The following is a 57671-nucleotide window of genomic DNA, read 5'->3' as shown; positions in this document are numbered from 1 at the left end:
GGTAGACGGCCTTGGTTGAGGAAGCGTCTTACGTTGGCATAGCTGCCGGTGTCGACATCGACACTGAAGGTCGAAACGGGGGTTTCGGCCACGCGGTGCACCGGGTTGTCCGGCAGGTTTGCGTAGTGCTCACGAGGCTCGCTGCGGTAGGCCATCGCCGCTGAATCCTGACTGACCATGCGCATGGCCATTGGCGCCGGCATCGGCATGCGTTTGCTCAGCGCACCCTGTACCGGCGCGCGTTGCAGTTCGGCGATAGGTGCTGCGTGCTCAGGCTTGGCGGCATCACGCGAAGAAGACAACCCACAACCGGCCAACGCGACCAGCAACGTAACGGTAAAGCCGTGGGCAGCAGGGCGCAGGAAAAGCAGCGGACGGGACATGGGCTGAACCTCGTGAATGAATGATCCGTTCACAAGGTCAGACGCAAGGTGTGGAGGGTTCGGGTTAAACCGGCGTGGGATAAAACCTCGATCACTGTGCAAGTGTGTAGACGCTGGCTTGCCTGCGATGCAAACGCCTCGGTTTTTCAGTTAAACCGAGGTGATGCTATCGCAGGCAAGCCAGCTCCCACATTGGAGCTGCAGTGTTTTCAGTACCCGGATCAGTCGGTGCCGTACTTCGGGTTACGCGGCCCGTACAGAATCCCGGTGCGTTGCCCCGCCGACAGCAGGCGCGCACTGGTGATGCCGGCAATCGGGTGCGCGGCGTCGGTGGAGCTGTTGATCACCTGCTTGACCGCCGCCGTGATCAGCATGCCCACCAGGCCGCCGCCATTGTTGTTGCCCTCCTCGCTCGACGCCCGCGCCGAGCCGGTCCACAGCGTGGTGCCGGTGCGCAGGTCGACCAGTTTGGCCGAGGCCGTCACCGAGGTGTCGCTGGAGATCAGCATGTACTTGGTGCCGTACTCACTGACGGTGATGTACAGCGCCGCATCCGCACCAAAGATGTCATGCAGCTTGGCCGGTGCCACACCCTGGATGTCGTTGGCGGTGGTCAGGCCGTTCTGGCGGAAGGTTTCGTCCACCAGGGCAATCGGCAACACGTAGTAGCCCGCTTCGGCCAGCGGGTAAGTCACTTGCGACACCATGCTGTAGGACGCTTGCACCTCCGGCGACTCATTGATCGGCGGCAGTACCAGGATCGACTTCGGCCGCGCCTGTTTGTATGCCGTGTAATCGATGGTCTTGGGCGCTGCGCAACCGCCGAGCAAGGCCAGGGCCAGCAAGGCGCCCGTGAGTTTTAACAGGCTCATTTGGTGGCGACTCCGGTCTTGGCGTTTTTCAGCAGAAAGTCCATGTAGGAAGCAGACTCGGGGAACAGTGCCTTCTCGGTGCGAAATTCCTGCACCATCTGGTCATCCTTGCCCATGGTCATGTACAGCATGCCCAGGTGGGCGTGGTAACCCGGCGGCGCCTTGCGGCCACTGGCGTTGATCTTTTGCAGATCGCGCTCCAGCGCCTCAACCTGCGCTTCCTTGGGCTCGCCCTTGAAGTACTCATAAACCTGCGGCTGGTAGCTTTCCCACTGATACAGGGGTTGGGGCGCCGTTTGGCACCCGGCGACCGTCGCGATTGTTGTCAGCATCAGCGCCAACTTCACTGCCTTGCTCATCCGTGTACTGCTCCTTGAGGTGCTGCTGATCAGTTGCGCGGGTTCCAGGCGCCGGCGTTGATGCCGTCGACAAGGCGGTTGATGGCTTCGCGCATGGCCAGGTCCAGAACCTTGCCATTAAGGGTGGAGTCGTAGCTGGCGGTGCCGCCAAAGCCGATGACTTCACGGTTGGACAGCGCGTATTCACCGGCGCCCTGGGTGGAATACACCACTTCGGAGGTGCTGATGTTGACGATGTTCAGTGCGACTTTGGCGTAAGCAACTTGGGTTTTACCACGGCCAAGAATGCCGAACAGCTGGCGGTCGCCGGTCTCTTTGCGGCCGAACTCGGTCACATCGCCGGTCACTACGTAGTCAGCACCTTTAAGCTTTTGCACAGTGCCTTTGATCGCGGCTTCCTGGGAGATTTCGCCCATGTTGTCGCGGTCCAGCACGCTGAAGCGGTTGGTCTGCTGCAAGTGGGTGATCAGGATGGTCTTGGCCTGGCCACCGAGGCGGTCGACGCCATCGGAGAAGATGCCGCGCATGTAGCTGGAGCGGTTATCGAACTTGCCCACGGCAATCGGCACACGCACGCCGGAGTAGGCGACGTTGGCGCTGGCGACTTGCTCCACCGGCATCGCGCGGTTGCTCTCCGTGGCGCAACCGGCCACGGTCAGCAGCGCTGCGGCGGTGAGGCCAGACAGCAGGATTTTGGACAGTGTTTTCACAGGGTGCTCCTAGGGTGAGAGGTCCGCGGTTGCAGCGGGTGAACCCGCGGGAGGGACTGTTGTGTACGTCAACTACGCGGTCGCGGCGATCAGAACTTGCTGAAAAAACGCGCGACCTTGCCCAGCACCTCAACATCAAACGTGTCGGGCCAGCAGGTAGGTATTTTGGCAAGGATGACCGGCGCGCAGTGGTCCGGCTGGAAAGTGCAGCCAGCCATCAGGCAGGTGACGGGGAGAAAAACAGAAGTGCGCATTGCTTGATTCGTCCTTGAAAAATGCGATGTAGCCAGTGCCGCGGCATTTTACGGGGTTGCCCGATGTACTCAAGCGGTTTTGCCGCCACAGTGAAGTTCGCCGCCCAACGGCAGCCTGCTAAGCTGCGCGCCCACCTCAAGTTACACAGCCACCGGTCGAGACACTGGCTTGGCTTGCTCATTAAATAGGGATATTGCGTGTTGAACACCCTCCTGAGGGCTGCGGCCCTGATCGCGACGCTGTCGATGACCGGCTGCGTCTCCTACACCGTCACCGGCCCCATCGGTGCCCCGCTCCACCCGGCTGCCGCCAGCAGCCCGCGCAGTGCACAAATCGCTGACGTGACGGTGAACGCCGCCGACGTCAACGAGGCCAACAAAACTGCGATCAGCCGCTCGCTCACGGCCCAGCTCAACCAGTACGTGCGCGCGGCAGGTTACTTCAAGCAGGTCACCGAGTACCCCACGCGCCTGGAAGAAAACGACGTGGTGCTCAAATTCAACATGACCTCGCTCAAGGGCCATCGCGCGCCGCACCCGGCCTACATACCCGGCGCACTGCTGACGCTGACGATCTGGATCTGGGTCAACGGGCCGATCTACGTCGACAGCTTCGACGTGGCCGGCAACCTGGTGATCGTCGACCGCAACGGCAAAGAACTGGCCACGGCCGAGCAAGCGCTCAAGTTCGAACACAACGTCGGTCTGTATGGCGGCGAATACTGGGCACCGTCGATGGGCGCCCAGCAGCTGAACAAACTGGTCGCGCAACTGCTCGACACCGCTACCGCCAAACTGGCCAAACCCTGAATTCAAGGAGCAACACATGAAAGGATTGATCAAGCACAGCCTGGTCCTCGTCGCGATCTTGCTGAGCGGCTGCGTGTCCTACTCGCAACACGAACTGCCACCGGTGCAGACCTGGCCGCCGACCGCCAACGCGCCAGCGCAGAAACCCAGCGCATTCGTGCGCACCACAGCGCTGAACCAGGTCAACGGCGGCCCCGCCAACGCCGCCGCCGGCGCCCCGGCAGCGCTGTGGGAAAAAGCTGTGGCGGATGCCTTCCGCCAGTCCAACCGCTTTGCGCGGGTAAGCACTGACAAAGTGGACTCGGACATTTACGCCGACGCCAAGCTGTATAACAACGAACAGTTCAGCATGGCCTCGGCGATCATTACCGGTGTCACCTTTTTCATTATTCCGTCCACGGCGAAAAACACCTTCACGATGGAAACGGTGTTCAAGGACAAGGACGGCAAAGAATTGGGCCGGGTCAGCAAAAGCGAATCCGTGCGCACCTGGATGCACCTGGTGCTGATCCTGGGCATCCCTTTCCAGGCGAACACGGGTGAAGTGGTTGAAGCGCTGACGCGCAGCACACTGGACGAGGCGGTGCAGCGCAAGCTGTTCTGATAGCAGAACGCGCCCGCGTACTCAAATCCACATGCGGGAACGGGCTTGCTAGCGAAGGCGGTGTTTCAGTCACCTCAAGTATCGACTGATCTACCGCTATCGCGGGCAAGCCCGCTCCCACAGGGTTAAGGTGTTGGCTTAGAACGCATACCGCGCCTTGAGCATTACGCCATCGGCGTCAAACCCGCTGCGCGCCTGGCGGGTGTAGCTGGCGCCCACGGCAAAGTCCGACACCTGGTAGTTCACGCCCACGCTGGCTTCATAACTGTCACGCGCCACCGAAGCGCCGGTGACGGTGAATGGCGAGCCACCCGCCACGAAGCTGGAGGTTTGCGCGACGCGATCGCCCATCAGGTCGTGATAGGCCATCAGGGTTGCTTCCGGTTGCAGCTTGCCAGCACCCATCGGCAGGTTGCCTGCCAACCGCAGGCCGGCGCCCAGCTCACCCACTTCATAGCGTTGCGAGCGGGTGCTCAGCGCTGCCGAAGAGCCCTTCTCGTCGTAGCCATCCATGCGCACGTTGGCATAACGCGCCGCCACGCGCGGCTCGATCACCACCGCCTGCGACGGCTTGAAGCTATAACCGCCGATCACGCTGGCCGCCAATACATTACTGTCGTAGCTGCCCTTGGCCGTGGTGCCTGCCACATGACGTTTGCTGTCGTTGTCGTTGTGGCCGTAGCTGAGGCTGCCGTCGACAAACCAGTTTTGCAGCGCCCAGTTGCCATACAGCGACAGCGCGTGGCCCTCGACGTCAGTCTTGTTGCCCAGGTCGGAATGGATGTTGGAGTTGAGGTAGCTGTAGGCCACGCCCAAGCGGGTGGTGTCGTTCAAGCGACCGTCCACACCCACCGCCATGCCGCTGCTGTTGGCCGAGTAGCCGTTGTTGCCGCCACGGCCGTCCTGGTCCATGTTGCTGCTCAGGCCCTGCACCCACACGCCACCGGTTTGATGGCCTTCGCGCTGATCAGTGAGGCGGTTGAAGATCGCGCCGTTGATCACGGTTTGACCCGACAAGGCCACATCCAGCGCGCCACGGTTGACGTCTGGCTTGAGCTGCTCGCTCACCTGAGCAAGCTGTTGCGCAGTACCGGCGTTGGCGAGGGACTGGAACACGGGGTCGTTCTGGTTCAGCCCGCCGAGCACCTCGTTCTTGAAGGTATTGACCGCCGTCGCCGCTGCGGCGGTGGCACCCGCACCGGTAAGTTCCTGCTGCACTTGCTGGTTGTCTTTAACTGCGACGACAGCCTTGACCGTTTGGGCATCCGCCGAGTAGCTGAGCACGTTGAGCAGCGATGAAGAACTGGCAACAGACAGCCCGTTGTTTTGCACGCTGCTGGCTTGCAGCAGTGTGTACTGGGTGCCGTTGTTGGTGCGCGTGAAGTCGCCAGGGTTGGCGCTCACGGTCAGCTTTGAGGCCTGGGCAAAATTGGCCGTGCCGTTGACCGTCAGGTACGGCGTGGTCGGCACCACGCTGTCGGCCAAGTGCATATCAATGCCCGCGCCGCTGGCGACGTTGAGGTCGCCAGTGATCGTGGTGCCCGGCGCAGAGAGGTTCAACGAACCGGCGTTGACCAAGACCGGCGCGATGATGCGCTGGCCGACGAAATCAGCCTGGCCCGCGACATTCACCGCGCTCAAGTTGAGCAGGTCGCCGGTGATTTTGCCGCCGGTCCAGTTCAGCGTGGCGAGGTTGGCGGCGTCGATGGCGGTGCCGGCGTTACTGCGGATCTCGCCGGCTTGCTGGTTGATTTCAAAAGGCGAGGTTTGGTACCGCGCGTCCACCAGGATCGCCGTGCTGTCGGCCTTGATCAGGCCACGGTTGACGATGCCGCGCGCGCCCGTCTGTGGGTTCAAGGTAAAGGTCGCGCCCCGCAGGCTGACAGCGACCGCGTTGGCGCCATTGGCTTCGAGGGTGCCGGTGTTGAGCAGATAGTCGTAAGTACCGGAGTCGAACCGCACCGCTCTGGCAAGGCCGCCATTGACCGTCACCAACCCGCTGTTTTCAATGCGCAGGTCACTGGTGTCGGTTTCAACCTCAATGCCCAGCGCCTCTTCACCGGTGACGCGAATAGTGCCGGAGTTGAGAATCTTGCCGCCGACGGTCACCGGCAAATTGTTGTGGGTGTCCAGGATCAGGCCGAAGCCGTAGTAGGACGTCACGTCCACCAGGCCGGAGTTGACGACATCGCCGCCTACGGTGGTGCCGTTGAGGTAGATCCCCTCGCCATCGCTCTCGGGACCGGAACCCGGCACGTCGACGGTGATGATGGTGCCAGTGTTGATCACGTTGCCGCCGACGGTGGCGGCGCCTACCTCAAACCCTTCGGCCCAGGTCTGGTTGGTCAGCCTGATCACACCGGACTGAACCACATCGCCGGTGATAATGCCGCCACGGGCTCTGAGATCTGAGTCAATCGCACCATCCACCACGAACCCGCGAATGTTGAGGCCACTGCCATCGATGGTGTAGTCGGCGCGGTTGATCAGCGAGCCCTGAATATCGGTCTCGGCAACACTCGCCCCATCGACATAACGCTGGGTGGCCACCACATTGCGCGAACCGACCAAGGTCACAGGCTCGTTGAACACCTGGCCTTTCCACGTGTTCTGGCCGCTGCTGACGTCAAATTCCACCGCAGCAACGTGCGCGGCGCCTGCGCTGACCATCAACGCCAACAGGGTTTTCTGGAACGGCTTACGCTTCATTTCAAACTCCATGAACTACAGTCAAAGCCGCCAATAAGCCCGGCGGCCGTAGGTGTGCTGAGCGAAGGATCACTTGATCCGAGTGCATGCTCCCAAGGTGCTTTCCTGAAACGCAGGCGCGAGCAAACGCACCGCAGCCGGTGGTGGCAGAAAAGGGGTTGGGGAGGTGAGGTTCACATTAATCCTTAATGTATTTTGAAAACGCTGCAGTCCATGCAGCCCGACCGGTTGCGGGTGGGCGGGGTAAAGACCCGGGCTTGAGGGAGATGGTTCCTTTTGCGGTCGGACGCTTCCCGAAACGACTGGGGATTTGCGTAATACCCGTGAGCAGACGGCGGGAAGCGTTGGCGTCGGTGGGGGTTGGGGATAGGACGCAGGGGTTTGAGTCAGGGCGTTGATGCCTTGCGTGGGTTTGGGTGCGAGGCTTATAGTCCGGCCCGTCGCCCAACAAGGGCGATCGGATTTGGCGATCCGTTGACCGTATGCGAAAGCTTTCTGCTTGCTTGCAGGGGCTTCCGTACCCGCATCGCTGCTTTATGGCAGCTGTGCGTGGGAGACCTTCGGGTCTGCCGGAACTCGGTCCCGGTTCGCCAACCTGCGTACAGCTGTCACCCATTCGTTTGGCGACGATAGGTGACTGCTTCACTCTACTGACCGAGGTTTCACCATGAACCAATACATGCCCCTGACGGGTCACGACAGTACCGTCCCCGCTCTGCTCATCGACACCTGTGCGCCCCTCGACGTGCTCCACGACGCCGCCGTGTACCGGATTCGAGCCGTCACGCAACTGTTGGAAAACCTGGCCTTTCGCGAACAGCTCAGCAGCGATGCCGTGGTGCTTCAAGACTTCGCGCAATTGTTGGCCATTCCGTTGCGCGATGGGTGTGATTTGCTGGATGTCATCAGTCGTAGACTCAATGCCGATCCATCTTGAGTGAAAGCCGGGCGGCTTAGACGTCGCCCGTTTTGTATGTGGGTGGTAGAGAAGAAAATCACTCCAACGAGATTAAATAAATCTGCGGCTTTTTCCTTCTTGGGAGATTGGGCCGGAAGACTCGCACATGTAAGATCGAGGTCTTTCGCATCAAATAGATGCTGATTACAGAAACGACAAGGAGGGTTGTTACACGATGAAATTACTCACACTCACCGCAAGCGCACTGCTTCTAATAGGGTGCACCAGCTACGATAAGACGAACCTGCGTAACGAAGCTGAAGCGGCCAAGTACGATCCGACTACCAGCGCGCGCATCCGCATCTATTCTGCACCGGAAAAGTACGCCATCTATGTCCCCGGTAAAACCTGTGAGGCCTACTACAACCATCCAGAAAATGGTCGCTTACAGGGAAGCATTGCTACTCGCGCCCATGATCCCAAACAAAGCTACATCCTCTGGCGCACCGCCGACCTACTTGGCATGAAGGCCGAGGACTACCAAAACCGCGTGATCGGCATGCCCGCCACCGCGCACACCGAAGCAGTGAAAACCGACCGGCTGGGCTACGACGAATTCGTCATCCCCGCCCACCAGCCAGTTCTGGTCGACATCGGGTATAAATCCGAAAACGGTTACTGCTACCCACCTACCATCCAGTTCGTCCCAGAGGCCGGAAAGGATTACGAAGCAAGCATCGAATTCCACAAGCAGAATTTCTACTCCGCCAAGTGTTCTATCGAGCTGGTAACACTCAGCGGCGCCGGCTCCTTCCAGGAAACCCAGCCCGTTTCAACCAACATCTGCCGCCCTGATCGCGACGGGCACTACTCCACCGTCGCGCCTTGAGCTGAGGGAAATAGGGGACAGACCCTGAGGGGAATAGGGGTCAGACCACTATTCCTCTATTCTTTTAACTGACACTTTTCGGGCGTCCTGACACGCCCTGCGAAACTCTTTTACCTAACGCCTGCGCGATCTCGGACGCAAACTTCTGATCGCCCAAAACGTAATTTCCGTTTGTAGAAGATCGAATTTGTTCTATCAGCCCAGGTGAAAGTCGTTCATTGAATATAGACCGGTAAGCTTCGGCTCGTTGCGCGGTGCCGCTACCTAATTCGTTATAAACCGCATGCGGGCTTATAAAGCCTGACAGCTCGCCCTGTGCGTTTGCCCTATAGCTGGTCCAGCGATAGTCGCCCGGATGAGCAACCATACCGGCTCTAACAGGGTTTATTTCGATATATCGATAGCAAGCTAAAACATAGTTGTCTTGTTGAACCAAACAGCAGCGGAAACGGCCTTCCCACAACGTGCCCGTTCGTTGATATGTTCGATTGACATATTGAACGTAGCGCTGCCCCAGCCCCTTCATAAGCAGGCTGGCCCCTGCGCAGCAGCTGGGAGTCAACAACAAATGAACATGATTTGTCATCAAGCACAATGCGTGAACTTTACAGCCATACAATTCAGCAAGCACGGCTAATGTATCAATGTAAAAAATATAGTCTTCATCTGAATAAAAACACGCAGACCGATTGTTTCCCCGCTGAATAATATGCAACGGGATATCCGGCAGTAACACTCTAGGACGGCGAGCCATATAAACCCCTAACTGGATAGGAGCTTACAGCTTAGCCGCCCTTCAACAGGCCAACAGACTGGAATAATTACAAAAAATAAATCATGTTTTTAAAGAGCAACTCTGCTGAACTTTAAAAAACAAAATCGTGGTCTGACCCCTATTTCCTCCCAAAGACTCAAGATCAGATGCACTGGGAAGCTTTCCATAAGGGTTTGCGGCGTTCGCGTTGATGAAAATTTTTCCACCTGGCTCAACTACTCTAGTTGCTTCCGGCAAATAATCCATCATAGAGAAGGTACCTCCCGCTTCTTTTGGAATGAATGGATTGCTAGCAACAATCTCTCCCACTGAGTCGTCTTTAAAAGGTAGCTGCCTTGCATCCGCGCGGATACCAGACTGAATATCCGCACTTATATCAACGTTTATGGCTCCCGGTGTTTGCGCATTTTTCCCACCAAACAAATCAACTGTAGGCTTCACAGCAGAACCAGCTGCTTCTCCTATGTCTTTTGCACCAACTCAAATTTTCCCTTTGAGGTGATTTCGCCACGGTACTAGCAAACCGTCCAGCAGGACTCGATCAATAACACCGTCCTCAATAGCGCCAACATAAGTAGTATCTAACTGAAACTCAAAGGAAAGACTTTCATTTTCAGATAGTTTTTTTACGGCGCCTACCAGCGCCTCTACGTCATCTAGGTTTTTTGAGTCCATCTCAATAGGAAGTAGGTTTGGCGGCAAAGCCGAATAAATTTCCAAAATCCCACCTACTACTTCCGTACCACTCTCGTCTATCTCGTCAATAAAGCTTGGCGGAGTAACGCTCCATATTCTTGACGCAGCAACCTCACTCACAAGCTGCTGCACATTAGATCTAATAGACTGGTCCAAATCCTGAGCCACGTAAAAAATTAACTTTTGCTTCGCAAGCTCTAGCGGTATGGAATGCATTAATCAGCTCCTTTTTTCGGAGGGTATGCCGGGAGAGCTGACCCTGGACCGCCCGGATTATATCTAAATCCTCCTGGCATATGCGCGTCCAAATGCCGTGTATCAGGCAGGGGCACAGTAAGTGGCGAACCCTGAACATGATGCATAGGTATTCTCTCACCCTTTAGCCCTGCATCTTCAGGAAAAACTTTAACCCATGCATCATCGACCTTCGGAGTCTTCCCTTTAGCAATCGCGGCCCGATTTTCAGTACTTAAGATTTGGCCATATCCAAGGTCATCCCAGTTATCACGTAGTACTCTCCAGTCTGCGGCATTTGTACGAACAACACCTGTCCGAGTCGTACCAGAAGTAACCACAGGCGCGGGAGGCACGACTTCACCTGCCGCTTTTGCACCTTCGGCAACTCGTGCAGCCGCCGCTGCGTCGGCTGTGGCAGCGACTTCCTTCGCTGCCAGACTGCCAAAGCCTCCCACACCTAACGCCGTACCGCCAGCCGTTGCGGCACCAAAGGGCAATTCAACTGCTGTTAATGACAGTTCGGTACAAACAGCTGGGTTCATCGCACAGGAATTTAACAATGCAGGACCGAGCAGCACTGCTCCGGCTAAAGCTCCAACACCCGCCACGGTATAAGCAAGTGTTTCGCGACGTTCAGCATACATTTGAGCCGAGCACGCATCCGCGCTCATTCCTGCACAGTTTTGCTCCTTGTATCGCTCGTCTTCAGCCTTGACGTGCTCTCCGGCCTTTTGTTCAAGTGTTTTACCCTCAGATAACGCAATACCTATATCACCCATCGAGTTGTTCTCAACTGCATTATTGCCAGCCTTTGCACCGGCAATTGCACCGCTCAGGTCACCTCCCGCAAGTCCGCCTGCCAACCCCGACGCCAATGTCGAAAGCGCCGATACGGTCTGTCTCTGCTCCTCGCTCAAATTCTCAGTTTTAATATCCGGATACAACCGCGCCGCAATCAACTCCCCCGTACCGGCTCCTGCGGCACCGGCAACCGCCGAGTTTCCTTGGGCTTGTGCAACCACAGCACCCAATACCACGTGGGCCATGATTCGGGCGGTATCGTTACCCTGCGTTGATTGCTTGATGAGGTTCGCCAGATAGGGCGCCGACGCACCCGTAAGGGCTGAGCCGATGTCACCCCCTACCAGTCCTTGCAAAGCTGCCGTCACCGCTTGGGCGGCGCGTTGATAATCGCCCCCAGTTCCGTACGGCTGCATCACAGTACGGGTCACCTGTGCGGCGATCTCTTTCTCCGTCGGCTGGGTATTGCCCTCACGGATAAGCTTGTCTCGCGCAGCCGCTACCGCTTCAGGATCTTTTTGAGCGTTGGCCGCGTTAATGGCACCTTGCGTGCGAACGATGTCCGATGCCTGAGTACCAATATCCGCAATCAACTGCACCTGCCGCAGGCGCTTCTGCTCTTTCTCCTTATCAAAAATGGGGCTGATGCTGCCGTTGGCGTGTTCAACATCGTGGCTCAGCGTTGCCACGTCCTGCTGCTGTTTGGCAGGGTCGCGAATGTCTAGGGTGCCGTTGGAAATGGCCGATGACGTGGTGCCGCTGTCACTGTCGCCATGATTGAACGCGATCAAGCTACCGGAAGGCATATTGCTGATGAAGGCGTTCGCACTGCTTGCGCCACTGCTGACGCTGGCGCTCTGCAACTGGCTTGTGTAGTCGGCTTTGTTCTTTAAAACGCTCCAGCCGAGGGTGCCGGTGCTCAGGCGGTTTTTGTCCGCTGTTGCAGTGCTGGCGATCACGCTGCCATCAAGTTGCGTGTGGTTGCCCACATCAATCTGATAGCCGCCCTTACCGCCGAACAGGCCGGTTTGCTCCTGCACGCTTTTATAGTTGGAGTCGATCTTGCTCTTGCTGATGCTGAGCGAACCACTGCCCGTCATGGTGCCAAACGTGAAACTTGCGCCACCGCTGACATCGGTTTGTTTGGACTTGTAGTCATCGGTGTCTTGCAGGCTTTGCAGCATAAGATCGCGGCCTACCGCGGCCTTGATCTGATCTGCACTGACCTGTGCACCTTTGAGGACGGTGTCTCGCCCACTGATCAGGCTGACTTGCTTGCCCGCATCCAGCGTCGTTTCCGTCCAGGTTGTGCCATTGCCTTTCTCACTGCCGGTGCCCTTGTTGGCATTGGCGAAGATGCTAAGGCCAGCACCATTGGAACTCGCCCCAAAGCTAAGGCCTACGGCCCCGCCGCCACTGCTGTTCTTGCCATCGAGTTTTTGTGTGTTGGCGGCTGCTTCCAGGCGGATATCACGCTCTGCTGCCAACAGCATTTCATTACCGGCCTGGAGCTTGCTGCCCTGAACGCGGATGTCTCCATCTGCGCCAGGCGTGCCGTTACCGGCGGCTACAATACTGAGGTTATTGCCACTGGTGAGGCTGCTACCTTGGCTTGCCGTCTGCTCCTGGGTCTGTTTGGAGCTGGATTTTTGCGAGCCGAGCGAGATGGCGATGCCGACAAATTCCGCGGCGTTAGCGCCGGTCATGCCACCATTCTGCTGCGCCGCCTGCCACGCTTGCACCCCCGTCAACCCCGCCTTCACACCTTGCAGCGCCGAGAGGCGGCCGTCGTCCTCGCTCTTGGCTTGCTTGGCGGTCTTATAAGCAGAGTCCACCGCGCTACCCACGGTGCCGGACAACGCCAGGGTCAAACCACTGGTTTTGCTCTTGGAGATCTGCTCGCTACGGTTGTTGTTCTCGGAAGCCAGGATGCTGACATTTTGCCCAACCAGGCTGATGTCCTTACCGGCAACCACGTCAGAACCGCGTATGGTCAGGTCTTTGCCAGCCTGAATATCCACACTGCCCAGCACACTGCCGATGTTGCTGGCCCGGGTGGTTTCGGTGCTGCTGGTGAAGGTGTTCTGGTTGCTGCTTGAGCCCAACGTCACGCCGATGCCGCCGCTGCTCATCAAGCCCGATTTTTTGGTCGAGGACGAATGGCTTTGTTCAAAGGTTTCCGTCGCCCCATCAATCACCACATTGCGCCCGGCAATCAGGCTGGTGGCGTTGGTGGAAACCACATCGCTGGCGGTAGTACCAATGTCACGGCCAGCACGCACGACCACGGTATCAGCGCTGATGGAAGAGCCCTGCTGGCTGATCTGGTTACTGCTGTCGATGCGCGTTTTCTGGGTGCTGGACAGCAACCCTTTGCTGGTTTTGGTTTTGCGGTAATAGCTGTAGTCGCTGTCTTGCGCAGCGTTCAGCGCCAGGTCATTGCCTGCGTACAGGTAGGCTTCCTTGCCGGCACTCGCACGGCTGGCGCTGACCACGAGGTCGTTGCCGGCACTGAGGGAGAGGTTCTCACCGGCAACCAACGATGTGCCGACTTGCTGAACGTGGTCTTCCTGGCTGGTGACCTTCTTGGAATTAAACGCCGAATGCTGTTCATTCGCCGCCGACGCCAGGTTCACATTGCCCTTGGCCACCAGCGCCAGATCACGCGTGGCATTCAACTGGCTGCCGATGGCGCTGATATCGCGCGCAGCCACCACCTGGAAGTCGCGCCCGGCTTCGATCACGGTGCCGTACTGGTTTGCGCTGCTGCTGCGCATGTTGGTGCTGACGGTGTTGGCATTGCGCTGTTCGGCGGTGGCCAGGTTTACATCGCGCCCGGCTTGAACGCCCAGGTCGGCGCCGCTTTTGAAGGCGCCGCCGGTGCTGTTGACGTCGCGCCCGGCTTGCAGGGTGAGGGTGTTGGCGGCTTCGATGCGGGCGGCGTTGTCGACGAAGTCGGTGCGCTCGGTGCGGTAGCCGCTGCTGCTTTGGTGGCTGGTGACGGTGCGCTCGTTGAGTACATCGCCATTCACTGCGCTGACGCTGACGTCGCGCCCGGCGATGATGCCGCCGGCGCGGTTGGTGAGGTTGTTGCCGGCGAGCAGGTCGAGGCGGTTGCCGGCTTGCACGAGGCCGCTGTTGACCATGTTGCGCCCGGCGCTGGCAGCCAGGTTGTTGGTGGCGCGCAGGGTGCCGACGTTGTTGAGGTCGGCGCCACTGACCAGGTTCAGGTCGCTGCCGGTGATGAGTGCGCCGTTGGGCGCCAGGCGGTTGTTGGCCTGGGCCAGGTAGAGCACGGGCACCAGCACTTGCTGGCCAGCGACGGTGGCGTTTTCCATCCACACGATGTCGTGGGTCAGGGCCGCGACTTGCTCGGCGGTGAGGCTCACGCCTACGGCCAGGTTAAGCGCTTGTTTGGTGCCGATGGCGTTGTCCATCAGGTACTTGAACATCGAGGCGTCGCTGGTCTGGCCATCGATGAAGCGCTGGCCGGTACGCGCGATCACGGCTTGCTGGATCAGGCGTTGTTCATACAGGCCGTCACCCAGGCGCTTTTGGGCCTGGTCTGGGTCGTAGCCCAGTTTGGACAGCATGTAATCAGAGCTTAAAAACTGGCTGAGGTTGGTCAGCAGCGGGTTGGTTTCGATCAGGTATTTCTGTGGGTTGGAGACGAACTGGCTGTCTGGCAGGCCTTGCACACGGTTGATCACCACGCCGTCGGCCGAGGTGCCGCTGCCGGGTACGACCGGGCCGGTAACCGGCGTGCGGTCTACACCGCCGCCGCCGAGGGTCCAGCCTTGCGGGCCGGTACTGGCCGGCGCGCTGGCGCTTTCGCCACTGAGGCGGAACAGCCCGCCCTGCCCGCTGGGCAAGGTGAAGCCGGGCAGGCTCAGCGGGTTGATCTGCTGTTGGGCGAGGTCAGGCGGCAGTTGCTGGTTAAGGGTGACGCGCGTCGAGTAACCGGCTGCGCCACTGGCGCCCGTAGCGCCGGTGGTGGTTTTGGCGCCCGCACCGATGTAGTTGTAGCCCAGGCGCACCACGCTGTTGTCGATACCGGCTTGCGCCTTGACGTCCACCGCGCCGGCAGCCTGAATCACCGCGGCGTAGCGTTGGTCATCACTGGCGATTTTGGTGACTTTGCCGAACTGGGTGCGCTCGATCTCCATGATCCCGATGAAGTTAGCCACGGCAGCCTCCAGGCCACCGAGGTCATTGGGATTGTAGCCAGGGCTTTGATACCAGTATTTATTGGTCAGTGCGCGAGCCGCATTGAACCAGCCGCTTGGGTGCTCGGTGCGCGCCGATGTAAAGAGCCGGTAGGTCTCGGTCTCGCCGGTTTCGATGCCGGTGTTGACCAGGTTGTTCAGGCGCGCGGTGAAGTTGCCGCCGGCCGCAATCGAGCTGCTGCTGTTAAGCAAGTCGCCGCCCGCCAGCGTCATGTTACCGCCCGAGGTGATGCTCGAACCGGCACTGGCGGCGGTCACTTCCAGTTTGTCGCGGGTCACCAGCTCCCAAACGTAGTTGCGCCCCGTACCACCGGCGTGGCAGTCACCGGCATTGACGTACTTGATGCAGGTGCCTTCGGTGGCGGACGCGGTATAGACACCCGCGTCGTTAACGGTCAGTACCGCCCTTTCATTTTTGATCGAGTTGGCGGACAGGCTGAGGTTGCCGTCACTCTGGATCGTCGATGAACTGTTGAGGATGCTGCTGGCCAGGCCGCCCTTGCCGTCACGGTCGACGCTCAGGTTGCCCATGCTGTAGAGGTCGGCGTAGCTGTTGTTCAACGCGTCGACGCGCAGGCTCATGTCGCCGCCGCTGAAGATCAGGCCGTGGTCGTTGAGTAACGCACCGGTGGTAGCGGTCAGTCGCTGGCCACTGCCCAGGGTCGCGTAGTTGTTGATCGCGCCCGCGTTAAGCACCAGGTCGGTGGCGGCGGTGATGCGCCCGCGGTTGTTGAGCGTGCCAGCGATGTTGGCGGTAGTGATGCCGCCGCCGGCGATGCTTGCCGTGTCGCTCAGGGTGGCCTGTGCCGCGCTGAGGTTGAGGTCGCCGAGGCTGCTGATGCGCCCGCTGCCGTTAAGGGCGCCGCTCAACGTCAGGTCGAGCGTGCCGTCGCTGGCGATCAGGCCTTGGGTGTTCCAGTTGGCGCCGCTGCCGACGAAGCGTCGGGCGCCGAGCAGTTGGCCGCTGGCGGTCTGGTCGAGGGTGTCGACGTTGACTGTCAGCTGCCCGGCCTGGATCACGCTGCTGTTGGTCCAGTGGCCCTGGCTAATGGTCAAGTCACCACGAGTGACCAGGCTGCCGCCCACGTCGTTGAGGTTGGCGGGGGCAATGCCGAAGGTGCCGGTGCCCACGTGCAGTACGTTGCCGCCCAGGTTCTGCAGGCTGCCGGCGTTGAGGGTCAGGTCGTTGTTGGCGGTTTCCACCACACCGTTGCGGTTGTCGAACAGGCCACCGATGGCGAATTCGGTGGTGCCCGCCGTGCCCAGGGCACGCAGGCGCCCGGTCTGGTTGTCGAGGCTGGCAGCGCGCACCTTGAGGGTGCTTTCGCTTTCGATGATGCCCAGGCGGTTGTTAAGTGCGCCGCTCAGGTCCAGGTCGATCTGTTGACCGGCAATCTGGCCGTCGTTGTCGCCGCTGTTATCAACGTCATGCCCGACCACGCGCATCAGGCCTTTGGCATAGAGCCCGCCGTTGCGGTTGTCGAAATTGCCGGTGGTCACCAGTGCGTTGCCGCCCTGCGCCGCGATGCGCCCGCCATAGTTGTCTACGCTGCCGGCTTGCAGGTTGAGGCTTTGCCCCTGCATCACGCCGCCCTGACGGTTGTTGTTGAGGTCATAACCGTTGCGCAGCACGCCGACCACACGGGTTTGCAGTGCGGCCTTGAGGCTGGCAAGGGTGCCGCCACGGTTGTCGAGGCTGGCGGCGTTGACACTCAAATCGCCCGCCTGGGCGATCAGTTTGCCGCTCTGGTTGTCCAGCGCGTCGGCCACGTCGACGGTCATGCCGCCCTGGCTTTGCACGGTGCCTTTGCCATTCTCCACGCGGTTGGCCGTGAGGCTGAGGTCGGCGTTCTGGCTGTAGATCAAGCCGTCGTTGCCGTTCTGCACCAGGCCGCTGGCGGTGAGGCTCAAGCGGTCGTTGGCGGCCAGGGTGCCACGGTTGCGGTTGTCCAGGCCGCCAGTCAGCAGGGTCAACAAACCTTGGCTGGCGATCTGGCCGCCCTGGTTGTTGATCTGCGCGGCACGGCTGATCAGCAGCGGGCCGCCGCTGGACAACTTGCCATTGGTGTTGGTCAGGGTCGCGAGCAGGTCGAGGGTGGTGGCGGTGCCGCCGCTGATGCTGCCGGCGCTGTTGTCCAGGTTTTGCGCGTTCAGGTTCAGGGCTGCGCCGCTGTCGATCACGCCGCCCTGGGCGTTGTTGAGCAAACCGCCCACGTCGAGACGTTGGCCGGCGGCGCTGGAGAGTACGCCCGTGTTGCTGTTGTCCAGCTCGGCGGCGGTCACGTACAGCGCTTTTTGACTCACCAGCGCACCCGCTCCGCTGTTGAGCAGGCTGGCGGTCAGCGTGGCATTAAGGTCGCCATAACGGCTCGACAAGGTGCCGTTGTTGCGGTTATCGAGGTTGGTACCGCTGACGGTCAGGCCCTGCCAGCCGGACATCAAGCCGTTCTGGTTGATCAGGTTTGTGGCATTGAGCAGCAGCAGGTTATTGCTGATCAGCTTGCCGTTGCTGTTGTTCAACGTGCGACCGCTGAGGTTCAGGGTTTGCGCGCTGGAGAGTTCGCCACCGCCGTTGCTCAGGTCACGCAGATGGTTGATGGTCAGATTGCCGGCGGTGGTGATCAGGCCCCCGGCGTTGTTCAGGTCGCCGGTGGCGTTGCCGAAGTCCAGGGCAATTGCGCTGCCCAGCAGTGAGCCATTTTGGTTATCCAGCTCGGCGCTGTTGAGTGTCAGGGCAGCGTCTGCGTTGAGCAGGCCCTGATCGCGATTGGTCAGGCGGCCATCAATGTTGAGTACGGTGTCGCCACGGCTGGTGAGTGTACCGCCGCTGTTGTCGAGGCTGGCGGCGTGCGCGTCGACCGACGCTGCGGCGATCATGCCTTTGACGTTTGCCAGGGCCTGGCCGATGCGCAAGGTCAGCGCGGTATTGCTCAGCAGTTTGCCGCCGCTGTTGTCCAGGTTGTCGGCGGTGAGTGTGAACGCCTGGCTGCTGGAAATCTCGCCGCCCTGGTTATGCACCTCCTTGAGGTTGTTGAGCATCAGCAGCGGCGCGTTGATTAGTCCGCCCTGGTTATTGAGCTGACCACGGTTGAGGTCCAGGGTCAGGGCCTCGGCGCTGGTGATCTGGCCGCCTTGCTGGTTGTTCAGGTCAGCGGTGGTGATCTGCGCGGCCTGACGTGCGCTCAGGGTGCCTTTTTGGCTGTTGTCGAGACTCGCGCTGTTGAGGATCAGGCGGGCGTCAGTCACCAGCCGCCCGCCCTGGTTGTCCACCGCGCCAAGGGCGTTGAGGGTCAGCGGGCCGGCGCTGGACAGCGTACCGCCGTTGTTGGCCACGTTGCGCGCCGTGACGCTCAACAGCCCTTCGCTGCTGATCAGGCCCTGGTTGCGGTTGAGCAATTGATCGACATTCAGGCCTGCGCCGCTGCCGGCAATCACCAGCCCGCCATCGCTGTTATCCAGTTGCGTGCCGGTGACCTGCACGCCCGCACGGCTGGACAGCTCGCCGTTGCGGTTGTCGATGTTGGCGACAGTGACCTGCACACCCTCGACGCCGGCGACCAAGCCTTTTTCACGGTTGTCCAGGCTGTTACCGGCCACGCTGACCAAGCCTTGGCTGGTGACCAGACCGCCCTGGTTGTTCAGGCTGCCGACGTTAAGGCTCAACGCCTTACCCGCCGTGACCAGCCCCGCGACGTTGTCGAGGGTGGTGACCATCAGCGCTGCGGTGTCCAGGCTGGAGACTTCGCCGCCCTGGTTATGCAACTCACCGACAACCGCGGTCAGCGGACCGTTGCTGGTGACCAGCCCACCTTGGGTGTTCTGCAGGCGATCGGCCGTGAGGGCCAAACCGGCATTGCTCAGAATGCGGCCTTTGTTCTGGTTGTCGACCGTGCCTACCGTAATCTGCGTGCGCTGTTTTGCACTCAGGGTGCCGCCCTGGTTGTTCAGGGTCTGGGCATCGACGCTCAACGTACGGCTGGCGATGACATTGGTGCCGGTGTTGTTGACGGTCTTGCCGCGCAGGCTGACGTCGCCCGCCGCGTTGCGGGTGTTATCAGCGTTGACGCCCGCTTCGATAATGTCGCTGTTGGTCAACGTGCCGCCGCTGGACAGCGCAATGCGGTCACGGGCGGCCAGGCTTTGGCGGTTGGTCAGATCACCTTGGGTTTGCACGTCCAGTGCCGTGCCGGCGTACACCGGCCCCTTGGCATCCAGGCTCGCGGCTTTGACGTTGACCGCGCCGCTGGCCGCCGTCTGCGCCATGCTCAAATGCCCATTGGCATCAAGCTGAATATCCCCGCCACTGGCTGCCAGCGTGCCGTCGAGCTTCACGCCCACGCCGGCTTCGGTGCCTACCAATTTGATCGCGCCGGCGTACATGCCGCCCAGCGCGCTGGAGTCGATGGCCAGCTCGGGTTTGGCGCTGCCGTCGTCGGCGCGTGCGGTGGTTTTCAGGCTTTTGGCATCGACGTCGTTGCGCCCGGCGATTACGGCCAGCTCGCGTGCGTTGATCTGGGCGTTGATCTTGGCCGAGCGGGTGATGATTTCGAAGCGGTCGACGTTACTGGCGTTCAGGCCCTCGCCGTCGATGGTCACGGCGCCGCCGTCGACTTGGTAGTGGTCCAAACGGCCGACGTTGTCCATCACCGGTTTGCCGGTGGTCAGGGTCACGTTGGGCGTGTTGATAAAACCGCAGCCACTGCACGTGATGCCGTACGGGTTGGCGACGATGACCTTGGCCGACTGGCCCGCCACTTCGGTGTAGCCGCGCAGCTGGCTGGGGCTGCCGCCGTTGACTTCGTTGAGAATGACGTTGGCGGCGCCGCCCTTGAGGTTCGGGTTGCCGACGATGTAGCCGCCGAGCTGAGTGTTCTGCACCGCGCCGGTGGCGTTGTTGAGGATCACGCCGTTGGGGCCGACGTTGTAGTCCTTGAACTGGTTATGGGACAAGCCACTGCCATTGGGCGCAGCGATGTTCACCACCGGCACGCCATTGCCGGCCTGGCCGACGCTGGTGGCCGGGTTGCTGACCACAATGCCTTCGGCCTGGGCGAGCAACGGCTGCCAGAACAGCGCGTTGGCCAGAATCAGCACCAGGCCGCGCTTGGGCAGGCCAAGGAACGCGTCCCGGCGCTTCAGGGCAGCAGAAGGTTGGCGGGCCAGAAAGGCAAAGTGGCGAACATCCATTTTCAGATTCTCGTTGCAGCAGGGCGTTGAATTACAGGAAGAAATCCATGCGGAAGTAGATCGGTGCTTCGCGCTCCGTCACGACCCCAGGCCTTTCTAACGAGTGAGCAAACGTCACGCTGGTGCTGACGTATTTGCCCCGGGCGAACAGCTCCACGGAGTTGCTTGAAACGCGGCCGTGGTAGTCGTCGTTGTAACGGTCGTTGCGGATCACGCCTTGGTCGTAACCCAGGCTGGTGCCGTATTCGGCGAAGGCCGGGCGCAGCCATTCCAACGTGACCGGGCGGGCCCAGCGCACTTCATTGCGCCAGTAGCCACCGCTGTCGCCGGACAGTTGCTGATCCTTGAAACCGCGTACCGAAGAAGAGCCGCCGAGGCTGATGCGTTGCGGCGAGAACAGCACGTCTTCGCTGCGTTGCCCGGTGGCCAAGCTGGTAAAGCTGAACGACTCGCCCCACAGGCTGAACGGCTGCAGATAACTGACGGTGGCGGTGTATTTGCGGTAATCGGGAGTGGCCGTGAGGTGCCCGTACTGATTGCGATGCTGGTCGTCGCGCTGGGCGTCAAATGCACCGATGCCGTTCTGCACGCCCAGGTCAACGTTGACGAAGGCATTGCCGATGCGCCGGCCGTGGTTGATGCCAAATTGCAGTTCGCTGAGGCGGTTACTGCTGGTTTCGAGGTGGGCGTCGTTGATGTAGTTGTTGGTGCGCAGGTGAGCCAGACCGACGTTGACTGAGGTCTTGCTCACGTCATCGCGGTGAATCACGCGCTCTGCGCGCAGTTGGTGGTTTTCGTTATCGCCCGACTGCTTGAACTTGAAGGTGTCGGTGTAACCCAGCGCGCGGTAATCGCTCTCGCTGTAGGTGTAGCTGAAGTTCCACCAGCCCCAGGGCACGTTGTAGTAGAGCATGGTGTTTTTCGACGTTTTCTGGTGGTCGCTGATCGCGTCGTGACCACCGCGCAGCACCAGTTGGTCGGCCAGCCCCAGCGGGCTGTCCCACTCCAGGCCCGCGCCCCATTGCTGCTCGCCGGTGCTTCTTTGCCCGTCGTTATTGCGCGACAGGCTGGCGCGCCACGGCTTTTGCGCGGTGTTCTTGACCACCACGTCGCTGCCGCCCACGTCTTTGCCGGGGGTCAGTTCCATTTGTGCCTGTTTGGACGGCAGACGGTTGAGCTGGTCGACCAGTTGCTCGACCTCGCGCAGGTTCAGCGCCTCGCCGACCTTGCCGGGAAAGGCCATGGCCAGCTCGCGCTCGGTCACGTTGCTGCCTTCGGCGCTTCTCAAGGCTTCGAGCTTGCCCTCGACCACCAGCACTTGCAGGTGGCCGCTGGACAGGTCCTGTTGCGGCAGGTAGGCACGGCTGGTGACGCGGCCTTTGGCGATGTAATAGTCGGTGATGACTTTAAGCAGCTCATTGAGCTGCGAGACGCCCAGGCATTGGCCCACATAGGGTTTGAGCAACAGCGTGCGGTCGGCAGCGGACAGGCTGTCGGCGCCCTTGAGCTCGATGTCTTTGATCGGGAAACAGCGGGTGTCAGCGGGCGTCGCCGGGGCTTGGGGCTTGGCCTCTTTGCCGGGCAGGTCCTGGAGTTCTTGCAGGCGCCGGCCCTGCTCTTCGAGCAGGCGATTTTGCCGGTCGCGGATCAAGTCTTGATCCCCTGGCGTGGGAGCGGCTGTGGCGCTGTTCAGGCCCAGGCAGGCGAGCAGGAAAGCGCACAGCAAATACCGAGTCCGTGGCAATAACAAAGACATGTTCGATCCATCGAAAATCAAGGGGCGGCAAACTAACATCGAACTCGCGCTAGCCCAAGAAGCTGGACTTGTCGAACATTCGTACTTATTGCAACCGCAACATATTGATTAATAACAACAAATAATCATAAAACGGCGACAGCGCTTGTTGTTGAAACTTTTATTCCGACAAGCGGCCACTGTTTTTGATAACCCTTGGGCAAACAACCCAGCAGATGCCATTATTTAGCCATCAATTAAATGCCGAGTTAGGTTAGTGCAGAGGAATACAGAAAAGTTCGCGGATGCTTTGTGAATTGGATCCCATTTATCGGATTAGTCTGGGATACGCCGCTTGTGGCGAGCGGGCTTGCCCCGCGTTGGGGCGCGAAGCGTCCCCGAGTCAGTGTCGCCGCGTTACGTCAGGAACATCGTGCGTCAGGTTTGGGGCTGCTTCGCAGCCCAACGCGGGGCAAGCCCGCTCGCCACAAAGCCCGCTCGCCACAGAGCTGGGGGCAATCAGCCTGCGCCTTTGTCTTTTTCCTGCCCTGGCACCAAGGTCAGCCCTGGCCGCTCAACATCGCGCGAAACATGGGCCTTCACATCTTCTACGCCGCCCTCGTCATCGTTGTGAATCACCAGCACGCCCGACTTGCGAAACTGCTCGAGGTGGCCGTCACCCAAGTTGAAACTTTCACTCAGGCTTTTATCGCTGAGCGCGTTGGCTTCGGCGCGACGCTGGGCAAACTTGCGCCCGCGGCGCTGTTGATAGCGTGCCCAACTGATCAGGATCACCGCATTGAACAAGGCGATCCACAGGTAGATCTGCAAGGTGTTGAGCGCCGCAAAAATCGGCGCTTCAATGCGCGGGCCGCCATGGGTTTCCAGCATTGCGCCGATCCCGCGTGCCAGCAGCCAGACCAGCCCGGCCCAGGCCAGCAAGGTGAGCAGCACGTCGATGATCCACATCACTGTGTTCTGGCGAGTTCTGACCAGTTTCATCGTCACGCCTCCTCTTCGCTAGGTTTAATACCGCGGTCCGGGCTGACCCAGCGCGCGCGCTTCTGGTGCTGGTTGAAGAGCACCTTGGGAAAGCTGACCAATGTGGTGAGCAAACTCACCAGCCAGAACACCATCGGGTACCACACGGTCCAGAACAGGGTTTTCCACAGGTCTTTTTCGTAGCGCCGATCAATCAGGATGCTCACCGCAAATTGCAGCAGGCACACCATCGCCAGCACCAGCCCGGTAAACGCCGGCGGCACCAGCGAGTCCACGGCAATCGCCTGCGGCAGCACCATGAATTTGCCCAGGCCCCAGAAGATCACCGAGAGCAGGAAAGTGAAGGCCCAACCGGTGGACAAGCAGTACTCGAACAACAGCGGCCACAGGTAACGATGGCGCCATTGCCAGATGCCACGGATGTTTTTGAACAGTACTTCGGCGCCGCCCTGAGCCCAGCGCAGGCGTTGCTTCCACAGGCCACTGACGGTTTCGGGCATCAGGATCCAGCACAGAGCACGCGGCTCGTAGAAGATGGCCCAGTGATCGAGTTGCAGCTTCCAACTGACATCGATGTCCTCGGTGATCATGTCGGTGCTCCAGTAGTCGATGCGGTCCAGCGCTTTCTTGCGAAACGCCACCACCACACCCGACACCGTGAAGATGCGGCCGAACACCCGCTGGGTGCGCTTGATCAAGCCAATGATCGAAGAGAACTCGCCCACCTGCACCCGGCCGATCAAGGTAGAACGCGTACGAATGCGCGGGTTGCCGGTCACCGCACCGAGGCGCGGGTTATCCAGCATCGGCGCGACCATGTAGGCCGCCGCATTTTTGTCGAGCAAGGCATCGCCGTCGATGCACACCAGGTACTCACTGCGCGCGGCCACCGCGCCCATGCGCAGGGCCACGGCCTTGCCCTGGTTCTGCGCCAGGTGCAGCACGCGCAGCCGTGGGTGTTCCAGCGCCAGGGCATCAAGCACCGCGGCGGTGTTGTCTTTGGAGCCATCGTTGACGGCGATCACTTCGATGTTCGGGTACAGCTGGTCCAGCGCCGCATGAATGGTGTCGGCGGCGTTATCGCCCTCGTTGTAGCAAGGAATGATGATCGAGATCAGCGGGTTGCCGGCCAGGGTCGGCGCCGGCGTGTCTTCCTTCCACGGCCAGTGACGCTCCCAGTGCAGCCAGAAGTACAGCCCGCCGGCGATCCACAATGCCGACATGAACAGCGGGTAGAAAAACACGAAGTCCATCAGGAACTGCCCGGTGACCAGAAAGATCAGGCCAAGGGGCACACCCAACACCAGCGCCAACACGAATAAAGCCAGGATTCTGTCGAACATGGTCAAGGGTTCCATTGGTTGGACAGGGCCGGACGTACCGTCTTCAAGTCCGGCGAGTTTTCCAGGAAGTTGTCCGGGTAGTAGCCAAAACTCCTGACCCCCTGGCGTTTGAGCACACCCATCCATTCAGCCATCTGCGCGCCGTCGATATCGGGTGCGTCTTTGGTGCGCCAGTCTTTGGCTTGCAGTTCAAACACGGTGCGCTGCAAGGCATCGGGACGAGCCTTGACGGTGGCCACGAGTTTTTCCAGCCAGGCGTTGGAGTTCTTCAGCGTCTCGCCTTCCATCAGCGGCATGGCCATCGGCGCGGTCCAGTCGTAGGTCTGGAGGAAGTCATCGAGGTTCTGCGCGAACCACGCTTCGCTCGCCGGGTTGAGCATCGGCTCGGCGAAGATATTGCGCGCGGTCTGCACCTGCGGCCCACGGATGGCGCGCACTTTGGCGGCCAGCTCCTGGGTAAAGTCGATCAGGTAGCGGCTCTTGAAACGCGTCCAGCGCTGCATCACGGCCGGGTCGGCACGCAGCGCGGCAATGCTGCCCGGCAGGCCGTTGGCGGCGTAGGCCTTGAGCGCAGCGGGGCTGGCGTCTTCGAAATCAGAAAGGATTGCGTCGTCGTGGAACAGCACGCCGTCGATGGCCGTGTTGCGCGCCAGGTCCTCATAGATCTCACCGATCTGCTGGCGCACGGCCGGGTCAAACGGCGACAGGCGCTTGTACTGGTCCGGGTCGAGGCCGACCTGGCCGGTTTTCGGGTCCATTCGCGTGACACGCGGCAACGAAGGGTCGAGCGCAAAGCTCAGCACTGGCATCCACGCGTAGATCGCCACGTGGCCACGGGTACGCAGTTGCCAGGTGACGCGGTTGAACAAGTCGCGGCGCACCGGCAGATGGCGGTTGGGGAAGTACAACGAATGCACCAGGCCGTCACCCTTGGGGTCGGCGAAGGCTTGCAGGAACACGGTGCTGGCGCCCATGTCGACCACGCGCTGCACCAGCTGGTCGAGGTTGCGTGCCTCTTGGGCCGGGTCCGGGTCGTAGACGTTATCCAGGTCCACGTGCAGCACGCGCATCGAGGTCCGCGCCTGCGTACCGACAATCGCGTTGGCGTAGTGCTCGCCGTCCGGGTCGGAGGCCACCAGGAAGCGTGGGCTGCTTTTGAGGTTGGCGAGGTCGTCGAGGCCGTCGTCCAGGGTCAGGGCCATCTGGTAGCCCTGTTCGCCGACGACCGCCAACGAGGTGCCGTCGGCGGCGCCGTAAGGCCACACCCATACACGCGGCGCCTTGCCGGTGACGGCGCGCAGTTTGTGGGTAATGGCCGTGACGTCGGCGCGCATCCGCGCCTGGAACTGCGCCTCGGTTTCATAGGTGCCAGTGGCGGCGTCATAACGTCGCGTTGCGGCGGCCGGCTCCTGGTTACCTTGTGGGTTGGCCAGAATGCCGGTGTGGCTGGCGTCAGTGTGGGCGGCAATTTCGACCAGGCCCGACTTGGAAATCTCGCGCACCTGCTCCCATGTCAGGAAGTCGGAACGCGCGCGCGGTGTGCCGGCAAAATCCACCGGTTTATTCAGCGGCGTGTCGATCCAATAGCCGACCGGGGCCAGGATTACCGGCCAGTTATAGGCACGCAAAATCGGTAGTACGCGGGTATAGAAGCTGGAGTAGCCGTCGTCGAAGCTGAGCAGGATGGCTTTGGGCGGCAACTGCGGCCCACCGCTGCGCGCTGCCAGGATCTGATCGACACTGACCGGCTGGTAGCCGTTTTCGCGCAGCCAGGCCAGTTGGTCGACCAACCGTTCGGTGCGCACCGCCACCACCGCCTGATCGGGGTCGCGATCTTCGATGTCGTGATAGGCAATGCCCAGGAAATGGTTCTTCGGCCACGGCGCTTCACGCGCAGGTGTCGGCCGCTCGGCGGGTGGGGTATAGGGCGCAGGTTGCTGGGCGCAGGCACCGGCCAGCAATACACCCAGGACCAATAAACAACGGCTGAGGACAGTCATGTTCAGGCTCTTTTAGAAACGGTAAGTGAGGTCGACGAGCAGGCGCAGATCGCGTTCGCGATCGCCGTCATAGGTGCGGCTGATCAGGCTCAGGTTGGCGCCGGTTTCCAGCACGTCGTTCCAGCGAAAACGTTGGCCGTAGCCGATCAGGCCGACCCCACTGGTGGAATAATCGCGCTGGCTATAGGTGCCCGCACCGACCTGGAACTGCTGACTCCACTGGGTCTCATAGCGGTGATAAAGCACGTGATTGACCGTCATGGTGGGCAACACGCTGAAGTCCGATTTCGGGTTGAAATACACCACGTCTTCCTTCGTGTTGCGGCTGGCGCCGACCTCCAGGCCCAGGTCCACTTGCACATGCGGCGAGCTGTAGATGCCCTCGCGACCGGTAAGCAGCGCTTCGAGCCGGTTGTTGCCGTCACTGAAATGCGACGGGCTCAGGGACAGCTTCCATTCGCGGCTCTCATTCTCGCGCCAGCGGACAAAGCCACTGCCGCCGTTGGCCGTGACATCGGCATTCAATGCGCGCAGCGGCGTGGTCGCCAGGAGGTAACCGAGGCTGCCGCCGTACTGCCAGTTGTCATTGATGTCGCGGGCAATCGACACGCTCGCGCCTTGCTTGGAGCCATAACCGTAGGAGTGGTTGGACACCTCGGCTTCCAGGGTCATGTCGCGGGTGCGCTGCTCGACGCCGACGCGCTGAAAACGATGCTGGCCGGTGCCTTCGGTAAAGTCTGCGGTGGCGTAACCGGCGCCGGCGAAGACGCGCCAGTCTTCATCGATGGGCGGGCTGTAAAGCACGCTTTCGATGCCCCAGTCCCGGCTGCCCGCCACTGCGCCGACATCATTGTTACCACCACCGCCGTAGCTTTTGCCGGTGTAGGCTTCGACGCGCAGTTCGGCCATGTCGTGTACGTCGCGCAGGCGGCTGAGGCGCTGCACCTGGCGGCTGTCGGGGTTGCGCGCCAGCACGTCATCGGTCAGCGCGTCCATTTGCCGCCATTCCTGCAGGTCCATGGCGGTGTAGGCCTGGGACACTTCCAGGCCGATATCACGCGGGGCCTGGGTTTCAACTTCCTTGAGCGAGCCTTCGGCGCGGCGCGGCCAATCACGCGCGCGGTACATATCGGCCTGGGCCAGGCGCAGGCCGACGTTGCCAGGGGCTTTCGCCACCAGGGCTTCCAGCCCGGTTTCGCTGCCTGGCAGGTCACCGCCGTAAGTGCCGGCCTGGGCCGCCAGTTGCTGCGCGTCCATCCAGCTGTCGTTGGGGTTGCCGATGGGCAAGCCCTTGAGTTCAACGCGAGGCTTCTGGTTGGTGGCCAAGTTATTGGCGACTTCGCGCGCTTGCATCACCTTGTCGCTTTCGAGCAAGGCGTAAAACAATGCGGTGCTGTCTTCGACGTGGTCACCGGGATCGGCGTCCGGTGCCGTCAGCGCCTGGCGGTACAACGGCTCGGCTTTTTCCGGCTGGCGCTGGTCGAGGTAGGACGCAGCCACCCAGCGCAAAGCGTAGGTCGGTAACTGCACGCCTTCGCCAGTGAGGGTTTCGTACTCGCGGATCACCTCTGCGGTGCGCGCGCGTGCCTTGAGGGCGCCCAGGCGGTCGATGCGCCAGCGCACCACGTCGTCATGGGCGCTCTGGTCAGGGGTCCAGCGGGCGAGCAGTGTGTCGTAGTTGCTGAGGGCGCGATCAGCGACCACATAACGTTCTTTCTCGGTGCGCGTGGCGTACTCGGCCATGCGTACACGTTCGGCGGCGAGGTCGCCTTCCAGGCGGCGCTGGGTCACAACATCGAGCACGCCTGGGTGCTTGGCCGACAGGCGCAGGGCTGGCTCCGGCAAACGGGCCTTTTGCAGGGCGACGATGTATTCGCGCACCACTTCGGGTTTGTCACCCGCGCGGATAAAAGCCTGGTCGAACTCAAACAGCGCGTCGTAGTTCAAGCCCGCGCGGGTCAGCGCGTAGCCCAGGGCCATGCGGCGGTTGGGGTCATTGGGTTGCGCCGCCACCAAAGCGCGGGTGCGTTGCACCGCTTCGTTGGTTTGGCCACCGTCGGCCTGGGTCAGGGCCTGGCCCAGTTGCAGGTCGATATTATTCGGCTCACGCAGCAGCGCCTGCTGATAAACCGCCAGGGCCTGTGGCCACTGCTTTTGATTGCGATAGGTACGGGCAACCGTGGCCAGCGCCTGGGTAGTCAGGTTGCGATTCTTGCCTTGCGCCTCGTACACCTTCAGCACTTCGGCGTCTTGCCCGGCCCAGCCGGCAATCACAATGTGATCGCTGATCTGGCCTGGCGTCTGGCGTTCGGCAGGTAATTGGCGCAGTTGGGTAAGGGCCGGCGTGAAGTTGCCGTTACGCGCCTGAATAATCAACGCGTCGTAGGCCGGATCGGCCAGGGCGAGGCCGGGCATCAGCAATTGACTGCACAAGGCAGCCCCGATGAGCAGTCGCAACCGGCCTGAAGCACTGATGGGTAGGTTTCGCAACATATCGTGAGCTTCCTTACACGCGGAAAGCTGTAACGATAGGTGGTCCTGAGCGGTTTGCATCAGGGTGCCGGCGTCTGATGACCCGGCCTAGCTTTCCTGTAGGAACTATCCCCTATGAATGTAGGGAAAAGTCCAATTCGGAACAATTGTTCAGAATTGTCCCGGCAACAGAAAAGCCAATGGGGGAGCAGACTTGCCTGGGCTGACCGGTCACCACCGGCCCGTATGCCGACTGTTTGACCGCTGCCCCAGGCAACCCTGCTCCCCCATTACTTATTTCTTACTGATGTAAGAAATCTTACTGCGCGCCGCTGACCGCGCCGGCTTTGGCCATCACAAACCCAATGAATTGCTCAACCGTCATCTTCTGGCCGTTGAAGGTCACTTCATTGTTGGCGTAATGCAGCTTGGAGACCACATCGGTGCCCACCAGGGTAGCCAACTGGGTGCCGATGGCCATGCCGCTGACCATCTCGGCCGCCATCTGCGATTGCTGCTCGATGGCTTTAGGGTCGGTCACGCCGCCCACTTGCGCTTGCAGTGCAGCGACGTCACCGATCATTGGCTTGGACAGGGTCAGGTTGGCATCCAGCAGCGCGATGACTTGCTTGCCCAGTTCAACCGGCGGCAGCTCCATCGAAGCCGGCTTGGTCAGGTCGACCACCAGGTTGAATTTGCTTTCGCCGTGGGTGGTTTTCAACGACAGGTTTTCCACCGCCACTTGCGGCTTGGCAGCCAGCACCTGGTTGACGTTGGCCTCGGCCAGGGTCTGCTCGGCTTCGGTCAGTTGCAGCTCAGGTACGGGCTGGCCGGCAGCGGCGGCGGCTTGCACCGGTTGCATCTTGTCTTGATACAGCTTGGTCAGTACCAGCATGGCCGGGATGTCGACGTTTTTCATGCTCAGGGCCATGGCGGCCGAACCGACAGGCTTGCCCTGGTAACCGATCTCATCGATTTTGTAATCGACGCGGCCGGCCAGGTTGTTGTCCTTGGTCTCGCTGGTGTCTTTCTGCTCGAAGCCCTTGAGGGTCAGCACGGCTTTCTGCGGGCCGAAGGTCACTTTGGTGTCGGTCAGCTCAACGGTGTTTTGCCCGGTGTAGAAACCAAATGTGGTCTTCTCCAGGTTGCTGGCCGCGGTCAGGCCGGACAGTTCGGCTTCAAAGGGTGCGCCGTTGGCATCGATCACCGCAACCTTGAGGCTGTTCATATAACCTTCAGCCTTGACCTCCTGGCCTTCGGCGGTGCCGTCGAAGTCCAGGTTGGCGCCGGAGAAGCTCACCGAGGACTTGTCGTCCTTGAGTTCCAGAGGCAGCAGTTCGACGTTGCCATCGACCGAACGGTTGTAACCGATATTGGCCACGCCTCTGAGCGGCGACACGTCTTTGCTGGCGGCGAACCATTTCTCGGTGGTGGCGTTCTTTTCCAGCTCATAGTGACTGGTGGCCATGACCGGCAGCCATTTCAGCGACACCAGACGCGAAAACGGCAGCGGGCCGTGTTCGATGTGGTCGACAAACAGCAGCTCAGGGTTCGGGTTTTCTTCGCCGAATACGCTGCCTTGACCCTTGAGGCGGTAGTGGGCGGTGCTGCTGAACAGGCCACGGTCCAGGGACACCAGCTCCAGGTTCACGCTGCCGTCAACGCCGGCCATGGAGGTCTGCAGTTCTTTGTTGGCGTTCTGGATCGCGGTCTGCAGCACCGGCTCCAGTTGCTTACCGGTGTACCAGGCGCCGCCTGCACTGACGACGCCGACGGCGACAACGAAACCCAAAAGAACAACTGCTGGCTTATTCATGAAGTGACCTGATCAAATCCTGTGAGAAGTGGGCTGTCTTCCTTGAACCCCCAAGAGGGGTTGGCTCAAACCCGCCGAAAACGGGGGAAGATTAGCACTGGCGGCCGCGAACGGCCCAGCTTTTCAGAGGGGTCAGGTCAACCGTTGGTTCACGAGTACTCCAATTCAATCTCATCGAGTTGATGATCAAAACTCTTCAAACGGGCGGTCCAGGTGTACACCAACACCTCGAATTCGCGGTGTATGACGGCGTTTACCGGGGTGTCGACCTTGGGGTTGCAGAAGTCCAGTTGGTAGCGCTCGCGTGCCATGGCGTTAGCCACGTCGGACAATTCCCGTGCGTTATTCAGCCAATGCCTACCGTCGGCTACCTGCTGGTCGAGCAGCACACACTGTTTTTTCAGGGCTTCGAGGCTTTTTTCCAGCGGGGTGCCGGTGAGTTCGCCCATGACTTCCTGGAAGGTCCGCCCAGGCTGCCAGTAACTGCCCCAGAAATAGCGGTCGAACACGGTTTCGACGCGGCGCAAGGCAACTTTGGTGTCCCAGATCGCCACGCGGGTCTTGCCTTGTTCGAGCAGTTTTTTCTTCACCCGTTGATTTTGATACGACGCCCACGCCACCACGCCAATGGACAACGTGCCAATCACTAGGCACGCGCTGTCGAGAAACACCATGGCCTTGTCGATTTGATGGGCAAGCATGACGCCGTAGAAATAGGCAGCCGATAACAACACCAGTGCGAAGCACACGCACCAGAAAGCGGGAGCATAAGGGTTTTTCATTATTGGAATCCCCATGAGCAAACGCGAGCAGTGTCAGGTGAGCCGCCACCGCGACTCACTGACAAAGCATAGCTTTTAGCTCAGGGTTTGCTGACCTGTGACGCTTGCGTTCGTCCGCTTTCCCAACCACCGCCCAAGGCCAGGAACAGATCGATCTGGCTCATGGCAACCTGGGTGTTCGCCGCCGCCAGCTGCGCGCGCACATCGGTGTAGGTGCGCGTGGCTTGCAGGTCGGCCAGGAACGAGGCGCGCCCGGCCTGAAAGAAGCGGTGCGTCTGCTCCGACGCCTCCTTGGCAGACTGGCCGGCATCGGCCAACGCGTCGCGGCGTTGCAACTGCGCGGTGTATTGCGCAAGGCCGGTCTGGGTTTCGCGGATGGCATTGAGCACTACGCCGTCAAAGTGCGCCAGGGCGCCCTGGGTCGCGGCTTCGGCTTCATGAATGCGCGCACGCGCGCCGTTGGTCGGCACCGACCAACTGATCAACGGGCCAAAGCCCCAGCGGTTGGTGGCCGGCGTGCCCAAGTCATCGAGCAGACCCACTGTGCCCACGGTGGCGCCGATACTGATGTCCGGGTACAACGCGCCGGTGGCCACGCCGATACGCGCGGTGGCGGCAGCCAGTTGGCGCTCAGCCTGGCGCACATCGGGGCGACGTTTGAGCAGGGTCGCGCCGTCACCCACCGGCAGCAACTGGGCGATGTGCGGCAGCTCGGCGCAGGTGCCGGTGCCCGCTGGCAGTTGGTCTACCGGCTTGGCCAGCAGCATCGACAACCGGAACAAGCCCGCCTGGCGCAATGCTTCGTAGCGCGGCATGTCGGCGCGCAACGATTTGTATTGGGTTTGCGAACGCGTCACCTGGGTTTCATCACCACGCCCGGCATCGCGCAGGCGCTGGGTCAGTTTGGTGCTCTGGGCCTGCAAGTCGAGGGACTCGTTGGCGATCGCCAGTTCTTCGTTGGCCGCGCACACCTGGGTGTAGGAGCGCACCACATCCGCTACCAGCGTGATGCGCGCGATGTCAGCGGCGGCCTGGGCGGCGTCGGTGGTGGCCTGGGCGCTTTCGATGCCGCGCTGCAGGGTGCCGAACAGGTCGAACTGGTAAGAGGTGCTGATGCTGGCGCTGCCGATGTTGCCAACCGGGACTTTTTCAGTCAGCAAAAACGCTTCACCTGATTCCTGCAAGCGTTGGGCCTCAGCCTTGGCGCCGGCACTCCAGCCGCCTGCCGATTCAGCCTCCTGGGTCTGGAAACGCGCGCGTTGCAGGTTGGCGGCAGCCACCCGCAGGTCGGTGTTGGAGGCCATGGCCTGACGCACCAGCTCATCCAGGCGTGGGTCTTTGTAGAGCTTCCACCAGTCCGCCGGCACCGGCGCCGACACCACGTTGTGGCCCTCGCCCGCGATCTGCCCTTGCAGGTCGCCACGGTTGATAGCGGCCTTGTCCGGCAATTGGTAATCCGGGCCTACCACCTGGCAGGCCGACAGCAGCAAACCCAAGCCAGCCGTGGCCAGCAACGCCGCCGGTTTCATGGTGTTTCTCCCTGCTGCGCGTTGTCTTTGGCGGCGGTCTTGTCATCGATGATCGACACCGTGGCTGTGCGCCCGGCGATCATGCGAAAGTCCGCCGGCACGTCATCAAAGGCAATGCGCACCGGAATCCGCTGGGCCAGGCGCACCCAGCTGAACGCCGGGTTGACGTTGGGCAGCAGGTTGGACCCACTGGTGCGGTCACGGTCTTCGATACCGGCAACGATGCTTTGCACATGGCCACGCAAGCGCGCGTTGTCGCCGACCACACGAATATCCACGGCCATGCCGACGTGAATGCCGTCGAGCTTGGTCTCTTCAAAGTAACCGTCGATGTGGAAGGAGTTGCTGTCGACCACCGACAGCACCGGGCGCCCGGCGGTGACGAACTCCTGATTGCGCGGCGCACGGTCGTTGACGTAGCCGTCCACGGGGCTGCGGATTACCGAGCGATCGAGGTTGAGCTGGGCGGCGTCCACCGTCACCTGCGCCTCGGCCAGGGCCGATTGGGCGCGGGCCACGCGGGACTGGCTTTCTTCCAGTTGCTCACTTGGCACCAGGTTGCCCAGACCGCGGTTACGCTTGTACTCGCGATTGGCCTGGGCCAGGGTTTCCTGGCGGTCGGCGACTGCGGCCTGGGCCTGGCGCAGGGCCAGCTTGAAGCGGTCCTGGTCCACGGCAAACAGCACCTGGCCCTTGGTCACCAACTGGTTGTCGCGCACGTCGACTTGCTGGATCAACCCGGACACGTCCGGGGCGATCTGCACGATGTCGGCACGGATATGCCCGTCACGGGTCCAGGGCGCAAACATGTAGTACATGACCATGCGCCACACAACGACGACAGCGAAGGTCACTATCAATAACGTCAGGACAACACGGCCGATGGTCAAAAAAGGTTTTTTCATGTCATCAGATATCGACTGAGTGAGTCCACCGCGCCCAGCAACAGCGCGTAGAGCCCCACATTGAACAATGCCCGGTGCCAGACCAGGCGATAGAAGTGAATGCGCGTCAACAGCCCGTGCACCACCAGAAACAACACGTACGTAATGCCCATCAGCACCAGCAGCGTGGGTAGGAACACCCCGCTGATATCCAGATCACCGATCATAAAGGCGCTCCATCAGGCAGCGGCGCTTCCATTTCGGTGCCGCCAATAAATTCCACGCCAGGCAGCAACGACAGGCGCAAGCCGGCCAGTGCGTGCAGCAGATGCAGGCGGGTGTCGTCTTCGTCTTGCAGGCCTTGCCCGTTGAGGGCGCGGCGCGTGCGGTCCAGGGTCATCAGCAGACCGCTCGGCGCGGGCAAGCGTTCACCCGCCTTCAGGCAGGCCTTGAAGTAACCGCCCACACCTTCCACCACCTGGTTGAGCAGTACCCGAGGCACGCCGTAGATACGCGGCGAGTAGGCCAGCAGGTCGAGCAGGTTCAGCGCCACACGCAAATCGCGCAGGGCGATGCCGGTGTCCTGGCCGGTGAGGGCCAGGCGCGGCAGGTGCTGCATCAGGCGGTCAAGCATTTGCGCAGCCATGTGCCGGTGTTCGGCGAGGGTCGCAGGTTCGGTCAGGGTGACGATGTCGCGCCAACTGAAACGGGTCAGGCGCTTGGCCGCCAGTTCGGCGCCGAACGGCCGCGCAATCAACGTCCACACAAAGGCAAACAACAAACCCACGGGGCCGGCCAGGTTAACGTTGGCGAAGTTCAGGAAGTCTGCGTCATAGGCGCCCTGAATGCTGATGAACGAGGAGGTGTTGACCAGCGTCAGCAGCATGCCGAGGTAGAAACGCGGTTGCACGGTGAGCGTGCCGATGCAGATAAACGGCACGGCAAACGCCAGCACCAGCATCGGAAAATCATGCAGGTTAGGCAGCACCAGAAACAGATAAAGGCTGGCGAACAGCACCGACATTGCGGTCCAGAAAAAGAACCGGTAGATCTGCGGCGCCGGGTCGTCCATCGAGGCAAAAAAACTGCAGGCCACGGCCGCCAGGATCACCGCGCTGCCGCCGTCGGTCCAGCCCAGCAAAATCCACAGCACCGAGGCGACGATGATCGCGGTAACGGTGGAAAACGCCGAATAGAACATCAAGCCACGGTCGAGAAATGGCGTCAGCCGGCCCAGGCGCCAGTGGCGGTACACCGCGCGCCAGGTGTCCTGGCTTTCGCACTGGATGGCGGCCTGCAGGCTGCGACAGTCTTGCCACAGATCGATCCACTCGCCGAGGCGATACAGGGCGTTCGAGTACAGCAACGTGTGGCGATCATCCAGCGCTTCGCCTTGGGGCTGCAGGGCATCGACTTGATCACGCAGCACGCGCCAGCTTTCCAGCGGGGCGGTTTCAACGGTGCTTTCCAGCCACTGCCGGCTTGCTTCCAGCACCGGCGTGAGTCGGTCGAGAAACTCCGGCGCGCGGTGTTCGACGGCGTACAGTGCGTCGTCGAGCGCATCCACCACGGGCAGCAAGTGAATCATGCGCCCGCGCAGTTCCTTGGTGTTGCGCACGGTCTGCGGCCGCGCGCCTTCGTGGGGCAACTGGCCGATCATCAATTCCAGGGTGTTGAAGGTGGCGACCATGCCGCCGCGCAAGGTGCTGACCTCTTCCGGCTGCACGTTGCGCGTCAAAAACCGCAGGCTGTAGACCTGGGCATCGGCAAACCATTTGGTCACCGAGCCATCGAACACCGGCATCAGGCGGCGCGGCCAGAACATCGCGCCCACCACCGCCGCCACGGCGATACCGAGAAAGATCTCCTCGGTGCGCGCCTCGGCCACATCCCACACCGCCAGCGGGTTATCCACCACCGGCAAGGCGATGAGCGGCAAGGTGTAGCCGGCCAGCATCAGCGCGTAGTTATTCGCGGTGCGCAGGTGCATGGACAGGAACAGCAAAATGCCCGTCCACAACGCAATCACCACCACCAGCACGTACGGCGCCTGCACAAACATCGGCACAAACACCACCGCCGCCGCTGCACCCATGAAGGTGCCGATGGCGCGGTACAGCGCCTTGGAACTGGTAGGACCGACAAACGGGCTGGAGACGATATACACCGTGGCCATCGCCCAGTACGGACGTGGCATTTGCATGAGCATGGCGATGTACAACGCGATCATTGACGCTGCGAACGTACGTACCCCGTAGAACCAATCGCGGGCTGGCGGAAAACCGGTAAAAAATCCGTTCAAGGCGATGCAACCCCAGCCGCTTCGAACGCCCGCAGCACGCGCAGAGCGGCTTCAAGGTCGCTGTGGGCAATGTCCGCCAGCACTTCCTGACGCAGGCGCACCAGCTGCGCTTCCACCGCTTGCACCAGCTCGCGGCCGCGCTCGGTGAGGCTCAAGGCCTTGGCGCGACGGTCATGCACGTCTTCGGTCCGGCACACGTAGCCGCCGCTGCACAGCTGGTCGAGCAGGCGTACCAGCGAGGGGCTTTCCATGCCGGAGGCCTGGGCGACTTTTACTTGGTGCACACCGTCGCCCAAGCGGCCGATCATCAACAAGGGCACGGCGCAGGCTTCGGAAATACCGTAGCTCACCAGCGTGGTCTGGCAGATTTTGCGCCAATTGCGGGCGCCCACCACCATGCTGCTGCTGAGGTTCATCTGGAGTTGTTCGAGGGTATGAGGCACTGGATTGTTCGCATACAGTTAGTTTGCTAACTATCAATATGGTGGATGCATCCAAAGCAGTCAAGTTTTGAAACAAATTTTTGATGGGTGGCGCGGGGTGCTGTGGGTAAGTAAAGCGGGTTTGAGTGAGTGTGCTGGTTTTTCCACTTTGGCTCCCACGTTGGGTCAGCGTTGGCGTCGCACCTGAAGGTCATCGGTACAAGCCGTCGGCAAAATCCCAACGCCGCTGAGGCCGATATTTTTACCCCTCACGCCCCGTGCGCAACAACACACTCAGCTGATCCACCACTTCCGCCCAATCGGCATCCTCCAAAATCTCTTCGCGCAAAAAAGCTCGCTGACTGGCCGTCCAGAAAAACGCATCCGCCAGGTGCAACTCAGGTTTGAGCGGTGAATGAACCGTCACAAACTGCTCGATACTCACCGGGTCATCCGGCAGCCCCAGCTGTTTGAACAGTGACGGCAAGCTGTGCACAGGCGATTCCATGGTGGGTTCCTACGAAGACCATTCCTGTGAGTCTAGCCCAGGCGCCAGCCAGGCCAACAACCGCCCGACGCACTGCTATGCCATCAACGAAGTCGTAAACCCGCTGAGTGTTTTCGAAGGGGTTGGCCCGGGACAGGCGTTCCGGGCATGTACTTAATACCGATGCTTGATTAACGGCAGCCCTCGGGCTGCGAGGGCTCTGGCCCGCGACACAGCACAAACAAGCGCGCCCGTGCCCCGCCGCCGTCCTGCTGCAAAAGCTGGCGCCAATCGGCAGGAATCGGCGCGAACTCATCCGGCATTTCTGTGCTGCTGATCAGCCACACACGGTGCGTATCGGCCGGTAATGCCGACAAACGGTCCAGGTAAATACGCCCGCCGTCCTGATCCACCAACGTGCCGAAACCGTAGGCGTTCGGCCGGGTCGGCGTGCCGTCGGGTTTGGGGGGCGTGTAGAGCTGCAATTGGGCGTCGGTTTCGTCGTAATACACGTAGGGCAAGTACCACAGCATATCGCTGAGGACGATGCGGTCGTCTTCCTGATAGTTGCGGTTAACGAACTCCACCGGCACGTTGAATTGATCATGCGCATCCACGGTGGCGTTGTTCTTCAACCCCAGCAGTTCCACACCCACGAACAACACAAACAACGCCGCGCCCAACCATGCCAGGCGTTTGGGCAGGCGGTCGATGGCCAGGGCCATCAGGATCGGCAACCCGAGTGCGTAGACCGTAAGGTAGCGCTCGATAAATACCGGGGAAATGAAAGAGACGCCGTACACCAGCAACAGCGGCAGCAGGAAAAACAGCGCCAGCAGGCATGCCGGGCGATACCGCTCACGGTCACGCCAGGCCGCGATGCCCACGACGGCGATCAACAGCAGCGGGAACAGCCAGAACAGCGGCGGCCAGAAGCCGATGCCTTCATCCTGAAGCATGAACTGCCAGACCATCGACGGCACGGAAATCAGCGAAACCGGGTCTTCCCAGCCAATATCACCGCCAACCTTGAGCTGTTCAATGTGCTGCGTCAGGTCCAGCAGGTTCGGCAGCCACGGCAGGTACAACGCCACAATGAGCGCATTGGCGCACCACCACGACGGGCGAATGATCAAGCGTTGGCCGGGCGCCTGTGAGCGGCACAACACGCCCAGGTACGCCCAGTGCACCAACACGCACAGCGCAGTGAAATAGTGGGTGTAGAACCCGGCCGCCATCAGCACTACATAGACGGCCAGGTAACGCGTGCGCTCGGGCTGTCGCACCCAGTACACCAGCGCCAGCGTGGCGCCCAGCAACCACACGGCCAGCAGTGAGTACATGCGCACTTCCTGGCTGTAACGCACCGCCGTCGGAAACAACGCCAGCAGCACACCGGCCAGCACCGCCGCACGACGCGTGGACAGCTGTCGCGTGAGCCAGATGCCCAGCCCCACCGCCGCTGCGCCGGGCAGAGCACTCATGCCGCGAATCGACCAGATACCATCGCCAAACAGCTCGATCCAACCGCGCAGCATGAAGAAGTACAGCGGCGGGTGCACATCATGGGCGGCGTGAAACCACAGGTCCTCCATGGCGTATTCGCTGAGCAGCAGGCTCGACGCTTCGTCGCCCCAGATCGCCGAAGCGGTCAGGCCATAGAAACGCACGGCCATGGCCAGCGCCAGAATCGGCACCCACCACAACCGGCTGAGCCAACCGGCGCCTTCCCAGGCGCCCGAGAGGCGATTGACCGCGTGAAATGCCCCAACTTTGTCGTCTTGCTCTACCACAGACCGTCGCACCTCAATTCCCCTGATACTGCCCGTTTCCGGGAAAAACCTGCACATGCGCAAACAAGCGCCACTCTAGGACAAAAGCCCCGTTTTCGCTCGCTGTTTTACAACCGTTGGGCGGCACGCTGCAGCACTTGACTGGTACCTGATGGACCTGCAACTGCACTTGGGTTTCGCTGAGCATTGCCACGGCCAAAAATCGGACAAATCAGCAATTTGTGTAGGCCTTCACCGAAGCGGCTGTCGGATCAAGCTATGATTAGCACCCTCCAAGGACTCAGGATCAAGGACACGTCATGCGCATCGGTTTTTTGTCACCCCTGGCACTGGCCCTGCTTGCCGGCATTTCCCTACCGGCCCAGGCCAGTTCGGACGACTCGTGTTACCCCGACTGGCGGGTGTCGCGTGACACGCTGGACCCCTGCAACAATCTGCCATTCCTGAGCCCTGGCAATGACAGCCGGGCCAACCTGCGCTTGTTGCTGGCCGACAAGAAAGCCGCGCCGCTGACGCCCAATGCCTTGAGCGAAGATGACCTGGCAGAGGGTTTTGGCCCGGTGCCGTTCCCGGTGTATCGCCTAGTGCCGCGTGGCGAAGCCGAGCCCGCCAGCACGCCCGACACCCCCAAAACCTCGCCGCTCGATGCACTGCTTGAACCGCTGGGCATCAAGCGCGACGACGCTAAAGCTGCTGGCGATGCGTTCCTCAATGGCGAGGGCAGCCGCTGCCGCAGCAACGACGACAACAGCGCCGCCGCCTTTATCAGCCAGGTGGTCAAAGCCGACATGCCGGCCGCCGAGCGCAATCTGCTGGTAAAGGCGCGCCTGCAATTGCTCACTACCTGTGAATGGACAGGCCCGGTGGTGGAGCCGTCGCAAGATATCCAGTCGACCGAAGGTCAGTTGTTTCGCACGTACCTGCAAGCCGCCGCCGATTTCTACGCAGGTCGTTTCACCGACTCCGGGCCTGGCTTCGTCGCCACCCAGAACGCCGCTTCGCCCTGGCTGAAAGAAACCGCGCTGTACATGACCGCGCGCAACGCACTCAACCAGGCCCAGGCCAACACCTATGACGAAGACGGCGTGCCGCACCTCGACCGTGTGGATAAACCCGCGCTTGCCGAGGCCGAAAAGGGTTTCGATGCTTATCTGAAAACGTATCCACAGGGCGAGTACAGCGCCTCCGCGCGCGGCTTGCTGCGCCGGGTGTACTGGCTGGCGGACGACAACGAAAAACTCGCCGAGGCCTTTGCCTGGCAACTGACTCAGGCTACCGACGAGCAGCGCAATGTGTCGGTGGATGAATTGGTCGAAGAGGCCGACCTCAAGCTGTTGATGGTCAATAGCGACACGGTCAAGACGCCGATGATCCAACTCGTCAGCGACCTGATGGTCATGCGTGGCGGCAACCAGCCGGCCCTCAGCCGCGCAGACCTTGAGAAGCAAAAAGCAGCGTTTGCCGATGAACCGGCGTTTTACGACTACTTGTTAGCCGTGAGCGCGCTGTACGTCGAGCATCAACCGGATGCCGCCTTGAAGCAGTTGCCGCACAGCGTGCCGTCGAGCCTGAACTACTTCGCCTTCAGCCAACAAACCCTGCGCGCCCTGGCCCTGGAGGCCAAGCAAGACTGGAAAGGCGCACAAGACCTGTGGCTGCAACTGCTGCCGCTGGCCAACTTGGCGCTGCAACGCGACCAGTTGGAATTGGCCCTGGCACTCAACTATGAACGCAGCGGCCAGATGGCCAAGGTGTTCGCCGCCGATTCGCCGATCAGCGCCAAGCAAGTGCGTTATATCCTGCTGCGCAATGTTGCCGGGCCTGACTTGCTGCGCCAGCAGATCGCCAAGGCCGACGATCCGGTCGAGCGCCAGACCGCGCAATTCGTGCTGCTTTATAAAGACTTGCTGCGCGGCCAGTTCGCCACCTTCGCCGACGACCTCAAGCAACTGCCAACGCCGGCCCCTGAAGACAAGCTGGGCACCAGCCTGGGCTATGTCTACAGCGGCGGCCAGAGCTTGAAACTGTTCCAGTGGAACGGTGAAAAAGCTGAATCCGGCTACAGCTGCCCGGCCATCGCGCAGACCGCCGCCACCTTGCAAACCGACGCGAAAAACCCGCAAGCCCTGAACTGCTTCGGTGAGTTCATCTTGCGCAATAACCTCGACGGCATGCCTCTGGAGCAGACACGCGCCGCCGGCAGTCTGGGCAGCACCGCGTCGCAATTCCCAGGTGAAACCTTCTCGCGGCTCAACGGCTACAAGCAGGTGATCGCCAACGCCAAGGCGCCGAAGAACGACAAAGCCTACGCACTGTTCCGTGCCATCAACTGCTATGCACCGGCCGGCTACAACAGCTGCGGCGGCGATGACGTTGAACCGGCCGTGCGCAAGGCCTGGTTCCGCCAGCTCAAAAGCGGCTTCGCCGACACCCAGTGGGGCAAATCGCTGCAGTACTACTGGTGAAGCACCTGTGGCTCGGCTTGCTCCTGCTGGCAAGCCCGGCCTTTGGCGCCGTGGATGCTCGCGACTACGACGCCTTCTGGTTGTGGAGTGGCGTCACTCCGCAACCGGTGCTTAAACAGGCCAACACCCTGTACATCCTGCAAGGCCAGATCAATTCCACCCGCCGCGCCCCCGAGCGCGGCGTGCAACTGATCGCCCAGGGCTTGGGCATACCACGCCTCACCCGGGGCGAAGTCTGGGTGGTCTACCGCGCCCACACCTTGCACTGGCCAGAACAGGTCTACACCCAACTGCTCGGCCAGGTGCAACGCTGGCGCGACGCGGGCAACCCGGTGGTCGGCATTCAGATCGACTTCGACGCCCGCACTCAATACCTGCACGAATACGCCGACTTCCTGCGCGACCTGCGCCACCGCCTGCCCGCCGACTTGAAGCTGAGCATCACCGGGCTGATGGACTGGAGCAGCAACGCCGACCCAAGCGCCATCGCCCAGCTCAAAGGCGTGGTGGATGAAGTAGTGGTGCAGACGTATCAAGGGCGCCACAGCATCCCGGATTACGCCGCGTATTTACCGCGCATGAACCGGCTGGGGCTGCCATTCAAGGTGGGGTTGATTCAGGGTGGGGTGTGGGAGGCGCCGGGGTATTTGAAGGGGAATGAGTGGTTTCGCGGGTATGTGGTTTTTCTGCAGAATCCGTGACCCACGCACGGTTTCCATATGGGAGCGGGCTTGGCCGCGAAGGCGATGGCTGACGCAACAACGATGCCCCCTCCTGGACCGCCTTCGCGAGCAAGCCCGCTCCCACAATTTGACCGAGCTCGACTGTAGAACCGTTATCGCCCGGCGGTTTGCAATGGATACACCGACTCCCAACCGCCACCCAACGCCTTATACAACCCAACCATGGCCAGCGACACGCCGGTGGAGCTTTCAACCCATTGTTCCTGCGTGGCCAGCAGCGCGCTTTGCACCGTGAGCACATTGACGAAATCCACCACGCCTTCGACGTACTGCTGCTGCGCGGTGCTCAGCGCGATCTGGTTCTGGCGCACCGCTTCGGCGAGGCTGTCGCGGCGCAGTTGGCTGGCGTTGTAACGGGTCAGCTGGTCGTCAATTTCATGCCAGGCGCGCAGCACGGTTTGCTGGTAGGCCAGCGCAGCTTCCTGTTGCTGCGCTTCACGCAGGTTCAACATGCCTTGCAGACGCCCGCCGTTGAACAGCGGCAAGCTGAATTGCGGGCCGAAGGCGAACGCGCGCGAGCCCCATGAGCCGAAATCCGACAGTTGCAAGGCCTGGGAGCCAAGGCTGCCGGACAGGGTGATGCGCGGGTAGAAGTCACCCTTGGCCACGCCGATAGTGGCGGTGGCCGCGTGCAGGCGCGCTTCGGCCTGACGGATGTCGGGGCGACGCTCAGCCAACTCGGACGGCAAACCGATGGCGACCTGGCGTTGGGTTTGCGGCACGGCGGCGTCCTTGGACAATTGCGCATGCAGGGCTTGCGGCGGCTCGCCCATCAACAGGCTCAGGGCGTTGATCAATTGGTCTTGGCGCTGCTGCAAATCCGGCAGGCGCGCTTCGATGGCGGCCACTTGGGCAGCCGCCTCGGCCACGTCCAGGTCGGTCGCCACGCCGTCGGCCAGGCGCAGTTGCGAGAGTTTGAGGCTGTGGCGCGCCACGTCGAGGTTTTGCTCGGTGACGGCGCGGGTGTTCTGCACGCCGCGCAACTGGATGTAGTCCTGGGCGGTTTCGGCGAGCACCGACAACAGCACGGCGCGGCGGTCGTCTTCGGCAACTTGCAGGGTGGCGTCGGCGGCTTCGGTTTCGCGTTTTACACGGCCCCAGAAGTCCACTTCCCAAGCGGCAGAGAAGCCCATGTCCCATTGGTTGAACGCCGAACGGCCATTCTCGCCAGAGGGATCATTCAAGCCCTTAGCGCTGTTGCGCTCACGCTGATAACCACCGGTGGCGTTGACGTTGGGATAACGCTCGGCGGTGGTCACCTGGCGCACGGCGCGGCTTTGTTGCAGGCGGCTGCTGGCCAGTTTCAGGTCGAGGTTATCGGTGAGCGCACGGCGTGTGAGGGCCGAGAGTTGCGCGTCGTGGAACACGTCCCACCAACGCTCCTGCAAAGGCTCGGTGACGGCGCGGCTGGCGGCTTGGCGCCCTTGGGGCTCGCCCCATTGCGTGATGTGCGGGCCTTGCGGCCGCTGAAAATCCGGGCCGACGGTACAGGCACTGAGGCTGATGAGGCTCAAGGTGAGCCAGGCAAATTGCTTCATTGCTGGGCCACCTCACGTGGCTGCGCGACAGGCTGGGTGTCGACGCTGGCCTCCACCGACATGCCGACACGCAAGCGCTCGGTCAGTGGTTGATTGGGTTCGAGCACGATTTTCACCGGAATGCGTTGCACCACCTTGGTGAAATTGCCGGTGGCGTTGTCGGGCTTGACCGAGGCGAACGTCACGCCCGTGGCGGGTGCGAGGCTTTCCAGATGCCCCTTGAGCAGTTCGCCGTCGAGGCTGTCGACGCGCACCTGCACGGCTTGGCCGGCGTGCATATGCCACAACTGGGTTTCCTGGAAGTTGGCCACCACATAGGCCTCGGCCAAGGGCACCACGGCGAGGATCTTGCTGCCCGGCGTTACATAGGCGCCCACCCGTACCGCGCGCTCACCGACCATGCCATCCACCGGCGCGACGATGCGCGTGTAAGAGAGTTGATAGCTGGCCATTTCGAGCGCTGCCTGAGCACGCTTGAGTCCACCTTCGGCGGCATCGCGCTGGGCGGTGAGGATTTCCACCTGCTTGCGCTCTGCCGCCAGCACCGCCGTGGCATTGGCCAGGCGCGCGGTGGCCTGGTCGATGCGGGTCTTGGCTTGCTGGGCGTTCTGCACGGTGCCCGCGCCTACACCGGCGAGGTGGTTGTAGCGGTTCAGTTCGTGTTCGGCAAAAGCCATTTCGGCACGGTCCGCCGCTACGGTGGCCTGGGCCTGGGCGATCACCGAGCTTTGGCGTTCGAGGGTCGCGGTGGCGTTTTTCAGTTGGGCCTGGGCGACGAGCGTGTCGGCATCGGCCGCCTGGGCGGCGGCGCGAAAATCGCGGTCATCGATCAACGCCAACAGCTGGCCGGCCTTGACGCGCTGGTTGTCTTCCACCAGCACTTCCTTGATAAAACCGGCCACGCGCGGCGCCACCAAGGTGAAGTCGGCGGCAACGAAGGCGTCGTTGGTGGTCTGGCGCTTGCTGCCCAACAGGCCGGGCGCAACCAGATAAACCAGTACACCAACGGCAAATACGGCAATAACGGCGACGGCAATTTTGTCTTTGCGTTTCATGAGAAATCCTTTTGGCTAGGTCGGTGCGCGCGGTGGAAAAATCCGCGTCGGCATCCAGAAAATCAGCAGAATCAACGCCACCGCGACGGCGGCCATGACGTAATAAAGGTCCGAAGAAGTCAGCACCACGGCCTGCTCGTGCAGGCGGTGCGCCAGGCCCGGCGCGTCGCCGTCGGCCAGGGGCGAGTTGCCCAGGCGGTCTACCAACATGGTCGAGTGAAAGTGCAGACGCTGGGTGGTCAGCACATCCAGCACGGCGGTGGCGACCACGGCGGCCAGGCCTTTGACGGTGTTGAACCACGCCGAGGCGAATGGCCCGTCCATCGGTTGGATGCTGCCAGTGGAGAGCATCAGCAGCGGCAGCACGGCCATGGGCTGACCAAAGATTTGCAGCAGGTAGAGGCCGTAAAAATCATCCCGGATCCACTCCGACGTCAGGTGCGAGCTGCCCACACAGCACAGCACCAGCATGCTCAAGCCAGTCCCCAGGACCCAGCGGCAATCGACCCAGCGCAGGTTGCACAGCGCCGCCACCAACGGCAGCGCAATCAACTGCGGCAACGCCATCAGCAACATCACCGGCGCCGTTTGCAGCGGCCGGTAACCCTGAACCTGGGCGAGGAAACTCGACGGGATGATGATGACTGACGTCAGCACCATCAGCACGCCTGCCAGCACGATCAAGGCAAACGCCAGGTTGCGCAGGCCGAGCATCTGCAACTTGAAGAACGGAATCGGCTGCGACCATTCATTGATCAGAAACAGCACCAGCAACAGCGTGCCGCCGCTGAGCAGGAAGGTGATCAGGCCGGACTCGAACCAGTCCAGGCGATTGCCCTGCAACAAGCCGATCACCAGCATGCAGATCGCCGGGAAACCCAGCAGCAAGCCGCGCCAGTTGAACTGCTTGAAGCGCTCCAGGCGCACCGGGTCTTGTGGCAAGCCGTAGGCCACGGCGGCCATCGCCAGCAGGCACGGCGCGACGATCTGCCAGAACGCCCATTGCCAGCCGACGTACTCGGTCCACAGCGCCGCCAACGGCGTGCCCAGGCTTGGGCCGAACGTGGCGGTGAGTGCGTAACCCGCCAGGCCATACAGCTTGACGTTGGCCGGCAGGAAACGCAGCGCCACGGTCATCAGCATCGGCGGCAACGCGCCACCGGCCAGGCCTTGCACGGTGCGCAGCACCAGCAGGGTTTCGTAGTTCGGCGCAAACGGGCACAGGATGCCCAGCACGGTGAACAAAGCGATGGCACACAGCGTGAAGCGGCGCAGGGAAAACGTCACCGAACACCAGGGCGCGAAAGCCATGGCCGCCACGGAGGTCGCCGTGTAAGCCGCGACCAGCCAGGTGCCTTCGTCAAAACCGATGTACAGCGCACCACGGATATCGGCGAGGGCGACTTTGGTGACCATCTCGTTGAGACCGGACACCAGCACCGCCAGCAAGACGCCGACCAAGCCAATGATGATGCGCGGGCCGAACACGGGCGGGTTGAGCGCAGTGGGTTTGGCTGCAGCCTGGAGGGCGGGGGCAGCGAGGGAGGTCATGGACAGGTAACTCGGGATTAGAAATACCCGAGCAGTTTAATCAGGCACACCCATAACAAAAAGTTACTTGCCGGAAGCTTATAAGTGCGTCAGACGCAATCCTCAGGGGCACTGCTGATCTCTGTGGAAGCTGGCTTGCCTGCGATAGCGGTGGGTCAGGCAATGAATCCCTACACAGTCAGACCGCCATCGCAGGCAAGCCAGCGCCCACATTGATCGAGTGAATCTCAGCTGGGTTGCGCTTCCAGCCAGGTGGCATGGCAGCTTTCGCGCATGGTTTCGCGCAGCCACTTATGGGCAGGGTCTTTGTCGAAACGCGGGTGCCAGAATTGGGCCAGCATCAGGGTCGGCAGGGAGATCGGCAACTGGAATGCGCGCAGGGGCAGCTTCAGGCGGTTGGCACTCAGCAGGGCTTCCTTGGGCACCGGCAGCAGCAGGTCGGAATCGGGCAGCATGAACATCGCGCCATGAAAGCCTGGGGCGATCATGGCCACGCGGCGCTCCAGGCCCAGGGCATTGAGCGCGGTGTCGATTGGCCCGCGGGCGATGCCGCGTCGCGAAATGCTGATGTGGGAGTAGCTGGCAAACCGCGCGGCGGTGATTTCTTCGTCGAACAGCGGGTGGTCCTCGCGCGCAAGGCCCACAAAGGTGGTGGAAAACAGGTTCTGCACCTTCACTTCGGGGCTGGATGGCATGGAATTACTCACCCGCAGGTCCAGCCGACCTTCGCGCAATGCCTCGTCGTCGGTGTCGCCTTCAGGCACGAAACACAGCTCGCACTGCGGTGCCATGCGCTCCATGGTGTCGAACAGCCGACCGCCATACACGCCGACAAAGAAGTCATTGGCCCGCACGCTGAATCGCCGGCGCAAGGTGCTGAGGTCAACCTGGTCTGCCGAGCGGAACAACAACGCCGCCTGCTCCACCACGTTGCGCACCTGACCTTGCAACTGCAGCGCTTTAGGGGTCGGCACCAGGCCACGCCCGGCGCGCACCAGGATCGGATCGCCCACCGCTTCGCGAATACGCGTGAGGGTGCGGCTCATGGCCGCCGGGCTGAGGTTCATGCGCCGCGCGGCGCCGACCACGCTGCCTTCATCAAGTAAGGCGTCGAGGGCGACCAACAGGTTCATATCCGGTAATTGCATGCCAAGCACTCGTGATCGTTGGGGAGTGAACTGCACGCAATCCTAGCAGGCTTTACAGGTAACGCTTGAAGGTGCGCGGCAAGTAGTCCGCGTAGACAGCCTTGGGGTGAGCCTGGCACTGGCGCACGATGTCTGGCAGGGCTTTTTCCAGTTCGTCGGCCTTGGCCAGGCCTTGTTTGTAGTCACTTTTACCGCTGAGCGCGGGGAACATCACCGCAACGCGGGTGATGGCAAAGCTCTTGATATCGATCAGCGGGCGCGCGGGGTAATCGCGACGGAACTGGCTGACTTCTGCGGTCAGCGCGCTGCAGGGTTGAAACAGAGTTTGCGTAAACGTCAGTTGAACCGTTTTGGGGCTGGGCGGTTCAGGCGTGAAGATCATGTCGTTATGCGCCTCAAGCACCGCTGGGCGGTCGGCACTGACCGTCCAAGGCTTGAAACGCCACAGCGTCGCCGCGGCCACGGCAGCTTCGCCAAAGGCCGGCTGGGTGGCGGAGAGCGCCTTTACATCACTGACCGTGCCGTCGCTGTGAATCTTCAAGCTGATGCGCGCATGCCCCTGGGTGCTGATCAGGCCAGAGGGGTAAAGCGGCTTGGGCATGGCCACCGCGTCGGGCGTAAATTCGGCAAACACCGAGGTCGAGAACAACAAGGCCGCCGCCAGTACAAAACACCGCATCGTCGTAAATCCTTTTACCGCGCATGCCTGACGCCAGGGCGACGTCAGGTTCGGACGGCATTATCAGAGCTCGCGCCGATAAAGAACAATGACTCCTGTTTGAACCGGGGGGTCTGCCACCCTATAAGTATCAACGCTGCATGCCCCAGCGCTTCACCGTCAGCCGCTCAAAGGTGTTGAACACCAGATTTTCGACCAGCAACCCGATGAGGATAACCACGGCCAAGCCGGCAAACACCCTGTCGGTGTACAGCTCATTGCGGTTCTGGAAGATGTACCAACCCAAACCGCCCTTGCCGCTGGTGGCGCCGAACACCAGCTCGGCGGCGATCAATGTGCGCCAGGCAAATGCCCAACCGATTTTCAGGCCGGCAAGGATCGACGGCAGCGCCGCCGGGATCAGGATGAACAGCACAAAACGCATGCCCTTGAGGCCGTAGTTGCGGCCGGCCATGCGCAGGGTTTCAGACACGCCAAGAAACCCCGAATACGTGTTCAGCGCCAAGGCCCACAGCACCGAATGCACCAGCACGAAAATCAGGCTGTTCTGCCCCAGGCCGAACCACAGCAGGGCCAACGGCAGCAATGCAATGGCCGGCAGCGGGTTGAACATCGAGGTCAGTGTGCTCAGCAGGTCGCGGCCAAGCTGGGTCGAGACAGCCAGCGTAGTCAGTGCAAACGCCAGCACGATGCCGATCACATAGCCCTTGATCAGCACCGCCAGCGAGATGCTCACTTTGCTCAACAACTCACCGCTGAGCAGGCCGTCGAATAACGCTTGAGCGGTCTGCAAAAAGCTCGGCAGCAGCAGGTCATTGTTCTGGTAACGCGCGACTGCCTCCCAGAGGATCGCCAACACGATCAGGATCAGGCCCTTGCGCAGCCAGCCTTGCTGCCACAAGCGTTGGCGCAGCGGCAGCTCGCGTTCAACGGGGACGCTGAGCAGCGGTTCGAGGCGTACTTCAAATTCCTGGCGCATAGGTCGGCCCCTTAGTAAGCGATGCGGATATCGGCGAAACCCAACTCACGTTCGGCCTCGGGCGCTTCATCGAACAGCAGGCGATGAATGCGCCGCGCCGACGCCTGGAATTCCACACCGCCAAGGCTGTGCAGGTCGTATTGATGGCTATGGATTTCCGCCCGCACGCGCCCCGGATGCGGCGACAGCAACAGGATGCGATTTCCCACCACCAAGGCTTCTTCGATGGAATGGGTGACGAACAACAGCGTGAAGCGCACCTCTTCCCAGAGCAGCAGCAGTTCTTCCTGCATCTTGCGTCGGGTCAAGGCGTCGAGGGCGGCGAAGGGTTCATCCATCAGCAGGATTTTTGGCTGCATGGCCAGGGCGCGAGCGATCGCCACACGCGCTTTCATACCGCCGGACAAGGTGTGCGGGTAAGCATCGGCAAAAGCGCTGAGGCCGACTTTTTCGAGGTAGTACAGCGCTCGCTCTTGGGCTTCGCGACGCTTTAAGGTTTTGGACGCCAGCAGCGGGAACATCACGTTCTGAATGACGGTTTTCCACGGCGGCAACTGGTCGAATTCCTGGAACACCACGATGCGGTCCGGGCCGGGTTGTTCGACCTTTTGCCCGAGCAGGCGAATCTCGCCTTCGCAGGGTTTGATAAACCCGGCGATGGACTTGAGCAAGGTGGATTTGCCACAGCCCGAAGGGCCGAGCAGCACGTAGCGATCAGCCGGGTCGATCTCGAAACTGACCTGATGGGTGGCCCGCACCACGCGCTCGGGGGTGCGGTATTCGAGGCTGACGTGGTCCACCGCCAACAGCGGCTGGGCGGTGTTCAGGTTGCTGGCCGCGTGGCCTTGCAGGGGCGCGTTCATTTCAACTCTCTTGCCGAGGACCAGGATTAGAAAGGCGCATCGCCCTGAATGGTGGTGCGAAACAGCTTGCGGCGCAGGTGGCTCGGGCAACCGGCGGCCAGGTGGATCAGCGAGCGGTTGTCCCAGAACACTAGGTCGTGGGGCTGCCACTGGTGGCGGTAGATGTTGTGCGGCAGCACGCTGTGGGCGTAGAGCTGGGCCAGCAGGTCGCGGCTTTCGTCTTCGGGCAGGCCGACGATGCGGGTGGTGAAACCTTCGCTGACAAACAGCGCCTTGCGGCCGTTTTCCGGATGAGTACGCACGATCGGGTGCACCACTTCGGCCACTTGGGCCAGTTGCTCAGGCGTCAGGGTTGGCCGCCAGTTGCCTTCGAATTTGGTTTCGCTGTAGCGCGCGGTGTAGGAATGCGCGGCGCGGCGGCCCTCCACCGCTTTGCGCAGGGGCTCGGGCAATTGGTCCCAGGCTTTGTGCATGTCGGCAAACAGCGTGTCGCCGCCTTCGGAGGGCAGCTCCTGGGCGTGCAGCATTGAGCCCAGGCTTGGCAGCTCTTTATAAGACAGGTCCGAGTGCCAGAACTTGCCCGCGTCACCCAGGCCGATGGATTGGCCGTTTTCAATGATGTTGGAGACGATCAGGATTTCCGGGTGGTTGGCCAGCAGGAACTGTTTGAGCACGTGGATCTGCAGCACACCGAAGCGGCGGCTGAAGGCGATCTGTTGTTCGGGGGTAATGCGCTGGTCACGGAACACCACGACGTGGTGATCCAGATGCGCGCGGTGGATGCGCGCGAAATCCTGATCGTTAACCGGGCGAGACACATCCAGGCCGACGATCTCGGCGCCAACGCTGCCGGGGAATGGGCGGATCTCGAAGGTTTGGGCGGTTGCGGTCGCTGTTAGAACAGTAGAGGTGGCAGACATGAGGGCACTCCCGGTCGGACAGGGGAGTGACTTTATAGATATAAGAACGGGCGATTAAATACCGTTAGTGAATATCGATATGCATTAGGGTGGGGGTCTGTGATGAAGCTGGGGGCGCCATCGCAGGCAAGCCAGCTCCCACATTTGATGGGTGTACACATTCAAATGTGGGAGCCGGGCTTGCCCGCGATGAGGCCCGTGCCGGCGCTGAAGATCAGCGCTCGTGCAACGCCTCGGCCCGCGCCTTGATGATCGGCTTGAGCAGGTAGCTCAGGATGCTTTTCTTGCCTGTGATGATGTCCACCGAGGCCACCATGCCGGGGATGATCAGCAGCGGCTTCTCATCGGTGCCCAAATGGCTACGGTCGGTGCGCAAGGTGATCATGTAGTAGGTGGTTTTCTTGTCTTCGTCGGTGATGGTGTCAGCACCGATGCGTTCGAGCTTGGCCTTCAGCCCGCCATAGATGGTGTAGTCATAGGCGGTGAATTTGACGATCGCTTCTTGCCCAGGGTGTAGGAACGCGATGTCTTGCGGGCGGATCTTGGCTTCCACCAGCAAGGTGTCGTTAAGCGGCACGATTTCAACCATGTCGCTGCCCGGCTGGATCACGCCACCGACGGTGTTGACCAGCAGCTGTTTGACGATACCGCGCACCGGCGAAGTGACCAGCGTGCGGCTGACGCGGTCTTCGAGGGCGCGGCCAGTGGACTCAGCCTTGTTCAGTTCGGTGCGCGCTTCGTTGAGTTGGGTCAGCGCTTCACTGCGGAATTTGCCCCGGGTTTCGTCGATCTTGCGCTGCACTTCCTTGATAGCTGATTCGGCACGGGGAATTGCCAGGGTGGTAGCGTCCAGCTGCCCGCGGGTTTCCATTTCGGCGCGCTTGAGGCGCAGCACTTCCACCGGCGACACCGCACCCTGGGCCACCAACGGCTCGGACATGTTGATTTCCTGACGCTGCAGGGACAACTGGCTGCGGTACTGGCCTTGTTTGGAGGTGAACTCGCGCAGTTCCTGTTGACGCTGCACCAGTTGCTCCTGCAAACCGCCGACTTCGTCTTTCAACTGCTGACGACGGCTTTCATACAGCGAACGCTCGTTGGCCGCCTGGCTTGGCGCGGCCTTGAGCACGTCGTCGGGAATGTTCAGCGGGCGGTCATCCACCTGCGCGCTCAGGCGCTCGACGCGCAGTTGCATGGCCAGGCGCAAGGCTTCGGTTTCGCCGGCGTTGGAGACAAACCGCGTGTCGTCGAGGCGAATCAGCGGCGCGCCGGCTTCGACGATCTGGCCTTCCTTGACGAACAGCTCGGAGACGATGCCGCCTTCCAGGTTCTGGATTTTTTGCAGCTTGGACGACGGAATCGCCTTGCCGTCGCCGCGGGTGACTTCGTCGATGCTGGAGAAGCCCGCCCACACGACCAAAAATACGAAGAACGCAATGATCGCCCAAATGGTCAGGCGGATGACCCGCGGCGCATCTTCGATCAGCGCCTTGTTGACCTCAGGCAGCGGCTGGCCCTTCAACGAATCGGAGCCTTTGAAGTAGCGGCCGACCGCGCTTTTGATGGAGTTAAGCAACACTGATCTGCCCCTTTTTCAACGCTTCCATAACCACGGCTTTCGGGCCGTCCGCGAGGATCTGCCCACGGTCGACCACCAGCAGGCGGTCCACCAGCGAGAGCAGTGAGGCACGGTGCGTGACCAGCACCACGGTCTTGTTTTGCACCACGGCTTGCAGGCGTTGTTTCAAGCGTTCTTCACCGGTGTTGTCCATGGCGCTGGTGGGTTCGTCCAACAGCAGGATGGGCGGGTTGAGCAACAGCGCGCGGGCCAGGGCGACGTTCTGGCGCTGGCCGCCGGACAGGTTCTGCCCACGCTCGCCAACTTGCAGTTCATAGCCTTGCGGGTGCAGGCGCGCGAATTCGTGCACGCCGGCCAGTTCGGCGGCTTGCAGGACCATTTCGTCTTCGACATAACGCGCACCCGAGACCAGGTTGTCGCGCAGGGTGCCGGCCAGCAGCTGGATGTCTTGGGCGACGTAGCCGATGTTGTGGCGCAACTCGCTCACGTCGATCTGGCGTACGTCCACGCCGTCCACCAGCAAGGCGCCGGAGTCGGGCTGGTAGAGGCCGACGATCAGTTTGGCCAGGGAGCTTTTGCCCGAGCCGCTGCGGCCGATGATGCCGATTTTTTCGCCCGGCTTGATCACCAGGTTGATGTTTTTCAGCGCGGCGTTCTGTTGGTTCGGGTAGGTGAAGTTCAGGCCACGGCACTCGATGGCACCTTGCAGGGTGCGACGGCTCATCGGGCGTTCTTCGAAATTGCGCTCCTGGGGCAGCTCCATCATCTGGTCCACCGAGGTCATGGTGACCTTGGCTTGCTGGTAGCGGGTCAGCAGGCCCGACAGCGAGGCCAGCGGGCTCAGCGCACGGCCACTGAGCATGTAGCAGGCAATCAGGCCGCCCATGCTGAGGTTGCCGTCGATGATCTGGTACACACCGAACACGATCATGATCACGCCGGCCAGTTGCTGGATCAGCAGGGTCATGTTCATCGACAGGCCCGACAGCAACTTCACGCGCAACTCAAGCCGGCTGAGGGTGCCGATGGTTTGTTCCCAGCCGTACTGACGCTCGCTCTCGGCGTTGTTGACCTTGACCGCGTCCAGACCTGCGAGGGTTTCGATCAGGCTCGACTGGCGCTCGGCAGCCAGGGCCATGGTCCGCTCCATGGTCGCTACCAACGGTTTTTGCAGGGCGTAGCCGATGCCCAGGGCAATCGGGAAAGCCAGCACCGGAATCCACACTAGGTGGCCGCCGAGGATGGCGATCACCAGGAAAATCAGCAGGGTGAACGGCAGGTCGATCAGGCTGGTGAGGGTCAGCGACGCGAGGAAATCGCGCAGGCTTTGAAACTCATGGATGTTCTGCGCAAAGCTGCCGACCCGTGCAGGGCGGTACTTCATGGACATGCCGACAATGCGCTCGAACAGCGTGGCCGAAATGATCAGGTCAGTCTTTTTGCCGGCCAGGTCCAGGCACAGGCTGCGCAGGCTCTTGAGCACCAGGTCGAACAGGTACGCGCCGCCGATGCCCACGGCCAGCACCCACAAGGTAGATGTGGCCTGGTTGGGCACTACTCGATCGTAGACGTTCATCACAAACAGCGGCGCCGCCATGGCGATGATGTTGATCAGGAAGCTGGCGGCGATGGCGTCGGTGTAGAGCCAGCGCGAACGCTTGAGGGTGTCGCGAAACCACGAACGCGCTCGCGGGATCAGCGTGCCGTGGTTGACGTCGAATTTGTGCTGCGGCTGGGCGAAGAAGACTTTGCCGATGTAATCGTCGACCAACAGCTCGCGCTTGATCAGCACCTCACCGCCGTCGCTTTCGCTGAGCAGAATGCGGGCTTCGTCTTCGCCTTGCCAACCTACCAGCACGGTACTGCGACCGTCCTTGAGCAACAGGAGCGCTGGCAGTGCGATGGTCGGAATCTGTTCCAGCTTGCGTTGCAGCACCCGCCCTTGCAGGCCGGCACGCGCGGCTGCACGCGGCAGCAGCTCGGCACTCAGGCGCTGCGAGGGCAGCGGCAGGCCGGTGGTGAGCATGGCCGCGCTGGCCGGTTTTTGATGCAAGGCACAAAGCGCCAACAACCCGTCCAATAACGGGTCGTCGTGCAGCGTGCGTGGATCATGACTGAGATGAACTCGACTGACTTCGGATTCCACGCGCTGCACTCTCGACTAACAGATGGGGCTATAGGGGTGACTCAATTCATCCCAGGCAGTTGGACTTTTGGCTTCACGTCGTTCTGTACGACGGAGGCCATCGGTGCGACCACGCCCTGGCTTTTGAGCAATTCGCCCATGGTCGCCTTGATTCGATATTGAGTAAATAACTGAATGTTCTTGATCTCTTCCAAACGACGCGAAGCGGTGAACAATTCGTTCTCACTGTCGAGCAAGTCGAGCAGGGTACGTTGGCCCAGGCTGAACTGCTGCTGGTAAGAGGTGCGCACGCGGGTGCTGTGATCCACGTACTGCTGGGCTACCGGCAATTGCGCGTTGGCGTTGTTCAGGGCGTTCCAGGCCAGGCCCAGTTCTTCGTTGAGTTGGCGCAGGGCGTTGTTGCGGATATCCAGTGCCTGGTTGGCCTGGTAGGACTTCGATTGCAGGTCGGCCTTGTTGCTGCCACCGGCGAACAGGTTGAAGCGCATGCGCACCATGGCTTCCCAACCGTTGCTGTGGCCGGCATCGCCGCCGACGTTGTTGTCGGCATTCGTGCCCAGCTCTGCATCAAAGCGCGGGTAGAAGGTGGACTTGGCAGCTTCATACTGACTTTCGGCGGCGGAGATATCCGATTCGGCCGAACGCAGGACCGGGCTGTTGTCGAGCATCTGGCGGCGTGCTTCGTTGAAGTCAGCCGGCAGCATGGCTACAAACGGCGCCGGGCGCTCGAGCTGGTCGGGCATCTGGCCGACGGCGCTGAGGTAATTGACCTGGGAGTCGGCCAGGTTGGTTTGCTCGGTGATCAGGTTGTTGCGGGCCTGGGCCAGACGCGCTTCGGCTTGATCCTGGTCGGCACCGTTACCGACGCCGCGCTGGGTGCGCAGTTTGATCTGGTCGTAAATGCGTTCGTGGTTGCGCAGGTTTTCTTCAGCCAGGCGCACAAACTCACGGCGTGTCAGCACATCCAGGTACACCTGGGCGACAGTCAACGCGGTGCGCTCGGAAGTACCCAGCAAGGAGTACGCGCGGGAATTGACGTTGGCTTGTTGGCGCCCGACTTCGCTGGAGGTGGCGAAACCGTCAAAAATCATCTGTTGCAGACGCAGGCTCGATTCGCCGCGGTTGTGGGTGTCCCACTGGTTGCCGTTCGGGCCGCTGGCCGCGCGCGTGTTGGAATCGTCGGTGCCTTCACGACCATAACCGGCGTTCAGGTCTACACGAGGCAAGTAACCACCTTGTGCAGCGCGCAGTTGGTAATCGGCGGCGATACGGCTGTTCACGCCGGCTTGAATTTCCGGGTGCACGTCTAAGGCCTGTTGCATGGCCTGGGGCAATGTTTGGGCTTGTACAAAACTGGCGGCGAGTACGAACGGTATTGCCTTGAACAGGTGCAAACGCATTTAAAAATTCCCCAGGACTTCTTGTCTCAAATCACAGCGATTCGGCCTCGCTGAGTCGGATAATGGCTACCGTAATGACCGTACGTCGGAAAGTTCAAAAAGCGGAACTGCTTCACACATGTAGGACGGTTCGCCGCATAAATATCAATGTGACATTACGGGGCCAATTGTTTAGGATGGCGACCAGAAGGTCAATAGTTTGGCATAAACTAGATAGCGAATAAATCTAGCCAATTATTTGACGCCAGTAAGTAATTAGACTACGCCCCCCTCCTGTTTGGCCCTCGCACCTGCGAGCGGCCGCCTGGAAATCATCAGAAACGGATCGCCGGAGAAATCTTTAATGAGCAGTGTTGTTGCCATCGTCAAAAGCATTGTTGGTCAAGTTTTCGTTATTTCTCCGGAAGGGACACGCCGCGTCCTCGTTGAAGGTGATCGCCTGTTCGCGGGCGACCAGGTCGACACCGGCATGTCCGGCGCGGTTAGCCTGGAATTGGCCGACGGCCGCACGCTGGACCTCGGTCGGGATACCCAATGGAGCGCCGACATGCCGGACGCCAGCCTCGACCTGGCCGCAGCCACCGAGCAGGCCGCACCGTCGGTTGCCGAACTGCAACAAGCCATCGCCGCCGGCGCCGACCCGACCACCGACCTGGAAGCCACTGCCGCAGGCGCAACCGCTGCCGGTAACGGCGCCGCGGGCGGCGGCCACAGCTTCGTCGTGCTGGACGCGACCGCAGGCCGCGTGGACCCGACCATCGGCTTCCCGACCGGCCCTCTGGGCCAGACCACGGCGACCCAAACCCAGCTCGCGGGCGCCCAAGGCTCGACCGACAACAGCGGCAACCTGGTGTTGCAGGCGTCCACCCTGTCGCTGAGCGCAACCCCGAGCATCACCGAAGCCGGCGGCGTGCTGACCTACACCGCCACGGTGACCCAGGCACCGTCCAGCAACCTGAACATCACGCTGTCCAACGGCGCAGTGATCACCATCATTGCCGGCCAGACCACCGGCACCGTCAACGTACCGCTGGCGCCGAATGACAGCCCTTACATCGATCCAAGCCAGATCAGCGTCAACGTCACCGGCACCACTGGCGGCAACAACCTGGTACTGACCCTCGACCCTAATCCGGCCGTGACTCAGATTACCGATACCATCGACACCACTACCGTGACGCTGACGGCGGGTGGAACGGTGACCGAAGGCGGTCAGATCACTTACACCGCGACACTGACCAACCCTGCACAGACGCCGGTGACGGTCACTTTGAGCAATGGCTCGGTGATCACCATCAAGGCGGGTGAGTCGGTTGGCACTGTTGTGGTGGATACGCCGGCTAACGACGTTTACAACAATGGTTCGACTGTCAGCACCACTATCACCGGGGCTACGGGCGGCAACTTTGAAAATCTGGTGCCGAGCACTACGCCTGCGGTCACTACGATTACTGATTCGGTTGATACCACCACCGTCACGTTGACGGCGGGCGAGACTGTCACCGAAGGCGGTCAGATCACTTACACCGCGACACTGACCAACCCTGCACAGACGCCGGTGACGGTCACTTTGAGCAATGGCTCGGTGATCACCATCAAGGCGGGTGAGTCGGTTGGCACTGTTGTGG

At 61.2% G+C, this 57671-nt stretch carries 42 protein-coding genes (1 of these 42 running past the window's edge); 7 read left to right on the top strand and 35 right to left on the bottom strand.

Annotated elements, in window-relative coordinates:
- From AACW30_RS02630 to AACW30_RS02610, 5 genes are all read right to left on the bottom strand, one after another.
- A protein-coding gene (locus tag AACW30_RS02630) for a vWA domain-containing protein (RefSeq protein ID WP_200624219.1) crosses the window boundary here: on the bottom strand, window positions 1–383 show its beginning. 1258 nt of this gene lie to the left of the window's left edge; only the first 383 of its 1641 coding nucleotides appear in the window; the start codon lies at window positions 381–383; its stop codon lies beyond the left edge, outside the window.
- A 221-nt stretch (window positions 384–604) separates the two neighbouring features.
- Window positions 605–1255 (bottom strand): DUF799 domain-containing protein, encoded by a 651-nt coding sequence (locus AACW30_RS02625; protein WP_106577342.1) that lies wholly within the window; start codon window positions 1253–1255, stop codon window positions 605–607.
- A complete protein-coding gene (locus AACW30_RS02620; RefSeq protein WP_106577341.1) occupies window positions 1252–1614 on the bottom strand; it encodes a DUF4810 domain-containing protein in 363 nt (120 codons plus the stop codon). Before AACW30_RS02620 ends, AACW30_RS02625 begins: the two co-directional genes overlap by 4 nt.
- Window positions 1615–1643: 29 nt before the next feature.
- Entirely contained in the window at window positions 1644–2324 is a 681-nt protein-coding gene (locus AACW30_RS02615; RefSeq protein ID WP_010214228.1) for a CsgG/HfaB family protein, read from the bottom strand.
- Between the two features lie 89 nt (window positions 2325–2413).
- A complete protein-coding gene (locus AACW30_RS02610) occupies window positions 2414–2578 on the bottom strand; it encodes a hypothetical protein (protein ID WP_200624218.1) in 165 nt (54 codons plus the stop codon).
- A gap of 198 nt (window positions 2579–2776) precedes the next feature.
- Here AACW30_RS02610 and AACW30_RS02605 point away from each other — a divergent pair, with 198 nt between their 5' ends.
- Together AACW30_RS02605 and AACW30_RS02600 are read left to right on the top strand one after the other, a co-directional pair.
- Window positions 2777–3388, top strand: a complete 612-nt coding sequence (locus tag AACW30_RS02605; RefSeq protein ID WP_124416142.1) for a hypothetical protein — start codon at window positions 2777–2779, stop codon at window positions 3386–3388.
- A gap of 16 nt (window positions 3389–3404) precedes the next feature.
- Entirely contained in the window at window positions 3405–3992 is a 588-nt protein-coding gene (locus AACW30_RS02600) for a hypothetical protein (protein ID WP_200624217.1), read from the top strand.
- Between the two features lie 138 nt (window positions 3993–4130).
- On the opposite strand, the gene AACW30_RS02595 is transcribed toward AACW30_RS02600, so the two are convergent.
- Window positions 4131–6701, bottom strand: a complete 2571-nt coding sequence (locus AACW30_RS02595; protein WP_200624216.1) for an autotransporter family protein — start codon at window positions 6699–6701, stop codon at window positions 4131–4133.
- Window positions 6702–7380: 679 nt separating this feature from the next.
- Between AACW30_RS02595 and AACW30_RS02590 the strand changes: the two genes are divergently transcribed.
- Both AACW30_RS02590 and AACW30_RS02585 read left to right on the top strand, forming a co-directional pair.
- Window positions 7381–7638 (top strand): hypothetical protein, encoded by a 258-nt coding sequence (locus AACW30_RS02590; RefSeq protein ID WP_200624296.1) that lies wholly within the window; start codon window positions 7381–7383, stop codon window positions 7636–7638.
- Between the two features lie 196 nt (window positions 7639–7834).
- Window positions 7835–8488, top strand: a complete 654-nt coding sequence (locus AACW30_RS02585; protein ID WP_124416139.1) for a hypothetical protein — start codon at window positions 7835–7837, stop codon at window positions 8486–8488.
- Between the two features lie 64 nt (window positions 8489–8552).
- On the opposite strand, the gene AACW30_RS02580 is transcribed toward AACW30_RS02585, so the two are convergent.
- The 18 genes from AACW30_RS02580 to AACW30_RS02495 all read right to left on the bottom strand — a co-directional run bounded on the left by AACW30_RS02580 (window position 8553) and on the right by AACW30_RS02495 (window position 38989).
- The gene (locus AACW30_RS02580; protein WP_200624215.1) at window positions 8553–9242 is read right to left on the bottom strand and encodes a transposase; all 690 of its coding nucleotides are present in this window, start codon (window positions 9240–9242) and stop codon (window positions 8553–8555) included.
- Between the two features lie 81 nt (window positions 9243–9323).
- Window positions 9324–9704 carry a hypothetical protein gene (locus AACW30_RS02575; RefSeq protein WP_325167551.1) on the bottom strand — a complete coding sequence of 127 codons (381 nt, stop codon included), beginning with the start codon at window positions 9702–9704 and terminating at the stop codon, window positions 9324–9326.
- Window positions 9705–9743: 39 nt separating this feature from the next.
- Window positions 9744–10175 carry a hypothetical protein gene (locus tag AACW30_RS02570; RefSeq protein ID WP_200624214.1) on the bottom strand — a complete coding sequence of 144 codons (432 nt, stop codon included), beginning with the start codon at window positions 10173–10175 and terminating at the stop codon, window positions 9744–9746.
- Window positions 10175–20410 carry a hemagglutinin repeat-containing protein gene (locus AACW30_RS02565; RefSeq protein ID WP_200624213.1) on the bottom strand — a complete coding sequence of 3412 codons (10236 nt, stop codon included), beginning with the start codon at window positions 20408–20410 and terminating at the stop codon, window positions 10175–10177. Before AACW30_RS02565 ends, AACW30_RS02570 begins: the two co-directional genes overlap by 1 nt.
- Window positions 20411–20441: 31 nt before the next feature.
- Window positions 20442–22166 (bottom strand): ShlB/FhaC/HecB family hemolysin secretion/activation protein, encoded by a 1725-nt coding sequence (locus AACW30_RS02560; protein ID WP_200624212.1) that lies wholly within the window; start codon window positions 22164–22166, stop codon window positions 20442–20444.
- Between the two features lie 498 nt (window positions 22167–22664).
- Window positions 22665–23147 (bottom strand): poly-beta-1,6-N-acetyl-D-glucosamine biosynthesis protein PgaD, encoded by a 483-nt coding sequence (gene pgaD, locus AACW30_RS02555; protein WP_106577326.1) that lies wholly within the window; start codon window positions 23145–23147, stop codon window positions 22665–22667.
- Between the two features lie 2 nt (window positions 23148–23149).
- Window positions 23150–24490 carry a poly-beta-1,6-N-acetyl-D-glucosamine synthase gene (gene pgaC / locus AACW30_RS02550; protein ID WP_106577325.1) on the bottom strand — a complete coding sequence of 447 codons (1341 nt, stop codon included), beginning with the start codon at window positions 24488–24490 and terminating at the stop codon, window positions 23150–23152.
- 2 nt (window positions 24491–24492) lie between these two features.
- Window positions 24493–26490: a poly-beta-1,6-N-acetyl-D-glucosamine N-deacetylase PgaB gene (gene pgaB, locus AACW30_RS02545; protein WP_200624211.1), complete on the bottom strand. Its 1998-nt coding sequence runs from the start codon at window positions 26488–26490 to the stop codon at window positions 24493–24495.
- Between the two features lie 12 nt (window positions 26491–26502).
- The gene (pgaA, locus tag AACW30_RS02540) at window positions 26503–28983 is read right to left on the bottom strand and encodes a poly-beta-1,6 N-acetyl-D-glucosamine export porin PgaA (RefSeq protein ID WP_200624210.1); all 2481 of its coding nucleotides are present in this window, start codon (window positions 28981–28983) and stop codon (window positions 26503–26505) included.
- A 298-nt stretch (window positions 28984–29281) separates the two neighbouring features.
- Window positions 29282–30778, bottom strand: a complete 1497-nt coding sequence (locus AACW30_RS02535) for a YdgA family protein (protein WP_200624209.1) — start codon at window positions 30776–30778, stop codon at window positions 29282–29284.
- Between the two features lie 149 nt (window positions 30779–30927).
- Window positions 30928–31560: an NADH:ubiquinone oxidoreductase subunit N gene (locus AACW30_RS02530; RefSeq protein ID WP_200624208.1), complete on the bottom strand. Its 633-nt coding sequence runs from the start codon at window positions 31558–31560 to the stop codon at window positions 30928–30930.
- Between the two features lie 80 nt (window positions 31561–31640).
- Window positions 31641–33089: an efflux transporter outer membrane subunit gene (locus AACW30_RS02525; protein ID WP_200624207.1), complete on the bottom strand. Its 1449-nt coding sequence runs from the start codon at window positions 33087–33089 to the stop codon at window positions 31641–31643.
- A complete protein-coding gene (locus AACW30_RS02520) occupies window positions 33086–33994 on the bottom strand; it encodes an efflux RND transporter periplasmic adaptor subunit (protein WP_200624206.1) in 909 nt (302 codons plus the stop codon). The genes AACW30_RS02525 and AACW30_RS02520 overlap by 4 nt, the downstream gene beginning before the upstream one ends.
- The gene (locus AACW30_RS02515; RefSeq protein ID WP_016969155.1) at window positions 33991–34200 is read right to left on the bottom strand and encodes a DUF1656 domain-containing protein; all 210 of its coding nucleotides are present in this window, start codon (window positions 34198–34200) and stop codon (window positions 33991–33993) included. Before AACW30_RS02515 ends, AACW30_RS02520 begins: the two co-directional genes overlap by 4 nt.
- Window positions 34197–36275 carry an FUSC family protein gene (locus AACW30_RS02510; RefSeq protein WP_106577318.1) on the bottom strand — a complete coding sequence of 693 codons (2079 nt, stop codon included), beginning with the start codon at window positions 36273–36275 and terminating at the stop codon, window positions 34197–34199. The genes AACW30_RS02515 and AACW30_RS02510 overlap by 4 nt, the downstream gene beginning before the upstream one ends.
- On the bottom strand, window positions 36272–36691 hold the full coding sequence (locus tag AACW30_RS02505; RefSeq protein WP_119738340.1) for a MarR family winged helix-turn-helix transcriptional regulator: 420 nt from the start codon (window positions 36689–36691) through the stop codon (window positions 36272–36274). Before AACW30_RS02505 ends, AACW30_RS02510 begins: the two co-directional genes overlap by 4 nt.
- A gap of 268 nt (window positions 36692–36959) precedes the next feature.
- Complete coding sequence (locus AACW30_RS02500) at window positions 36960–37205, bottom strand: DUF2789 domain-containing protein (protein ID WP_145159625.1); 246 nt, start codon at window positions 37203–37205, stop codon at window positions 36960–36962.
- A gap of 170 nt (window positions 37206–37375) precedes the next feature.
- Complete coding sequence (locus AACW30_RS02495) at window positions 37376–38989, bottom strand: glycosyltransferase family 39 protein (RefSeq protein ID WP_124416126.1); 1614 nt, start codon at window positions 38987–38989, stop codon at window positions 37376–37378.
- A 287-nt stretch (window positions 38990–39276) separates the two neighbouring features.
- On the opposite strand from AACW30_RS02495, the gene AACW30_RS02490 reads away from it, so the two are divergent.
- Both AACW30_RS02490 and AACW30_RS02485 read left to right on the top strand, forming a co-directional pair.
- On the top strand, window positions 39277–41442 hold the full coding sequence (locus AACW30_RS02490) for an outer membrane assembly lipoprotein YfiO (RefSeq protein WP_200624205.1): 2166 nt from the start codon (window positions 39277–39279) through the stop codon (window positions 41440–41442).
- On the top strand, window positions 41439–42143 hold the full coding sequence (locus AACW30_RS02485; RefSeq protein ID WP_124416124.1) for a DUF3142 domain-containing protein: 705 nt from the start codon (window positions 41439–41441) through the stop codon (window positions 42141–42143). The genes AACW30_RS02490 and AACW30_RS02485 overlap by 4 nt, the downstream gene beginning before the upstream one ends.
- Before the next feature lie 134 nt (window positions 42144–42277).
- On the opposite strand, the gene AACW30_RS02480 is transcribed toward AACW30_RS02485, so the two are convergent.
- The 11 genes from AACW30_RS02480 to AACW30_RS02430 form a co-directional block, all read right to left on the bottom strand.
- Window positions 42278–43723, bottom strand: a complete 1446-nt coding sequence (locus AACW30_RS02480) for an efflux transporter outer membrane subunit (RefSeq protein ID WP_124416123.1) — start codon at window positions 43721–43723, stop codon at window positions 42278–42280.
- Window positions 43720–44778, bottom strand: a complete 1059-nt coding sequence (locus AACW30_RS02475) for an HlyD family secretion protein (protein ID WP_169367936.1) — start codon at window positions 44776–44778, stop codon at window positions 43720–43722. Before AACW30_RS02475 ends, AACW30_RS02480 begins: the two co-directional genes overlap by 4 nt.
- A gap of 15 nt (window positions 44779–44793) precedes the next feature.
- Window positions 44794–46329 (bottom strand): MFS transporter, encoded by a 1536-nt coding sequence (locus AACW30_RS02470; RefSeq protein WP_200624204.1) that lies wholly within the window; start codon window positions 46327–46329, stop codon window positions 44794–44796.
- A gap of 227 nt (window positions 46330–46556) precedes the next feature.
- On the bottom strand, window positions 46557–47477 hold the full coding sequence (locus AACW30_RS02465) for a LysR family transcriptional regulator (RefSeq protein ID WP_119738355.1): 921 nt from the start codon (window positions 47475–47477) through the stop codon (window positions 46557–46559).
- Between the two features lie 52 nt (window positions 47478–47529).
- Window positions 47530–48156, bottom strand: coding sequence for a TonB family protein (locus tag AACW30_RS02460; RefSeq protein ID WP_200624203.1), 627 nt, complete (start codon window positions 48154–48156; stop codon window positions 47530–47532).
- 130 nt (window positions 48157–48286) lie between these two features.
- Window positions 48287–49135 (bottom strand): ABC transporter permease, encoded by an 849-nt coding sequence (locus tag AACW30_RS02455; RefSeq protein ID WP_200624202.1) that lies wholly within the window; start codon window positions 49133–49135, stop codon window positions 48287–48289.
- 11 nt (window positions 49136–49146) lie between these two features.
- The gene (locus AACW30_RS02450; RefSeq protein WP_106577306.1) at window positions 49147–49998 is read right to left on the bottom strand and encodes an ABC transporter ATP-binding protein; all 852 of its coding nucleotides are present in this window, start codon (window positions 49996–49998) and stop codon (window positions 49147–49149) included.
- Between the two features lie 26 nt (window positions 49999–50024).
- Entirely contained in the window at window positions 50025–50918 is an 894-nt protein-coding gene (locus AACW30_RS02445) for a TauD/TfdA dioxygenase family protein (protein ID WP_200624201.1), read from the bottom strand.
- Between the two features lie 214 nt (window positions 50919–51132).
- A complete protein-coding gene (locus AACW30_RS02440; protein WP_200624200.1) occupies window positions 51133–52497 on the bottom strand; it encodes an HlyD family type I secretion periplasmic adaptor subunit in 1365 nt (454 codons plus the stop codon).
- Entirely contained in the window at window positions 52487–54643 is a 2157-nt protein-coding gene (locus AACW30_RS02435; RefSeq protein WP_119738405.1) for a type I secretion system permease/ATPase, read from the bottom strand. The genes AACW30_RS02440 and AACW30_RS02435 overlap by 11 nt, the downstream gene beginning before the upstream one ends.
- 41 nt (window positions 54644–54684) lie before the next feature.
- On the bottom strand, window positions 54685–56043 hold the full coding sequence (locus AACW30_RS02430; RefSeq protein ID WP_200624199.1) for a TolC family outer membrane protein: 1359 nt from the start codon (window positions 56041–56043) through the stop codon (window positions 54685–54687).
- A 343-nt stretch (window positions 56044–56386) separates the two neighbouring features.
- Here AACW30_RS02430 and AACW30_RS02425 point away from each other — a divergent pair.
- The coding region (locus tag AACW30_RS02425; RefSeq protein WP_200624198.1) for a retention module-containing protein at window positions 56387–57671 on the top strand (1285 nt) is incomplete at its 3' end.

Origin of the sequence: Pseudomonas sp. MF6747 (assembly GCF_963890955.1) — a bacterium.
Lineage (GTDB): Bacteria > Pseudomonadota > Gammaproteobacteria > Pseudomonadales > Pseudomonadaceae > Aquipseudomonas.
Note: the sequence above shows the minus strand (reverse complement) of the source record. Positions and strands in the feature narration are given on the sequence as shown.

Excerpts from the sequence above, each read along its gene's own strand:
- AACW30_RS02625 (WP_106577342.1), bottom strand. The coding sequence starts at position 1,255 with ATGAGCCTGTTAAAACTCACGGGCGCCTTGCTGGCCCTGGCCTTGCTC.
- AACW30_RS02620 (WP_106577341.1), bottom strand. The coding sequence starts at position 1,614 with ATGAGCAAGGCAGTGAAGTTGGCGCTGATGCTGACAACAATCGCGACG.
- AACW30_RS02610 (WP_200624218.1), bottom strand. The coding sequence starts at position 2,578 with ATGCGCACTTCTGTTTTTCTCCCCGTCACCTGCCTGATGGCTGGCTGC.
- AACW30_RS02600 (WP_200624217.1), top strand. The coding sequence starts at position 3,405 with ATGAAAGGATTGATCAAGCACAGCCTGGTCCTCGTCGCGATCTTGCTG.
- AACW30_RS02595 (WP_200624216.1), bottom strand. The coding sequence starts at position 6,701 with ATGAAGCGTAAGCCGTTCCAGAAAACCCTGTTGGCGTTGATGGTCAGC.
- AACW30_RS02590 (WP_200624296.1), top strand. The coding sequence starts at position 7,381 with ATGCCCCTGACGGGTCACGACAGTACCGTCCCCGCTCTGCTCATCGAC.
- AACW30_RS02585 (WP_124416139.1), top strand. The coding sequence starts at position 7,835 with ATGAAATTACTCACACTCACCGCAAGCGCACTGCTTCTAATAGGGTGC.
- AACW30_RS02580 (WP_200624215.1), bottom strand. The coding sequence starts at position 9,242 with ATGGCTCGCCGTCCTAGAGTGTTACTGCCGGATATCCCGTTGCATATT.
- AACW30_RS02570 (WP_200624214.1), bottom strand. The coding sequence starts at position 10,175 with ATGCATTCCATACCGCTAGAGCTTGCGAAGCAAAAGTTAATTTTTTAC.
- AACW30_RS02565 (WP_200624213.1), bottom strand. The coding sequence starts at position 20,410 with ATGGATGTTCGCCACTTTGCCTTTCTGGCCCGCCAACCTTCTGCTGCC.
- AACW30_RS02560 (WP_200624212.1), bottom strand. The coding sequence starts at position 22,166 with ATGTCTTTGTTATTGCCACGGACTCGGTATTTGCTGTGCGCTTTCCTG.
- pgaD (WP_106577326.1), bottom strand. The coding sequence starts at position 23,147 with ATGAAACTGGTCAGAACTCGCCAGAACACAGTGATGTGGATCATCGAC.
- pgaC (WP_106577325.1), bottom strand. The coding sequence starts at position 24,490 with ATGTTCGACAGAATCCTGGCTTTATTCGTGTTGGCGCTGGTGTTGGGT.
- pgaB (WP_200624211.1), bottom strand. The coding sequence starts at position 26,490 with ATGACTGTCCTCAGCCGTTGTTTATTGGTCCTGGGTGTATTGCTGGCC.
- pgaA (WP_200624210.1), bottom strand. The coding sequence starts at position 28,983 with ATGTTGCGAAACCTACCCATCAGTGCTTCAGGCCGGTTGCGACTGCTC.
- AACW30_RS02535 (WP_200624209.1), bottom strand. The coding sequence starts at position 30,778 with ATGAATAAGCCAGCAGTTGTTCTTTTGGGTTTCGTTGTCGCCGTCGGC.
- AACW30_RS02530 (WP_200624208.1), bottom strand. The coding sequence starts at position 31,560 with ATGAAAAACCCTTATGCTCCCGCTTTCTGGTGCGTGTGCTTCGCACTG.
- AACW30_RS02525 (WP_200624207.1), bottom strand. The coding sequence starts at position 33,089 with ATGAAACCGGCGGCGTTGCTGGCCACGGCTGGCTTGGGTTTGCTGCTG.
- AACW30_RS02520 (WP_200624206.1), bottom strand. The coding sequence starts at position 33,994 with ATGAAAAAACCTTTTTTGACCATCGGCCGTGTTGTCCTGACGTTATTG.
- AACW30_RS02515 (WP_016969155.1), bottom strand. The coding sequence starts at position 34,200 with ATGATCGGTGATCTGGATATCAGCGGGGTGTTCCTACCCACGCTGCTG.
- AACW30_RS02505 (WP_119738340.1), bottom strand. The coding sequence starts at position 36,691 with ATGAACCTCAGCAGCAGCATGGTGGTGGGCGCCCGCAATTGGCGCAAA.
- AACW30_RS02500 (WP_145159625.1), bottom strand. The coding sequence starts at position 37,205 with ATGGAATCGCCTGTGCACAGCTTGCCGTCACTGTTCAAACAGCTGGGG.
- AACW30_RS02490 (WP_200624205.1), top strand. The coding sequence starts at position 39,277 with ATGCGCATCGGTTTTTTGTCACCCCTGGCACTGGCCCTGCTTGCCGGC.
- AACW30_RS02480 (WP_124416123.1), bottom strand. The coding sequence starts at position 43,723 with ATGAAGCAATTTGCCTGGCTCACCTTGAGCCTCATCAGCCTCAGTGCC.
- AACW30_RS02475 (WP_169367936.1), bottom strand. The coding sequence starts at position 44,778 with ATGAAACGCAAAGACAAAATTGCCGTCGCCGTTATTGCCGTATTTGCC.
- AACW30_RS02470 (WP_200624204.1), bottom strand. The coding sequence starts at position 46,329 with ATGACCTCCCTCGCTGCCCCCGCCCTCCAGGCTGCAGCCAAACCCACT.
- AACW30_RS02465 (WP_119738355.1), bottom strand. The coding sequence starts at position 47,477 with ATGCAATTACCGGATATGAACCTGTTGGTCGCCCTCGACGCCTTACTT.
- AACW30_RS02460 (WP_200624203.1), bottom strand. The coding sequence starts at position 48,156 with ATGCGGTGTTTTGTACTGGCGGCGGCCTTGTTGTTCTCGACCTCGGTG.
- AACW30_RS02455 (WP_200624202.1), bottom strand. The coding sequence starts at position 49,135 with ATGCGCCAGGAATTTGAAGTACGCCTCGAACCGCTGCTCAGCGTCCCC.
- AACW30_RS02450 (WP_106577306.1), bottom strand. The coding sequence starts at position 49,998 with ATGAACGCGCCCCTGCAAGGCCACGCGGCCAGCAACCTGAACACCGCC.
- AACW30_RS02445 (WP_200624201.1), bottom strand. The coding sequence starts at position 50,918 with ATGTCTGCCACCTCTACTGTTCTAACAGCGACCGCAACCGCCCAAACC.
- AACW30_RS02430 (WP_200624199.1), bottom strand. The coding sequence starts at position 56,043 with ATGCGTTTGCACCTGTTCAAGGCAATACCGTTCGTACTCGCCGCCAGT.